This is a genomic window from Rhodococcus sp. NPDC077669 (genome assembly GCF_040686915.1).
Classification (GTDB): domain Bacteria; phylum Actinomycetota; class Actinomycetes; order Mycobacteriales; family Mycobacteriaceae; genus Rhodococcoides; species Rhodococcoides fascians.
Genome location: NZ_JBFBMD010000008.1, coordinates 1 through 55,474 on the forward strand (window position 1 = coordinate 1; position 55,474 = coordinate 55,474).

Sequence of the window (55,474 nt, forward strand, 5' to 3'; positions counted from 1 at the left end):
CCGCTGATCCTCGGTAAGTGAACTTCGTGCACGCATACAAAACTCCCCGGTAGTCGGAACTGAATTACTCAGTCCAACTTCCGGGGAGCTGTGCATTGCAGTCAGACTGACTGAAACCCACATTCATCCCGAACGGGGTTCCAACCGACACTGAATGAATGTGGCTTTGTTGCACTCTGAGTGACTGAAACCCACATTGATCCCAAATGGGGCGCAAATCTGGAGTGAGCGCGCGAGGGTAGCTGGTCAGGCAATTGCGGGCGGTTGATCCGGCGGCGGTGCTGCGGTGCGGCCGCGGAAGAGTTCGGTCGGGAGTGTTTCGGCGGCGACGATGCCCGAGTGCGAGGACGAGAGCACCAGTTTCCCGGCTCGACGGCCTTTTTCCTCGGCGTCCTGCCGCACGGTGGTCAGGTTCTCGCGAATGGCGTCGGATATGCCGTCGAATCCGGTGACCGAGAGTTGGCTCGGCACATCGATTGCGGAGACTCTGGCGAAGTTGAGTGCACCGAGTGCGATGACGTCGGTGGTGCAGAGCAGTGCCGTGGTGTCGCGGTTGGCCTGTAGCGCCTGGGCTGCGGCGGAGTGGCCGGAGCGCACGGTGTGGTCGAATCGTTCGACGACGGTGAGGGTGTCGGGGTCGAGTCCGGCGTCGATCATGGCGGCCTGGACGCCGGCGATGCGTTCACGTTGGACGTGGAAGTGACTGTCGGCCAGCCGTCCCGGGGGTACGACGCCGTCGCGGCGGTCGCGTCCGAGCCGCATGCACAGCACTGCAAGGTGTTCGTGTCCCAGCGAGATCAGATGTGCGGCAAGCATTTTCATGGCGACGCGGTCGTCGATTGCGACGAGGGCGGCCTCGGGGATGTTGCGGGGTTGGTCGCACACGACGATCGGTAGGTGTCGTTCGCGCACTGCGGCCAGGTAGGGGTCGTCGTCGGCGACGGAGTAGACGACGAATCCGTCGACTCCTGCTTGTTGGACCACAGCGGCAGCTTGCACGTCGTCGCGTTCGGCACCGGCGGGAATGAGCAGCAGTCCTTGTCCTGCGGCCTCGCAGGATTCGGCGAGACCGGCGAGGAAGCTCATGGCGGCGGGGTCGCGGAAGGAGTAGCTGAGGGCTTCGGTGAGCAGTAGTCCGATGGCTCCGGCTTTGCGGGTGCGCAGCGATCGCGCGACCGGGTCCGGGCCTGCGTAACCGCGTCGCTTGGCTGCCTGGAGGACGCGTTCGCGCAGTTCGGGCGAGAGTTGATCGGGTCGGTTGTAGGCGTTCGAGACGGTGGTTCGCGATACCTTCAGCTCGGCTGCGATCGACGCCAACGTCGCTTGACGTCGGGGTTCGCTTGACCTGGCCATAACCGGGACGTTAGTCCCACACCACGCTGCAGAGAAAATCGAGGTTGGACTCGTCCGATTCGATACCGAGGCTGCTCGAGAGCTAGAGTACAACGGTAACGGTTTCCATTAGCGTCAAGCCCTGCCTTCAGGAGTACATCGATGTCGTCCTTCCACCGCCCGTCTCGGGTCAAGAGCTCGGCCCTCATCGGCCTGACCTGCGCTGCCGCACTGGCACTGACCGCATGCAGCTCGAACGAGCCGACGAGCACCGAGTCCGCTCCGGCCAACCCCGTCGACGGTCCGATCACGATCGTCGCGTCCACGAACGTGTGGGGCAGCGTGGCCGAGGCCGTTGCGGGCAACCTGGCCACCGTGAAATCGATCATCGCCGACCCCTCGGCAGATCCGCATTCGTACGAGGCGAGCCCCGGTGACGCCGCCGCGGTTGCCGAGGCGTCGCTGGTGGTCTACAACGGCGGCGGCTACGACCAGTTCATCGAGGACATCCTCGGTTCCGAGGGCAAGGACGTGCCGTCCGTCGATGCCTTCACATTGCTCGACGCGGACCACGATCACGACTCCGAGACGACGTCCGAGGCAGCAACAGAGTCCGCAACCGAGCCCGCGGCAGAAGACGGCCACTCGCACGGTGAGGTCAACGAACACGTCTGGTACAACGCCGAGGTCGCAGCGCACACCGCCGAGGAGATCGCCGACAAGCTCGGCCAGCTCGACCCGGACAACGCCGCGCAGTACACCGCCAACGCCGAAACGTTCCATGAGCAGATCCACGCCATCACCGACGTGACGGACCGGATCGCCGCCCAGTTCCCGAACGCACCGGTGGCCCAGACCGAACCGATCGCGCACTACCTCCTCGAGGAGTCCGATCTCGACGACCGCACTCCCGAGGACTTCAAGGACGCCATCGAGGAGGGCAACGACCCGTCGCCCGCATCGATCGCCTCGACACGGGATCTGTTCACGTCCAAGTCCGTCCGCGCGCTGGTCTACAACACTCAGACCGAAGACGCTGTCACACAGGACATTCGCACCACCAGCGAGGCTGCCGGCATCCCCGTCGTCGAGGTCACCGAAACTCTGCCCGCCGGGATGACGTTCATCGAGTGGCAGACCAAGGCCGCGACGGACCTGCAGGCCGCGCTCAGCACCAACCCGTGAGCCGATCCGCCTCCCGAACGGTGGGCAGCTGATGGAAAGCTGTAACGCATGCCTGCTGTAGAACTGCGCGATGCCGGACTGGCCTTCGGCGACCGCACACTCTGGCAGAACCTGGATCTGTCCGTCGCGGCGGGCGAGTTCGTCGCCGTCCTCGGCCCCAACGGGTCGGGTAAGACGTCGTTGCTCAAGGTGCTGCTCGGTCAGAACCACCTCACGTCCGGCACCGCGTCGATCGGCGGCAGTCCCGTTCGCCGCGGCCAGTCGGGCGTGGGGTACGTCCCCCAGCAACGCAACATCGACGACGATCTGCCGCTACGCGGACGCGATCTCGTCGGTCTGGGCTGGGACGGCCACAAATGGGGCATGGGACTGCGCGGCATGCGGCAGCGCAAGGAGACGGTGCAGCGCGCCATCGATCAGGTCGACGCCAATTCCTTCGCCGGCGCACCGGTCGGCTCGATGTCCGGTGGTGAACAGCAGCGACTGCGAATTGCCCAAGCACTTGTCGGCGATCCGTCGGTACTGCTGTGCGACGAGCCCCTGCTCAGCCTCGACCTCGCCAACCAATCGTTGGTCTCGGGCCTCATCGATCGCCGACGGCGGGAGCACGACACAGCCGTGCTGTTCGTGACGCACGAGATCAACCCGATCCTTCCGCTCGTCGACCGCGTCGTCTACATCGTCGACGGCCGGTTCCGGATCGGGACTCCCGAGGACGTCATGACCACCGAGGTGTTGTCCGAGCTGTACGGCACCGAGGTCGAGGTGCTGAAAGTTCGCGGCCGGCTGGTCGTCGTCGGAACCGGCGACTCGATCGATGCGCTCGGCTCGGCCGGTGCCCACCACCCACCCGTACCGCACGACGGAGAAGACAAGGCATGAACGAGAAGGTTCTCGACGCATTCTCGAAGATGCTCGACTTCGACACCACGGCGAATCTGCTGAGCTACGACTTCGTTCAGCAGGCGTTGATCGCCGCTGCCATTCTCGGATTGCTCGCCGGCGCGCTCGGACCGCTCATCGTCAGCAGGCAGTGGGCCTTCGCGGTACACGGATCGAGTGAACTCTCCCTCACCGGTGCATCCGCTGCGCTGCTCGTCGGCATCACCGTCGGGCTCGGTGCCATCGTCGGATCCGTCGTCGCCGCGGTGATGTTCGCCCTGCTCGGCAACAAGGCCCGCGACCGCGACTCGGTCATCGGCGTCATCATGTCGTTCGGCCTCGGCCTGTCGGTGCTGTTCATCTGGCTGTACCCGGGCCGAACCGGAACCAGCTTCTCGTTGCTCATCGGCCAGATCGTCGGCGTCGGACAGAGCGGAATCCAGCTTCTACTGGTGTGCGCCGTTCTGGTGCTGATCGTGCTCACCGTGGTCTACCGTCCACTGCTGTTCGCCAGCACCGACCCCGAGGTGGCACTGGCCCGCGGCGTGCCCGTCCGTGCACTCTCGGTCGTGTTCGCCGTACTCGTCGGTGTTGCCTGTGCGCTGGGCGTGCAGATCGTCGGTGCGCTGCTGGTGCTCTCGCTGCTCATCACCCCGGCCGCGGCGGCTGCGCGAGTGACGGCCAGCCCGCTCAAGGCGACGCTGCTGTCCATCCTGTTCGCCGAGATCGCCGCTGTCGGTGGCATCTTGCTCTCGCTCGCCCCGGGCCTCCCGGTCTCGACCTTCGTCACGACCATCTCGTTCGTCATCTATCTTCTCTGCCGAGCTGTGGGAGCTACTCGCAAGGCCAATTCCGGACGGCTCGTCGCCGCCTAGACTGTCCAGGGTGACGGCCATCGATCTCAACGCCGATCTCGGCGAAAGCTACGGTGCGTGGACTCTGGGCGACGACGACGCCATGCTCGCGGTGGTGTCCAGTGCCAACGTCGCGTGCGGCTTTCACGCCGGTGATCCGACCACGCTGCTGCGCACGTGCCGCTCGGCTGCGAACGCGGGCGTGCGGATCGGGGCTCAGGTCGGCTATCACGACCTCGCCGGATTCGGCCGACGCTTTCTCGACGTCGCCCCCGCAGATCTCACCGCCGACGTCGTCTATCAGATCGGCGCACTCGACGGCCTTGCCCGAGTGGCCGGTTCGGCCGTCGCGTACGTCAAACCACACGGGGCGCTGTACAACGCGATCGTGCATCATCGCGAGCAGGCGAAAGCGGTCGCCGAGGCAGTGGCCGCCTACGACCCGCGTCTGCCGGTTCTCGGGCTCCCCGGTTCGGCATTCCTCGACGAAGCCGAACGCGTCGGGTTACGCACGGTCGCAGAGGCTTTCGCCGATCGCGCCTACACCCCACAGGGAACACTGGTCTCGCGCACGGAACCCGGAGCCGTGCTCGGCGATCCCGAGGTGGTCGCCCAGCGGGTATCGACGATGATCACCGACGGTACGGTCGAAGCGGTGGACGGCACGACGGTCGAAGTCCGCGCCGAATCGATCTGCTTGCACGGCGACTCCCCCGGCGCGGTGGCGATGGCGAATGCCGTGCGGGACCTGTTGCGCGTCAACGATATCGACATCAGTCCCTTCGTCTGATGCGCCTCCTCCCCGCAGGCGAGAACGCGCTGCTGGTCGAGTTCTCCGACCTGCCCGAGACCATGTCGTACCACCGCTCCATGGTCCGCCAACGGCCGGACGCGGTCGTCGATCTGGTTCCTGCCGCCCGCACCGTCCTGGTGATCTTCGACGGGGCACCGGCACCGATACTCGAGTGGGTCGCGGCGCTGACACCCGCTGCCGACGACCCCACTGCCGCATCCGAGGCGGTCACGATTCCCGTCTCCTACGACGGCGCAGACCTCGACGACGTCGCCCGCCTGACGGGCCTGTCCGTCGCCGAAGTGGTTGCAGCGCATACGGAACAGACCTGGACAGTCGCGTTCGGCGGCTTCGCGCCCGGCTTCGGCTACCTCGTCGGCACCGACACCCGACTGCACGTGCCGCGGCGGGATTCACCGCGCACCAGCGTCCCGGCAGGCGCAGTGGGTCTGGCCGGTAAGTTCTCCGGCATCTACCCGCGGTCCTCGCCCGGGGGATGGCAGCTCATCGGGCGCACGGACGCGCAATTGTGGAACCTCGACCGCGATCCACCCGCACTGCTGAGCCCCGGCACCACCGTCCGATTCGAGTCGACATGAAGGCCCTGACCGTCCTGCAGACGGGTCCGCTGTGCACCGTCCAGGATCGTGGACGACGTGGCCACGCGGCGGTGGGCGTCGGACGATCCGGTGCAGCGGACCTTCGTTCACACGATGCGGCAAACCGTCTGGTGGGCAACGACTCCGGTGCCGCCACCCTGGAAGTGACGTTCGGTGGCCTGCAGGTCCGAACCGAGTTCGACGCCGTCATGGCCGTCACCGGAGCGCACGTGATCTGCCGCGTGGACGGCACCGTGCAGGGACTGCATTCGACGCTCGTGGTCCGAGCCGGGCAGGAGTTGACTCTGTCGCCGCCCTCATCGGCTCTGCGCAGCTACCTCGCCGTCCGGGGAGGCATCGACGTCCCGTCGGTTCTCGGCAGCAGATCGACGGACACGATGTCGGGCCTCGGGCCCGCTCGGCTCTCCCCCGGGACGGTGCTCCCGGTCGGCGACGCCACAGACCATTGGCCTGCAACGGATTTCGTAGTACCGACCCCGCTCGAGCAGACACTGCACATCACGTTCGGCCCACGCGAGGACTGGTTCACCGAGCATGCTCGATCCATTCTGCTGGAGCAGCCGTGGACGGTCACGCAGGATTCGGATCGCGTCGGCATCAGGCTCGACGGCGCGGAGCCCTTGACCCGCGCGGTCGACGACGAATTGCCCAGCGAGGGAATGGTTCTCGGGGCGCTACAGGTGCCACCGTCGGGACAGCCGGTGTTGTTTCTCGCCGACCATCCCGTCACGGGCGGTTATCCGGTTATCGCCGTCGTGACTGCGGCCGATGTGTCCGCCGCTGCGCAGCTGACCCCCGGAACGCAGATACGGTTCCGCGCTATCGGTTGATCCCGGCCGCACACGACCTCACACCCGTTTTCTCGACCTCACACACCCATTCGAGCGATAGCAGGGCTGTGCGGTTCAGCCTCGACGCTGACGCGCGATGTCGGCCAGCACGACGCCGGCAGCGACGGAGGCGTTGAGCGATTCCACCGGCCCGGCCATCGGGATCGACAGGATGTGGTCGCAGGTCTCGCTGACCAGACGCGAGAGGCCCTTGCCCTCGGATCCGACGACGATAACGACCGGTCCCTTACCATCGAAGGTGTCGAGGTCGGTGTCGCCGCCTGCGTCGAGGCCGACGACGGTGACGCCCTTGGACTGCCAATCCTTCAGTGTGCGAGTCAGATTGACCGCCCGCGCGATGGGCAGTCGGGCTGCGGCACCGGCGCTGGTGCGCCATGCCACCGCGGACACGCTGGCGCTGCGACGCTGCGGAATCACGACGCCGTGACCACCGAACGCGGCCACCGAACGCACGACGGCACCGAGGTTGCGCGGGTCGGTGATGTTGTCGAGCGCCACGAGCAGTGCGGGTTCCTGGTGCGTGCGCGCGTTCGAGATCAGATCGTCGGGGTGCGCGTAGCGGTACGGCGGCACCTGCAGGGCCAGGCCCTGGTGCAGTCCGTTGGCGCTGAGCTTGTCCAGATCGGAGCGGGGAACTTCGAGGATGGAGATCCGTGCGTCGCCTGCGCGCTGCACGGCTTCCTTGAGTCGATCGTCGCTGTCGGTGCCGACGGCAACCCACAGGGCGGTGGCGGGCACGCCTGCACGCAGGCACTCGACGACCGGGTTGCGCCCGAGTACCACCTCGGGACCGTCTTCGGCCTTGCGTCCGGCCGGACGTCCACCCGCGCGTCCTCCGGTTGTACCGCCGCGGTTCTGCGCGGACTTCTCGGCGAGCTTGGCCCGACGCGCTGCCGGATGCTTGGTGCGCTCGGAGGCGGGGGGCGTTGCGCCGCGGCCCTCGAGGCCCTTACGACGCTTGCCTCCGGATCCGGCGACCTGACCCTTCTTGGTGCCGTCCTTGCGGATTGCGCCGCGCCTACTCGAATTGCCTGCCATCACAAACCTGCTTCGTCGGTCTTGCTCGTACCCAGCGACCATTCGGGCCCGTTGGGTGTATCTGTCACATCGACTCCGGCCTGCGCCAGTCGATCGCGTATCTCGTCGGCGACGGCCCAGTCCTTGGTCGCCTTCGCCGTTGCTCGACGCTCCAGCTCGGCCTCGACGAGAACGCCGAGTGCACCGAGAGCTGCTGCGTCCGAACCACTGTCGCTCGACCAGTGCGGATCGAGGGGGTCGACACCGAGGATGTCGAGCATCGCCCGCACGCTGCCCGCATGCTCCACGGCTGCCGGTAGATCACCGGACTCGAGGGCGGTGTTGCCGAGGGTGACGGTGGCGTGAATCTCGGCCAACGCTTTGGGCACACCGAGATCGTCGTCCAGAGCCGCGGCAAACCCGGCGGTCCACTTGCCCATCGGTACGTCACCGGCACGTTCGACGGCTCGCCGGACGAACCCTTCGATGCCCCGGTACGTCACCGCCGCGGTCTCGAGCGCAGTGTCGGAGTATTCCAGCATCGAGCGATAGTGCGCGCCACCGAGATAGAACCGAAGTTCTTGCGGCCGAACCTTTTTGAGCACGTTGGGCACCGAGAGGACGTTGCCGAGAGACTTGGACATCTTCTCTCCGCCCATCGTCACCCAACCGTTGTGCAGCCAGTAGCGCGAGAAGCCGTCGCCGGCCGCCATCGATTGGGCTCGCTCGTTCTCGTGATGCGGGAACACGAGATCGAGACCACCGCAATGGATGTCGAAGTCCGCGCCGAGGTACGTCTCCGCCATCGCCGAGCACTCGAGATGCCAGCCGGGACGGCCTGGGCCCCACGGCGTCGGCCACGAGGGCTCGCCGGGCTTGGCACCCTTCCACAGTGTGAAGTCGCGAGGATCGCGCTTGCCCTCGGCAACGCTCTCGCCCTGGTGTACGTCGTCGAGCTTGTGACCGGACAACGCGCCGTAACTCGGGAAACTCTGCACGTCGAAGTACACGTCTCCGCACGAATCGGCATACGCGTGCCCACGCTCGATCAGCCGCTCGATCATCTGGACCATCTGAGTGATGTGACCCGTCGCACGCGGTTCGGCGGACGGCGGCAGCACACCGAGTCGGTCGTAGGCCCAGGTGAACGAACGCTCGTACGTTGCCGCCCACTCCCACCACGGACGACCGGCGTCGCGCGCCTTGTTCAGGATCTTGTCGTCGATGTCCGTCACGTTGCGAACGAAAGCGACGTCGTAGTCGTGTGCCAACAGCCAGCGGCGCAGGACGTCGAACGCCACTCCGCTGCGTACGTGGCCGATGTGAGGCTCACCCTGCACCGTTGCCCCACACAGGTACACCGATACATGGCCAGGGACCAAGGGGGTGAATTCCCGCAGGGCCCTCGTCTCGGTGTCGTGTAGGTGAAGGGTCACGACCAGCAATGCTACCGGTGGTTTTACCTCGTCATGACAAGTGCGGTCGCGACGGCCGCGATTCCTTCGCCGCGACCGGTCAGCCCGAGCCCATCGGTGGTGGTCGCGGACACCGACACCGGGGCACCGAGCACACCCGAGAGAACGTCCTGCGCCTCGACGCGACGCGGTCCGATCTTGGGCCTATTACCGATGATCTGCACCGCAGCGTTGCCTATCGCAAACCCGTCGGCGTCGAGCAACCGTCGTACCTCGGTCAGCATCGCGGCTCCACTGACCCCGTCCCACTCCGGACGCCCGGTGCCGAAGACCGACCCCAAATCGCCCAGGCCCGCAGCGGACAGCAGGGCGTCACACAGCGCGTGCGCGGCGACGTCGCCGTCGGAGTGGCCCTCGAGACCGTCCGCGTCCTCGAAGAGCAGTCCGGCCAGCCAGCAGGGTCGGCCGGGCGCGATGGGGTGGACGTCGGTGCCGATGCCGACTCTCATAGGAGCGCCTCTGCCAGTAGTAGGTCGTGCGGAGTGGTGATCTTGAATGCGAGCGCGTCGCCGACGATGGTGTGCACCGTCTCGCCGATGCGCTCGACCAGTCCCGCATCGTCGGTGGAGATGTCGGTAGCGGCGGCATAGGCGCGACGCAGGACGTCGGCGTCGAAGCCCTGCGGAGTCTGGACCGCACGCAGACTCGCGCGATCGGGCGTGCCGACCACAGCGCCCATGAGGTCGACTTCCTTGACGGTGTCGACGACGGGCAGCACCGGGATGACCGCTGGGCGTCCGGCTCGGACCTCGGCGACGACGCGGGCGATCAACGCGGGCGGGGTGAGAGCGCGAGCGGCGTCGTGGACGAGCACGACCGAAGCGTCTCCGACGACGGCGAGACCGGCGCGCACCGAATCGGTGCGTTCGCGGCCGCCTGCCACGACGATGACGTCGTCGCCGACGAGCCCGCGGGCCGCGTCGAGCAAGTCGACGGGCACGATGACGACGATGCGGTCGACGGCACCCGAGGCACGCAGTCCGTCCACGGACCGCGTGAGAAGAGAGTCGGTACCCAGACAGACGAAAGCCTTCGGCTCGTCGTGTCCGAGCCGAAGGCCTTTACCTGCTGCGGGTACCAGGGCGACAACGTCGCCGGCGGTACCGTTCACGCTACGAAGCTGCTCATTCTGCGAAGCTGCACACTCTACGAAGCGGTGGCGAGAACTTCGTCGAGCATGGTGTCGGCCTTGGCCTGGTCGGTTCCCTCGGCCAATGCCAACTCGCCGACGAGGATCTGACGCGCCTTGGCGAGCATCCGCTTCTCGCCTGCCGACAATCCACGATCCTGTTCGCGACGCCAGAGATCACGAACGACCTCTGCCACCTTGTTCACGTCACCGGAAGCCAGCTTCTCCAAGTTGGCCTTGTAGCGACGCGACCAGTTGGTGGGCTCTTCGGTGTGCGGTGCGCGCAGCACCTGAAAGACTTTGTCGAGGCCTTCTTGCCCGACGACATCGCGAACGCCGACGTACTCGGCATTGTCCGCGGGGACTCGAACGGTGAGGTCGCCTTGCGCGACCTTGAGAACCAAGTACTCTCTCGGTTCACCCTTGATGGTGCGTGTCTCTATCGCTTCGATCAGCGCCGCTCCGTGATGGGGGTAAACGACGGTGTCTCCGACCTTGAAAATCATGTGACAAGTGCCCCTTTCGATTTATCCAGAATACCACGCCCAATATCAACGGCGCAGGTCAGGGGCACAGTGCTGCCGAATCAGGGGTTGACACAGACCGTTCGACGTGTATCCGATGCCACATTTCGGCCGCGGTCGTAACACCCCCGTTCCGTGCGGAAGGCTGCCCTACCTGGCGCATCGTGAGCAGTGGCGGACCCCACGAGCGGTCGGTGGACGAGAACTACTACTCTGCCTAGTGGACGAGATGGACCGAGCCGGCCCGGCACCACATGGAGGACGACCGAAGTGACTGCAATCGACGCTGCGACACCGCTTGGCCGCCATCGCAGAACGGCCGCCGCCCTCGCGCTTCTCGCTGGTGGCACCCTCGTACTCACCGCCTGCGGCGCAGGTCAGATCTCGCAGACGGCCACTCAGGTCGCGGCGGTCAACGGCAATTCCGTCGACGTCGGAGACATTCAGCTTCGCAACGTGCACGTCGTGTACCCCTCCTCCGAGGAGTACAGCATCGAGCCCGGCGGCACCGTCGAGCTCGGCTTCACGGCCATCAACGCCAACCCCGCCGTGGCGGACGAGCTGACCGGGATCTCCTCTCCCGAGGCTCAGGTCACCATCGTCGACGAGGCAGAACCGGGCAGCACCGAGATCGCTCCGCTGACCGCGCTCGGTGCCGGATCACCCGCCGACACGCAGCTGGACGATCCTCTGCTTCCGATCCAGCTCATCAAGGTCGAAATGGCCGACATCAGCGAGAACGTGCGCCCGGGCCTGACGCTGCCGGTCACCTTCGAGTTCGCGAATGCGGGCGATGTTGTCGTCAACGTCCCCGTCGACGCCGGTCACGAACTCGAGCGCTCCGAAGAGGCAGTCTCCGAGCACAGCGGCGGGCACTGACCCCTCCGTACGAGGTCACCGGACCTGTCGGTGCCGATCGTTAGGCTTCCGACGTGGTCAAACTGAAGTCGAGCTACCGCTGCTCCGCGTGTCATCATTCGGTCTCCAAGTGGGTCGGTCGGTGTCCCGAATGCGGCGACTGGGGCTCGATGGACGAGGTCCAGGCCACCGCGGCACCACTCACGTCGCGCGCAGGTGCATCGGCGCTCCGCTCGGGCGGCGGCGCCATGATCCCGACGACGCCCGCAGCTGCACTGACGACCATCAGCAGCGCAACCTCGCAGGCGAACACCACCGGCATCGACGAGTTCGATCGTGTCCTCGGCGGCGGTCTGGTCCCCGGTTCGGTCGTTCTGCTGGCCGGCGAGCCGGGCGTCGGCAAGTCGACGCTGCTGCTCGAGGTGGTGCATCGGTGGGCTCGTTCGGCTCCCGATCGCCGCGCGCTCTATGTCACCGGCGAGGAATCCGCAGGGCAGGTTCGGCTGCGAGCCGACCGTACCGGCGCGGTGCACGAGCGCGTCTTTCTCGCCGCCGAGTCCGATCTGGCAACCGTGTTCGGACACGTCGAACAGGTCAAGCCCAGCCTGCTGATCGTCGATTCGGTGCAGACGATGCTCGCCGCCGACGTCGACGGCGTCATCGGCGGTGTCACTCAGGTCCGCGCCATCACCAGTGCGTTGACCACTCTGGCCAAGACCACCGGAGTCGCCGTTCTGCTCGTGGGGCACGTGACGAAGGAAGGCGCGGTGGCAGGCCCACGCTCGCTCGAACACCTCGTCGACGTGGTCCTCAACTTCGAGGGCGACAAGCACTCCACGCTGCGCATGATTCGCGGCGTCAAGAACCGGTTCGGTGCCTCGGACGAGGTGGGCTGCTTCGAGTTGCGGGAGACCGGAATCGTCGGCATCAGTGACCCGTCCGGGCTGTTCCTGCATCACCGCAACGACGCCGTCCCCGGGACCGCCGTCACCGTCACGATGGACGGCAAGCGACCGCTGCTGGCCGAGCTGCAGGCACTGATCGTCGACACCGCCATGCCGTCACCGCGACGTGCGGTCAGCGGACTCGATCACGCCCGTGTCGCGATGATTCTGGCCGTCCTGGAACGCCGGTGCGGGGTGAAGGTGTCCAAGGCCGAGGTCTATGCCGCGACGGTCGGCGGGATGCGCACGAGTGAGCCGTCCGCAGATTTGGCTCTGGCGGCTGCGGTGGCGTCGGCGGTGCGTGATCAACCGTTGCCCGCAGGAATGGTGATTCTGGGGGAAGTAGGGCTCGCCGGCGAGGTACGACGCGTCGCCGGGCTCGGGCGCCGCCTCGCCGAGGCAGCCAGACTGGGGTTCAACTACGCCATCGTCCCCGAGGACGCGGGCCCCATCCCGCCCGGCATCAAGGTCAAAACCGTCACCAACGTCGGCGAGGCCCTGACGTACACGCGTATGCGGCCGGTATGACACCGGGCGGTACCCTTTACGGCGCTGCCCGTGTGCAACGGCGTGGCCCGCATTCGGCGGCGCGTTAGTCTTTGTTGGGCACGAGCTCCAGATCTGCCGCATGCCGTTACGACACGAGGGGGTTGGCCATGGAAGGCGCCGCGCAGTCCCCGGCGTTACGCGAGACCATCGCTCGACTGGCACCGGGCACCGCCCTGCGGGACGGTCTCGAACGAATCCTGCGCGGCCGCACCGGCGGATTGATCGTCCTGGGCTACGACGAAGAGGTCGAGGCCATCTGCGACGGCGGGTTCGAGCTCGATGTCGAGTTCGCGCCGACACGACTGCGCGAGCTGTCGAAAATGGATGGCGCAGTGGTGCTTTCGACCGACGGGCAGCGCATCGTTCGGGCCAATGTTCAGCTCGTCCCCGACCACAAGATTCCTACCGTCGAATCCGGCACCCGACACCGCGCGGCCGAGCGAACAGCGATGCAGACCGGGTATCCCGTTGTCTCCGTGAGCCAGTCGATGAGCATCGTCAGTGTCTACATCAGCGGCATCAGGCACGTCGTCGAGGGCTCAGCCACCATCCTCTCGCGCGCCAATCAGGCCGTCGCCACGCTCGAGCGATACAAGGCCCGGCTCGACGAGAACACGCGTCAGCTCTCGGTCGTGGAGATCGAAGATTTCGTGACCCTGCGCGACGCGTTGACCGTCGCCCAGCGCCTCGAGATGGTGCGACGGGTGTCGGTGGAAATCGAGCAGAACGTCCTCGAACTCGGCACCGACGGCCGTCAGCTCGCTCTCCAGCTCGAAGAGTTGTTGGGCGACAACGACATCGACCGTCAACTGATCGTGCGCGACTATCTCGCCGGCAACGAACCGTCGAGCACCACCGGCGTGGAGAAAGCGCTCGCGGCTCTGGACAAGCTGACCGATGTCGACCTGTTGGACCTGACGACTCTGTCCCGGGCATTCGGTTATCCCGCGACCATCGAAGCGTTGGACACCCCGATGAGTCCGCGCGGTTATCGCGTACTGACGCGAGTGCCGCGGTTGCAGTTCAGCCAGATTCACCGACTCGTGGGCGCATTCGGCACTTTGCAGGGCCTGCTGGCCGCAACCGCAGCCGATCTGCAGTCGGTCGACGGCATCGGCGGCCTGTGGGCCAGGCACATTCGAGAGGGGCTGTCGCGCTTGGCAGAGGCCTCGATCTCCGGGCCCTACGACTAGGAAGCGCTACGACCGAGACCCGGGACCCCTGGGAGAACCGGTAACCCCTACCGCTTCTTGGTCCCCGGGAGGAAACCAGCGTCGATCACGGCTTTCACGTAGGGCCGTGCGCTCGTGATCAGCTGCTCCGCATCCGGAACGGTCTTCCACACTGCCGAAGCCATGGCGTCGGTGCGCTCCTCGATGTGCCGATCGAGAGCGGTGCCGGCCTCGGTCAACGTCTCCCCCTCGGCAGAAGTGGTGAGCAGTCCCCGGACGGCGAGTCGTTCTGCAGCCGAATCCCATTCGGTCTCGGACCACTGTCGCGTCAGCTGTGTGATGCGCTTGCCGAGTGCTCGGCGTCCGGGCTGCGGTGTCGGGCGGACGGCTTCGTGGAACACCGCTGCTTCCGCGGGGTCGAGTTCCGCGTCGATCAACGCGGCGAGGTGGCCGTCGCCCCGCCATTCACGCAGCACGGTGATCGAATGCCACAGGGCGAGATGAGGCACGTCGGGTCGTTCGGTGGAATGCCATGCTGCTGCGAGAGGACGGCCGGCGAAGGACGCCGCGTCGCCGATGCTGCGCAATCGCTCCGCGATGGTCGCGAGATCGGGCTCGGAGGCCAAGGAACCCAATGCTGCGCCGAGGACGGAGTCGAGCAGTGCCCACCGACGATCGGACACTGCATCCAGACCGACGGCCACAGCGGCCGGCCACGCCTGCTCGATCAACACCGGGTTGAAGTTGTAGAACGCAGCCGCGACGACGCTGGGCGCGCACGGACCCATCGGCGCGGCCCGTGCGCCCACGTACCAGGCATGACCGTCGAGTCCGGTGTCCTCGTACGCAGATCCGAGTTCGGGATTGAAGTACGCGGTCACATGGAAGGGTTCGAGCGTCGTGTAGGCCGCTCGGGCAAGCGCTGTCGGGGTGGTCATGAGATTCGACCGTACTCAGCCGGTGATGTTGAACGGTTCCGGCACGCTCTTGAGCTCGCCGAGCTGTGCGATGGCCTGGTATGCACCGACGCCGACCGGGACGCGCTCTTCACCGCAACCGGGAACCGAGTTGGTGCCCGACCACTTCACCGTGAAGCCGGCCTGCTCACCGGGCTTGAAGGTTCGCAGATCCGACGCAGCGTTCGGGAAGCAGTCGATGTTGGACCAGATGCGCTGATTGTCGAGCGTGTAGACGAGTGCCTGCTGCAACCCGGCACCGACGTCGCGCTGGCACTCCGCTGACCCGATGTTGGTGATCACGACGGTGAACACGGGCTCTTCGCCGAGGCGATAGGTGGCCTTCTCGGGCGTCACCTTGATCGCGAGGGACTGATCCGGGCACTGGTTGGCGATCGCCGGAGCGGGCGCACCACTGGTCGTTGCTGCTGTCGTGCCACCGCCGGCCGCGGAGTCGGTACCGCCGCCCGAACCACCGGACCCACCGGAACCGCCCGATCCCTCACCCGAACCACCGGAGCCACCCGAACCACCGGGCGTGGCAGACGAGCTGGGCGACGGCAGGGCGGACGTGGTCGCCGGAGCTGCGACCCCGGCCGGAGCGGCCTCGGGGTCGTCGGAACGACCGCTGAGCGAGGCGATGAACCACACGATCAAGCCGAGGACGACAACGGCCGCACCGATGGCGAGTGCGCGGCGTCGCCAGTAGATTTCGGGAGGCAATGGCCCGGTCGGTTCCAACACGAATCAACCGTATGCGGCCGAAGCCACGCTATCCCTGAGCCCACGCGGCGTGTCGCACCGGCGAACGGGCTTTCGGGCTGTTCGACCGTTCAGGCCGGCTGCTCGCCGATGTCGCCGATGACCTCGCGAAGCTGCGCACGCCCCTTGGACAGCTGGTACGTGAGTCCGACGATCGCCAGCTCGCCGGCTTCGACCTTCTCGGCGACGATGCGCGAACGCTGCATCAGCAGGTTGCCGGTTTCCTGGACGTGGCGCGCCTCGAACTCGTCGACGGCTTCGTGGCCGTCGCGTCGGGCCGAGAGCACCGACGGGGTGACGCGCTCGACGACGTCGCGGATGTAGCCGCCGGGCACGTCACCGCTCTCGAGTGCGTCGACGGTCGCCTGGACGGCACCGCAGTGGTCGTGTCCGAGCACGACGATCAGCGGAGCATTGAGCACCGCGACGCCGTACTCGATGGAGCCCAGCACGGCGGAATCGACGACGTGGCCGGCGGTGCGAACGACGAACATGTCGCCGAGGCCCTGATCGAAGATGATCTCGGCGGCAACGCGTGAGTCGGCGCAGCCGAACAGGATGGCCCCGGGGTGCTGAGCGCTCTCGAGCCGGGCGCGGTCCTCGATCCCCTGCGACGGATGCAGGACCTCTCCGGAGACGAACCGTTGGTTGCCTTCCTTGAGTGACTTCCAGGCAGCGATCGGATTCGAAGCAGGCATAGCTCTCATTGTGCACGCGCAGCGGGTTACCGGCGAGTCGGGTGCACGCGCAGCGGGCTACCGGCGAGTCGGGTTCACTACTGTTGGTACCCGTCACAGACACGAGAAGAGGGGCGCACAGTTGCCGATCGATCCCGAGGCCCTGCTCGGATGGTTCGATACCGACGGACGCGACCTGCCGTGGCGTCGTCCGGGAGTGACCGCATGGCAGATCCTGATGAGCGAGATCATGCTGCAGCAGACGCCCGTCGTGCGGGTGGCTCCCATCTGGGAGCAGTGGGTGCAGCGGTGGCCGGTCCCCTCGGCGATGGCCGCGTCGTCGCAGGCCGAGGTGCTGCGGGCGTGGGGGAAGCTGGGATACCCGCGTCGCGCATTGCGTCTGCACGAGTGTTCTCGGGTGCTCGCCGAGGACTACGGTGACGAGGTTCCGCATGACGTCGACACCCTGCTCGGCCTGCCCGGCATCGGGGCCTACACGGCCAGGGCGGTGGCGACTTTCGCCTACGGTCAGCGAGTTCCGGTGGTGGACACCAATGTTCGACGCGTCGTCGCGCGTGCGTTGCACGGCAACGCCGAGCCTGGAAATCCTTCGACGACAAGGGATTTGGCCGATGTTGAAAAAATGCTTCCAAAGAGCGTGCCCCGCGCAGCCCGATACTCGGCGGCGTTGATGGAGCTCGGTGCGCTCATCTGTACCGCCAAGAATCCGGCATGTCTGCTGTGCCCACTTCCCGAGTGCGCCTGGATCGAGGCCGGGCGGCCTGCGCACACCGGCCCGGCGAAGAAGGTGCAGAAGTTCGCCGGAACCGATCGACAGGTACGCGGCAAACTGATGTCGGTGTTGCGGGAGAGCACCGGCCCGGTGGAGCGGGCTCAGCTCGACATCGTCTGGCCCACCGACCCCACCCAGCGTGACCGCGCGTTGGACTCACTGTTGACCGACGGCTTGATCGAGCAGACCGAATCGGGCTTGTTCGCGCTGGCCGGTGAGGGTTCGGACGGCTAGGACGCCAGAAACTCCACCAGAGCCGCATTGACCGCATCGGGTCGTTCGATGTAGCCGAAGTGGCCCGTATCGGCGATTTCGACGTAGCGCGCGCCCGGTATCGCCGACGCCACTTCACGACACTGCTGAACCGGGATGAGCCGGTCGTCGGCGAATCCGACGACGAGCGACTTGGCCGAAATTCGGCGATACGCTGTCAATCTGTCTGTGCCGGCGCGCATTTCGAGGCCGATCTGCGCCCGCATGCCGGCCGTCTTCTTGCCACCGGAGTATTCGAGCACCGCCAGCCAGTCGCCGATCGCTGCCTCGTCGGCCAAAGTCTTGGGCGAGAAGTTCTGCATCGCAGTCATCGCCGCCCGGTACGAGGCCGGAAGTTCGACTCCGGCGTCGAACAGATCTTTCTCGCCCTTCGTCAACTGCTGACGCATCGTGGTGTTTTTGCCGTAGGTGGCCATCATCACTGCGTGCGACACCAGATCCGGCCGCGCCAACGCCAATTCCTGGGTGACGCGTGCGCCCATCGACGTGCCGACGACGCGCACCTTTCCGCCGCCGAGATGTTCGATCAAGGCGGCGGTGTCTGCGACCAGGTCGTCGAGCGTCATTCCATGCGCACACTCGGACGACGGTGCGATACCGCGATTGTCGAATGTGACCACGCGATATCCGCTCTTCACCAGCGCGGGAACCTGATGGGTTCGCCAGACGCGGCCCGGGCTTCCCGTTCCCATCACCAGAACCACGAGCGGTCCGTCACCGGTGACGTCGTAGTTCAGGTCGATTCCGTTGAGCTGTGCGAGCGGCATTCGGATGATCCTAGTGTGCGCAGGAACCCCTCGACGGCGTCGCGATACCGCTCCGGGGCTTCGTCGTGAACGAGATGCGCCGCACCCTCGACTCGGACGTACACCGATCCGGGCTTGGCCGAGTGCATTCGGCTCATCTGGCCGGCCGGCGTGACGGTGCGCTCACCTTCGATCAACAGAACCGGAGCACGGACGGCATCCCATTCGTTCCAGAATTGCCGCGTTCCCCACTCCTGCGAAATGGCCTCGAACGTATCGACGTCACCGTGCAGTCGCCAGCCGTCGTCGCTGAGCTCGAACGAATCCAAAAAGTACTGTCCGGCAACATCTCCGAAGAAGGCGCGTACCGCGTCGGCGTCCGGGAACGGTTGCGGCCACGCCCGGATCATCGCCGCCCAGCCGTCCGCCGTTCGACCGCGAAAGTCCGGCGCGATGTCTTCGACGACGAGCGCGGTGACCAGATCGGGTCGCCGCGCAGCCGCACACCAGCCGTGCAGCGCTCCCATCGAATGACCGACCAGCACACTGGGACCCACCGTTTCGAGGTGCTCGATCAGGTCGTCCACGAACGCCTCGGTCGTCAGTTCTGGCGGCGGAGGCCGACGGTGGCCCGGGGCGTCGTAGGTGTGCACCCGCCCGAGTTCTCGGAGCCACGGAATCTGGCGTCGCCACGTCGCCGCGCTACCCATCAGCCCGTGCAGCAGCAGTATCGAACGGCCGGATCCACCCTCGTCGTAGAGCATCACCGCCGAGCATATCGGCGGGGTAGTCTCCCGAGAATGGCCATTGTGAAGATCAACGCGATCGACGTACCCGAGGGCGCAGGCCCCGAGCTCGAGAAGCGCTTCGCCGCGCGTGCCGGAACGGTCGACGGTTCGCCCGGTTTCCTCGGGTTCCAATTGCTCCGCCCGGTCAAGGGCGAGACGCGCTATTTCGTCGTCACCCAGTGGGAGGACGAGGAGTCGTTCCAGGCCTGGTCCGGGGGACCGTCACGGCAGGCGCATGCCGGTTCCGGCGAGAGCAAGCCGGTCGCGTCGGGTGCGTCACTGCTGGAGTTCGAGGTCGTGCTGGACGTACCCGCCACCTCGTGACGGCGCAGTTCGCCCGTCAGATGGGCTGACGGGCGAGCTCCCACTCGAGTCTGGTGGGCGTTTCGGAATCGAGTTTGTGCACGGCGTCGAACAACAGCTCGGCAGGCATCGGCCGCCCGAGGTAGAACCCCTGTGCCGCATCGCAACCCAGCCGACGCAGGGCGTCGAGGGTACCCGCATCCTCGACGCCCTCGGCCATGATTCGCACGCCCAGGCTGCGAGCCAGGTCGATGGTCGAGCGAACGATGGACGCGTCGGTGTCGTCGGAGTTCATCTTCGAGACGAACGAACGGTCGATCTTGAGGGTCTGCACCGGCAGGGTCTGCAGGTACGCCAGCGAGCTGTATCCGGTCCCGTAATCGTCGATGGCCAGAGTCACCCCCAGACTGCGCAACGAGGTCAACGCAGCCACCGATCGCACCGGGTCGGTCATGGCTGTGGTTTCGGTGACCTCGAACTCCAGGGCGTGTGCCGGTACCGAGTGTTTCGCCAGTGCCGCGGCGACCTGTTCGGTGAGTGTCTCGTCGAGAAGATTCCGAACCGAAAGGTTCACCGAGACGGACAGAGTGATACCTCGTCGCCTCAGTGCGCTGCACTGCGCGAGTGCCTCGTCGAGCACCAGGGCGGTGATGGCGGGCAACATGCCGGTGCGCTCGGCATCGGGAAGAAACGTCGACGGCCCGATCAATCCCTCGCGTGGGTGCAGCCACCGCAGCAGAGCCTCGACCCGGTCGACACTGCCCGACTCGAGATCGAGGCACGGCTGGAAGAACACGCGGAGCTGATGATCGCGAATAGCCGTGTCGAGCTCGCCCAGCAGTCGCATCTGATCGTGTCGGTTTCGGTCCATGTCGGGCTCGTACAGACCGATGCGAGCATGGCCCGCCTTCGCTGACGTCAAGGCCACATGAGCACGCTGCAACATCGCCTCGCCGTCGACGCCGTTCGTCTCGGACGCCCCCGAACACTCCTCGAACGCCGCTATCCCTACCGCCGCGTCCAGGGCGACGTTGATGTCGTGCACGAACATCGTTCTGCTGACGGCGAATTGGAGCCTATGAGCCATGTCGAAAATGTCGGTTCTACCCGGCAGCCGGCGCATCGCGACGACGAACTGATCGCCTCCCAGCCGCCCCACCAGATCGTCGGACCGCACCGAGGCGACGAGGCGATGGCCGATCTCGCGAAGCACGCTGTCGCCCACGCTGTACCCGAACGTCTCGTTGATCTGAGCGAAACGGTCGATGTCGACCACGAGCGTGAAGACGTCCGATTCGCCGCGCGTGGCAAGCATCGTGTCGAGCCGCTCCCGGAGCAGGCGACGATTGCCGAGTCCGGTGACGGCGTCCGTTCGTGCCACGTTCTCGAGCACCGAAGCCTGGCTGCGCAGCGTTCCGAGGAAGCAGGCCATCCTGCCGCCGACCAAGGAGATGACCAGAGCAGAGGACAGCACGATCACCCAACCCCACTGCGCGACGGGCACTCCGCGAGCCAGTTGCACGGCCATGGCCACCGGGGTGACGGCAACCGCGAGGCCCAGACCGACGAATCGTGCCCGCCCGAATCTGAACGGACTGGGACGCTCGATGCGTGTGACCGGCCGCTCCGGAACGAACAGCGCAACGACGCCGAAGCACACGTAGGCGGCCAGCCACAGCGTGTTCGGAAGCAGCGAGCGATAGGGCTCGACATCGTCGAGCCGAGAGTAGGTGGCGAAGTCGGACACGGCCAGGAGCACTGTGCCGATGGTGGCAGCCACGACCGAGACACCGGTCGATCGCGTCAACAGATAGAGACTGCCGATGAGAGTCAGCAGAAACGCGTCGATGGTCAGGTACACGGTCGCAGGCAAGAGCGAGAGCATCGAGCCCAGCGATCCCGTCCAGTCGCCGGGAACGACGAACATCCACGCGGCCAGACCGACACCCACCGCGACCACCAGACATTCGAGCAGCTCTTCCAGACCGAAGACGAGCCCGTTCTCGTCGGCCGCACGCGCGAATCCGACAGCAATGATCAGGTACCCGGCCAGATACAGCACGTCCGAAGCAGAGAAGGTCGAGACCCGGCCGCCCCCGTATTGCATCAGGGCGACCAGCCCGTCGCCCACACCCCAGCAGGCGACGCCGAGGGCCATGTACTTCCACGTTCGGCGGTCCGGTCCGTTCTCGCGCAGCAACCGATACACGAATGCCGACACTGTGGCCAGGACCACGATTGAGTAGACGATGTCGCGGGGTAATCCAAGCGCGGCTGCAACGTAGGCCGCGATTGCGAGGGCACCCAGGCCTAGGAAGCGCGTCCACAACATGGTGGGCACATCCTTCCTAGGCTGGTCGTTACATTCCCCGAAGGTATGCAACAGCCGATCTAACCCGATGCTTGACCTCGATTCGGCACCGAACCATCCGCGGATGGGTCGATTCACGAACTATTTCAAACCTGACGACTGTTCGCCAGTCTCACATCGGGTGATCCGTTCGATCAGCCTTCGAGCGCGGCGTCCAGCGTGATCTCGACACCGGTGAGAGCCTTGCTGACCGGGCAGGTCTCTTTCGCTGCCTGCGCTGCCTTCGCAAACCCGTCGGCGTCGAGACCGTCCACCTCGCCGCGGACGGTCAATTTGATACCGGTGAGCTTGAAACCGGGCTGATCCGGACCGAGCGAGACATCAGCGGTCACTTCGAGACTCTGCGGAGTACCGCCCGCTTCTGCGATCAGCGCCGACAATTGCATCGCGTAACAGCTCGAATGAGCCGCTGCGATCAGTTCCTCCGGGCTGGTGGTGCCGTCGGCGTTCTCGGCGGCACGCTTGGGAAACGACACGTCGAACGTCGCTGCACCAGAACTGGACAGCTCCACCTGGCCGGAACCTTGTTCGAGAGTTCCATTCCATGCGGTGCGTGAGGTACGTGTTGGCATCGAACCGAGTCCTTTCGTCGTCGACCCTTCATAGGGCCGATACTCAGGCTAACGTCGGCGGGGTGACCGGGCCATCGAGTGCGGAGATCTCGAGATGACGAACGAGCGAGCCACCAGTTGTTTTCGGCGAACAGCGATGATCGTGGCGGCGGCGCTCGTCTGGGGTGTCACCCTGTCGGCACCCGTCGTCGCCGATCCCCTGTCGGACTTCTACGACCTGCCGGTGGAATCGACGGGACATTCGCCGGGCGATGTGGTGCGAGTACGACCGATGAACTCGCCCAAAGGTTTCGGACTCGGCTTCGACATCGAACGAATCCTGTACACCTCCACCGATACGCACGGCGAACCAAAGACCGTCTCCGGGTACACGATGACCCCCACCGCGCCGTGGCCCGGTCCCGGACCGCGACCGGTGATCGCCTACGCGCCCGGCACATCCGGGATGGCCGATCGCTGCGCCGGATCGGCGGTACTCGGTACCGTCGGGTCGTCCCCCGCCATCCTGCCGCTACTGCTGGCCGGCTATCGCGTCGTAGCGACCGACTACCAGGGACTCGGCACTCCGGGCGGGCACACATACCTGAACCGCCTGGCCTCGGCACATGCGTTGCTCGACGTAGCGAGAACCGCCGACGATGACGCGCCGTTGGTTCTGTACGGGTACTCGGAGGGTGGGTTCGCCTCGGCCTCGGCGGCCGAACTCGCCAATGGGTATGCCCCCGAGCTCAACATCGTCGGCGCCTATGTCGGTGCGCCACCGGCAGATCCGACGCTCAACATCGAGCCCCTCGACGGCACCACACTCGGCAGCGCCGTCCTGTTCGCGGTCGACGGCATGATCAATGCCTACCCCGAACGTGCCGACGACATCCGAAGCGTGTTCGACGCCGACGGCACCGCACTGCTGGACGCCGCGCAGAACTGGTGCAGCACCGACCGTGCAGCGAACGACGCTATCGACACAAGAGCTCTGACCCGCGACGGACGCCCACTCACCGCACACCTGAACGACCCCGGAATCTTCGACGTGATCGATGCGAACACCGTCGGCCGAATCGCACCGAGCATGCCGGTCTACCTGTCGCACGGCGTCGCGGACGACGTCGTACCGATCGAGCAGTCCCGGGCTCTGCTCGAACGCTGGCTGGAGCTCGGTGCCGATGTCACCTACCGCGAATACGACTTTCCGGTCGTCCCGATCACGGGCGCGAACCATGCACCCGGAGCCTTGGCCGCATACGCCGACATATTGCCCTGGATCGCCGACCTCGTTCACAGATCCGACGCCTGATCTCAGCACCGAAATCAGGGTCTTCGCCGAGGCTTCTGCGCGGCCCGGGCCTGGATCAATGCGCCTTTGTTGCAGTCTGACCGACTGGAACCCACATTGATCCGGGGGGTGGGTGGCGGGCCGGGCGGGTGGGGGTGCGCGGGCGGGTGGAGGTGACGGGCCGGGCGGGCGGGCGGGTGAGTGGGTTGGCTTGTGGACATACGACAACGGGCGACCCTCCGAAGAGGATCGCCCGTTGTGTTGGAACTGGTGGAACTTACTCGCTGTCGCTGTCTCCGGCGGCCTTGGCCAGATCGACCGGAACCTCGTCGGGGACGATGATGGCTTTCTTCTCACCGCGGAACGTGAACTTCGCGTCCTCGCCTGCGCCTTCGCCGTCCCAGTTCTCGACGTCGACCAGGATGATCTGGCCGGCTTCGATTTCGCCGAAGAGGATCTTCTCCGACAACTGGTCCTCGATCTCGCGCTGGATGGTGCGACGCAGTGGCCGCGCACCCAGGACGGGGTCGAATCCGCGCTTGGCGAGCAGAGACTTCGCCTTCTCGGTGACCTCGATCGCCATGTCCTTGTTCTTGAGCGCACCTTCGACTCGGTTGAGCATGAGATCGACCATCTGGATGATCTCGTCCTTGGTGAGCTGGTGGAACACGACGATGTCGTCGATACGGTTCAGGAACTCGGGGCGGAAGTGCTTCTTCAGCTCGTCGTTGACCTTGAGCTTCATCCGCTCGTAGTTCGATCCGGTGCCTTCACCCGAGGAGAAGCCGAGGCCGACTGCCTTCGAGATGTCCGAGGTACCGAGGTTCGAGGTGAAGATCAGCACGGTGTTCTTGAAGTCGACCGTGCGTCCCTGGCCGTCGGTGAGACGGCCGTCTTCGAGCACCTGCAGGAGGGTGTTGTAGATCTCCTGGTGTGCCTTCTCGATCTCGTCGAACAGCACGACGGAGAACGGCTTGCGGCGGACCTTCTCGGTGAGCTGGCCACCCTCTTCGTAGCCGACGTATCCGGGAGGAGCACCGAACAGACGCGACGCGGTGAAGCGGTCGTGGAACTCGCCCATGTCGATCTGGATGAGCGCATCGTCCTCGCCGAAGAGGAAGTTCGCGAGTGCCTTCGACAGCTCGGTCTTACCGACACCGGACGGGCCGGCGAAGATGAACGAGCCCGACGGGCGCTTCGGGTCCTTCAGACCTGCACGGGTACGACGGATCGCCTTGGAGACGGCCTTGACTGCCTCGACCTGGCCGATGATCCGCTTGTGCAGCTCGTCTTCCATGCGGAGCAGACGGGTGGTCTCCTCCTCGGTGAGCTTGAAGACGGGGATGCCGGTCCAGTTGCCCAGAACCTCGGCGATCTGCTCGTCGTCGACCTCGGCGATGACATCGAGGTCGCCGGAACGCCACTGCTTCTCCCGCTCGGCACGCTGACCGACGAGGGTCTTCTCCTTGTCGCGCAGGTTCGCAGCCTTCTCGAAGTCCTGAGCGTCGATGGCCGATTCCTTCTCCCGGCGCGCGTCGGCGATCTTGTCGTCGAACTCACGCAGGTCTGGCGGCGCGGTCATCCGGCGGATGCGCATCCGCGCGCCCGCCTCGTCGATGAGGTCGATTGCCTTGTCGGGCAAGAACCGATCGTTGATGTACCGGTCGGCCAGAGTGGCGGCAGCGACGAGTGCACCGTCGGTGATCGAGACGCGGTGGTGTGCCTCGTAGCGATCGCGCAGACCCTTGAGGATCTCGATGGTGTGCTCGACGGTCGGCTCGCCGACCTGGACGGGCTGGAAACGACGCTCGAGAGCGGCGTCCTTCTCGATGTACTTGCGGTACTCGTCGAGCGTGGTGGCACCGATGGTCTGCAGTTCGCCACGAGCCAGCTTCGGCTTGAGGATCGATGCTGCGTCGATGGCACCTTCGGCTGCACCTGCGCCGACGAGCGTGTGCAGCTCGTCGATGAACAGGATGATGTCGCCGCGGGTGTTGATCTCCTTGAGCACCTTCTTCAGGCGCTCCTCGAAGTCACCGCGGTAACGGCTGCCGGCCACGAGCGAGCCGAGGTCGAGGGTGTAGAGCTGCTTGTCCTTGAGCGTCTCGGGAACCTCGCCGTTGACGATGGCCTGAGCCAGGCCCTCGACGACTGCGGTCTTACCGACACCGGGCTCGCCGATGAGAACAGGGTTGTTCTTGGTACGACGCGACAGCACCTGCATGACGCGCTCGATTTCCTTCGCGCGACCGATGACCGGGTCGAGCTTGCCTTCGAGCGCGGCCTGGGTGAGGTTGCGTCCGAACTGGTCGAGAACCAGTGACGTCGACGGGGTGCCCGCCTCGCCGCGGCCGCTGCCGCTCTCGGACGGCTCCTTGCCCTGGTAGCCCGACAGCAGCTGGATGACCTGCTGGCGCACGCGGTTGAGGTCGGCTCCGAGCTTGACCAGAACCTGAGCTGCGACGCCTTCGCCTTCGCGGATCAGGCCGAGCAGGATGTGCTCGGTGCCGATGTAGTTGTGGCCGAGCTGCAGTGCTTCACGCAGGCTGAGCTCGAGTACTTTCTTGGCGCGCGGAGTGAACGGAATGTGACCGGACGGAGCCTGCTGGCCCTGGCCGATGATTTCCTCTACCTGGCTGCGGACTCCTTCGAGGGAGATGCCCAGCGACTCGAGAGACTTTGCTGCAACACCTTCACCCTCGTGGATGAGGCCCAGCAGAATGTGCTCCGTGCCGATGTAGTTGTGGTTGAGCATCCGGGCTTCTTCTTGAGCCAGGACGACAACACGCCGCGCGCGATCGGTGAACCTCTCGAACATCGCTCTCCCTCACTTCTCGGTGGGTGGTAGCTCGCCCACCAGTTCTTCCAGCGCCGCAGTGTCCTGAACACTCGGTCGCTTGTGCATTCGAAGGTAAGACTGTGTCTCACTGTAGTTGGCCGACGCGACGAACGCCGACCCTCCACCCCTGAAATACTGCGTCTCCGGCAACGAGACGGACCGCCTCGTGTGCTTACTGTTCATAACGCAGGCACTTTGCAAAACGTTTCCCGATCGCTGTCCGCTGCTGGCGAACAGCTTTCTGGCCTCCGATCAGGCCTGCGACGGCTTGACGATCGGAAACAGGATCGTTTCGCGGATGCCGAGGCCGGTCAGTGCCATCAGCAGACGGTCGATTCCCATACCGGTTCCGGTGGTCGGCGGCATTCCCTGTTCCATGGCCGCGAGGAAGTCCTCGTCGAGCACCATCGCCTCGTCGTCGCCTGCGGCAGCCTGACGCGCCTGGTCCTCGAAGCGCTCGCGCTGGATGATCGGGTCGATCAGCTCCGAGTAGCCGGTCGCCAGCTCGAATCCACGAACGTAGAGATCCCACTTCTCGGTGACGCCCGGCTTGCTGCGGTGCTGACGCGTCAACGGCGACGTCTCGACGGGGAAATCACGGACGAACGTCGGTTCGGTCAACGCGTCGCCCACCTGGTGTTCCCAGAGTTCCTCGACGAGCTTGCCGTGGCCGTAGATCGGGACGCCGTCCTTGCGGGGGACTTCCAGCCCGACCTTGTCGGCGATCGCGAGCAGTTCGTCGACGGTGGTGTCGGGGGTGACGTCGAATCCGAGCGACTCCGACAACGACGGGTACATCTCGAGCGTCGTCCATTCGCCGCCGAGATCGTAGGAGGTGCCGTCGGGCAGGGTGACCACGGTGGATCCGAGTGCGGCCACCGCCACTTCCTGGACGAGTTCCCGCGTCATCTTCGCCGAATCGTCGTACGTGCCGTAGGCCTCGTAGGTCTCGAGCATCGCGAACTCCGGCGAGTGGGAGGAGTCGGCACCTTCGTTGCGGAAGTTGCGGTTGATCTCGAAGACCTTCTCGATGCCGCCGACGACGCAGCGCTTGAGGAACAGCTCCGGCGCGATGCGCAGGTACAGATCCGTGTCCATCGCATTGGAATGGGTGACGAACGGCCGGGCCGCGGCACCGCCGTGCAGCGTCTGCAGCATCGGGGTCTCGACCTCGAGGAAGCCGCGACGCTCGAGTGCGTTACGCAGTTCACGAACGACGGCGATGCGCTTGCGAGCGGTCTCTCGGGCCTCCGGACGCGTGATCAGATCCAGGTAACGCTGCCGGATCCGCGTCTCTTCGCTGAGTTCCTTGTGCGCGACGGGCAAGGGCCGCAACGACTTCGACGCGATCTGCCACGCGTCGGCCATAACGCTGAGCTCACCGCGACGGGAGCTGATGACCTCGCCGTGGACGAACACGAAGTCGCCCAGGTCGACGTCGGCCTTCCACGCTGCGAGGGCGTCCTCGCCGACACCTGCCAGGCTGATCATGGCTTGGAGCTGGGTGCCGTCGCCCTCCTGCAGGGTGGCGAAGCACAGCTTGCCGGTGTTACGGACGAAGATCACGCGGCCGACGACGCCGACGATCAGGCCGGTCGTCGTGTCGGCGTCGAGCTCGGGAAACTGGGTGCGGATCTCGAGCAGCGAATGGGTCCGCGGAACCGACACCGGATACGCCTCGACCCCGCGCTCGAGCAACGCAGCGCGCTTGGCGCGACGAATCCGTAGCTGCTCCGGGGTGTCGTCGGCCGGCTGGGTAGAAGCTGTATCACTCACGCGCACACACTTTACAGTCCGAGACTGTCGGGACGATCAGTGCGCTGCGACGGCCTCAGCCTCGCGAACGCAGTGCTTGGCCTGCGTCAACACCCCGAGCAGCCCTGCCGACTTCAGCGCCTGATAGCCGCCGACCAGATCGGTGGCCTTGTGCAGACCCAGCAGCTTGAGCGACGCGGCCGCGAGCGAGGACGTGTAGCCCTCGGAGCAGATGACGATCCACTCGACGTCGTGGTCGGTGGCGATCGCCAGCCGCGCGTCACTGGTGGGATCGAGACGCCATTCGAGGACGTTGCGTTCGATGGCCAACGCACCGGGCAGGGTGCCCTCGACAGCGCGCTGCGCCTGCGGGCGAATGTCGACGACGACCGCGCCGCGGTCGACAGCATCACGGAGCTCGAAGACGGTCATGCGATCGATGGTCTCGCGAGCGGATTCGAGCATTTCGACGATGGTCATCTCGTGGCCTTCTCGGGTTCGGCGGTGAGCTCACTGCGGGTCCGGCGCAGCGTGGCGCGCTCGGTCACTTCGTAGTACGACATCGCCGTCAGCGGCGGTGAGTAGGCGTGCACGCTGAGGGTGGGCCCGGTCGTGTTCGACGCCGGATCGTGCATCACGTCGTGCACCCATCCCAGCGGAAAGGCTGCCTGATCTCCCGCGTCGAGATGACGTTCCTTCAGTTCGGTTCCCGCCCAACGGTATTCGAGCAAAGAACCACTCAGGACGGTCAATGCACCGAGCGATCCGGCGTGATCGTGCAGTTCGGTGGATCGCTCGGGAACCCAGCTGATCAACCAGACGTCGAGATCGTCGTCGGAGTGCAGGCGAGTGGCCCAACGCTCGTCGGTAGGCCACTGTCCACCGCCGGGAAGCAGGTGGTCGAAGCGACCCTCGAGGACGTCCGATGCGCCCTGATCGGTGATCCGAAGCAGGTCGGGAGGACGCAGCCGAGTCGGCGATGTCGAGACCGACCGCGAGGTCGATCGGGGACGGGAGGGTGCAGAAAATACAGGTGTGGAAAGCATGAAGCTCTACTCCAAGGGTGTGTAACGAACGAGGCAGCGGTCAGCCTCGACAACACTCCTGGGTGGCCATGCACGTCATCACGCCGACGATTCTGACACACGAACGCCCGACGCGCTACCCCGCTTCACCGAAACATTCAGCGTGGCCGTCGCTTTGCCATGTTTCGTTCGTAGACCAGTCGCAGACCCTCCAGCGTCAGGTCGGGTTCGTGATGCTCGATGGTCGTCGACTCGGGCAGGATCAGCGCAGCGATGTCTCCGGTACCGATGACCGCGACGTCGGTGCCTTTGACCTCCGGCACCTCACGTCTGATGCGTCCGACGAGCCCGTCCACCAGGCCGGCGAAACCGAAGATGGTGCCCGCCTGGATGCACTCGACGGTGTTCTTTCCCAGCACCGATCGCGGCCGCACCATCTCGACCTCACGCAGCGTCGCGGTGCGAGTCGACATGGCCGAGGCCGAAATTTCGAGACCGGGCGCGATCGCTCCGCCGAGGAACTCGCCCTTGGCCGAGACGACGTCGACACACGTGGTGGTGCCGAAATCCACCACGATGCACGCCGAGTCGTACAGATCATGTGCGGCAAGGGTATTGACGATGCGATCGGCCCCGACCTCTTTGGGATTGTCGACCAGCAGCGGAACCCCGGTCCGCACACCGGGTTCGACCACCACGTGCACCACGTGATCCCAGTAGCGCACGAGCATCGTCCGCATCTCGCGCAGCACGGACGGCACCGTGGACAGAGCCGTCACCCCGGTGATCTGCTCGGCCTGTTCGCCCAACAACCCCCGCAACATGAACGCCAGCTCGTCGGCCGTCACATGGGGATCGGTGCGAATACGCCAATCGCGCAGCAGTTTCGAGTGATCCCCGGTGCCGGTGAAGAGCCCGACCACCGTGCTGGTGTTGCGTACATCGATTGCGAGAAGCATCGAGTCAGACCAGCACGGAGTCGGCCCGCAGATCGCGCGGCGTGATCAGACCCGAACCGGCGGGCGCATGAGCCGGGTCGCTGCCGAGCTCGACCGGCCGGTTCTTGTCGTCGACGAACACCACCCGGGGTGCGTAGTCGGCAACCTCCTGCTCGTTCATGACCCCGTAGGCGATCAGGATGACCAGGTCACCCGGGTTCACCAGATGCGCTGCGGCCCCATTGATTCCGATCACACCACTGCCCCGCTCACCGGTGATCACGTAGGTCTCCAGCCGCGCACCGTTGTCGATGTCGACGATGGTGACCTGCTCGCCTTCGAGCAGATCGGCTGCTTCCATCAGTTCCTGATCGACGGTCACCGAGCCCACGTAGTGCAGGTCCGCGTGCGTGACGGTGGCGCGATGGATCTTGGACTTCATCATGGTACGAAACATCGTGTCACTCTCCACTTTTCGGATCGTCCGGGTACTCCAAGAAACCGGTGCCGACGGCGACACCGACGTTGTCGATCAATCTCGTGGTACCCACCTTGGCCGCCACGAGCAGTCTGCCGTCCCCACGTTCGGGAGCCGGGCCGAGATGCGGGTCGCGCACTTCGAGGTAGTCGACCTGGACCAACGGCACCTGGTCGAGTACGGCACGCGCGGTGGCGATGATCGCCTCCGGACCACCGGCAGCGGCGTGCGCCCCGGCCACGAGTGCAGCGGACAACGCCATTGCAGCGTCACGCTGTTCTGCATCGAGATACCTGTTGCGCGAGGACAGCGCCAGACCGTCCTGCTCGCGAACCGTCGGGACTCCGATGACCGCGACGTCGAAGTTCAGGTCTCGCACCATCTGCCGGATCAACGTCAGCTGCTGGTAGTCCTTCTCCCCGAAGTACGCCCGATGCGGAGCGGCTATCTGCAGCAGCTTCGCCACGACGGTGAGCATTCCCGCGAAATGCGTTGGTCTGCTGACACCGTCGAGTTCACTACCGAGCGGACCGGGATGGACCGTGGTGCGCGGCCCGGACGGGTACATGTCGGACGCGGACGGCGCGAATACCAATTCCACGCCCTCGCCGCGGAGCAGTTCGACATCGGCGTCGAGGGTCCGCGGATAGGCGTCGAGGTCCTCCCCCACGCCGAACTGCAGTGGATTGACGAAAATCGACGCGATCACGACCGCGCCGGTGAGCTTCGCCTGGCGCACCAACTGCAGGTGGCCGGCATGCAATGCGCCCATGGTCGGCACCAGAGCGACCTGCTTGCCGACGCCACGTAGGGCCTTGGACACCGACGTGATCACCGCGGGATCGTGGTGAACCGTCAACTGTCCCTTCGTGTAGCTGCCCGCGAGGGTCATCGCTTCCCTTCCAGAATCTCGATCAGATCGGCTGCGGCACCGATACGTTGGGCGGACCGCAGCGACAGCGCACGGTAACCGGCGGCGATCCGTGGATCGACGGCCTCGAGCACTTCGAGGTGTTTGCCCACAGCCGCGGTATCGCCTCGGGCCACCGGGCCGGTCAGTGCGGATTGTCCGTTGCGCAACGCATTGTCCAGTGCAGTTTCGAGCAGCGGAGCCAGAACGCGCTCGGGCACACCACGTTCGGCATCGGATCCAGGAAAACCCGGACCGGCCAACGCAACTCGCAGTGCCTCGACCGCGTCGACGACCAACGTCACGAGGTGATTGCTGCCGTGAGCCAACGCCGCGTGGTAGAGCGCCCGGTTGCTCTCGGGCACGTGCACCGGCTCGCCACCGATCTCGAGGACGAGGGCTTGGGCTACCGCATAACCGATCTCGTCGCCCGCGGTGATGCCGAAGCACGCGGCCGTCATCCGGTCGGTGTCCTCGGGTCCGCCGCTGAATGTCATGGCCGGATGTATTGCCAACGGAACCGCGCCAAGGGCAGCCAGCGGCTCCAGTACCGCGACGCCGTTCGCGCCGGAGGTGTGCGCCACCAACTTGCCCGGCGCGACCGCCCCGGTCGCGGCGAGACCGGCGACGATCGAGGCCAGTTCGTAATCCGGTACCGCCAGAATCAGCAGTTCGGCGCGACGGGCAACCTCGTCGACAGGCAGAATCTGCGACTCGGGCAATCGATCACGTACTCGCGCGATGGATGCGTCCGATACCGCGGCGGCACCGACGACAACGTGTCCGACGCGTTCGAGCGCCTCACCGAATGCCGTACCGACCCGACCGGCGGAGACGACACCCACGGTCAAGCGAGCCGGAGACAGACCACCAGTGAACCCTGATGAGGTCACCGAAATTTTCCTCTCGTTCGTTCCAGTCCCGCTCGGCGGGTACCAGACGTCCTGCAGGGAACAATAGCGACAGCGGCACCGAACGTGCCATGGGAAACCGGTGTGATCTGGTTCTCAGTCTGCGCGACGGCGACGGCGACGCGTGCCGGCGTCGGTGGTCGTCGTGTCGGCCGAATCGCCGCCTGCCAGCCCGGCCATGATCTCGGCGACGGAACGGCCGTTGGAGTGCGCGCCGGACGCCTCCTCGGTGGATTCGGCGCGCCTGCGTCCGCGTCGCGGTGCATCCGCCGTCTCCTCGGCAGGCGTGTCGTCGACGCGGTCGGCTGCGAAGAACGCATCGGCCGAATCGCGCAGCGATCGGCGAGACTCCGGGTACGTGGCCTCTTCTTCGGCCGATTCGGACTCGGTGGCCTGCTGGGGCTGGGCCTCCTCGACAGGTTCGGCGTCCTCGACAGGTTCTGATTCGGCCGCGGGTCGACGCGTCTGCTCAAAGTTGTATGCGGTGAACGGCGAGGTGGGCGGGCTCACCCGACCGGCCGGCCTCGGTGCCCCGTAGGGGCGGGACTGCGCGGCCGGCGGCTCGGTGCGGTCGTTCTGCCCGGCGTCGGTGACGTCGTCGGAACCCTCCGGTGCAGAACCCTGCTCGGCAGACGCGTCCTGTGCGTACCGGGAATCGGTGTCCGGTGCCGCGGTCGCGCGGGGCATTTCGTCCGGATCCTCGGGGTAGACCACCGACGTCTCGGCGGTGACCGGCTCGTCGTAGGGCGTACCTACGCCGTTGAAGCCGGGGCCTGCAGGTCCGTTGCCGTTGCCGCCACCCCGTACGTACAACCCGGACGGGGCGGGCTGATAGCTGTCGTAGCCACGGCCACCGAGTTCCTGCATCCGCATCGCCTCGGCGCGCAGTGCGACCCGTTCGGTCGGTAGATTGCCCTCGAAGAGCACCTGCAGGTTCTGGCGCAGCGCGGCCAGTTCGTTACGCAGCGCAGCGACCTCGTCCGATTCCAACCGCGTCTCGTTGCGCACCCGGGCTTCGACGCTCATCTCGTACTCGCGTCGGGCCGAGATCTCGCGGGCGAGCTGCAGTTCGTAGACGGTCTGTAAGTCCTTGGCCTTGGTCTGATCCGCGGCCGCTTCCCTGCGGTACTTCGTCATCGCGAACGCACCGATCACCGCGGCCCACAGCGCCGAGAGCACCCCGACGCGCATCCACTGAACGCTTTCGCTGAACAACAACAGCACACTGGCGACGATGCCGAACACGACGAGCGCCGCGAGGAACAGCTGGCTCGCACTACGCCGCTTTCGGCGTCCCTTCTTGGCGCGAGTCTGATCTGTCATGTTCTCAAGGGTAACCGGCCTGTCGGTCGCATCTGGTCATCCCCGACCGATCACGTACACAACGAAGGTAACGATCGAGGGACGGATACGTTATCGGGAGCGCTCGTCGTCCCGATCTTCCGGGGTGCGGCAGCACTGCTCCAGCCACACCGCGGCGGCGACGACAGCAAGGCCCGCGACGAGGGCCACGATCGCTCCGGCTCGGTCAGCGGACGCCGCTCGCACCGTTGCCGCACGTGGCAATACGTACACCAGGAAGCCGACGCACACCCCCACCAGAGCGGTTCCCACCAGCAGCGACGCCTTCGCCAACACCAGCGCCCGGAAGACCGTCAACGGATGCAGGTCGTGCAGACCGGTACCCACTCGATGCTCGGCGATGCGATTGCGGACGATCACCGCGGTCACCACTTCCACCACCGCGACCAGATACAGCGACGCTCCGGCGTACACCGGGATCGGCGGAAACGAACCGTAGAAAACCCGCACCAGCAGCCACGTGCCCACTGCGGCGATCAGAAACAAACCCAAGACATCCCAGATCTTGGTGGGATTGGTCACCACAGTCGATCACCGTCGCCGTCGAGACGGACGACTCCCGCTCGCTCGTCCGTACTCAGACGCTCGAGCAGCTCGGATATCGGCACGTCCGCCCCGTCGACCCGAAGCGTGGCGTCGGGCTCGACGTCCAGCCACGGCATCAGCACGAACGCGCGCTCGTGTGCACGGGGATGGGGAAGAATCAGGCGCGGGTCGTCACTGATGACGTCGTCGCACACGATCACGTCGACGTCGAGGCTGCGGGGTCCCCAACGCTGCACTCGAACGCGGTCCGCTGCCTCCTCGAGTTGCTGCCCCAGACGCAACCAGTCCCACGGGCCGTAGGCATCGTCCTCGGCCACCACGATCGCGTTGAGGAAGTCCTGTTGCTCGACGCCACCCCACGGAGCAGATCGATGCACGGCCGAGCACGCCACCACGCGCGAACCCAATTCCGTTGTGACAGAACGCAAGTGGCTCATCGAGTCGCCGATGTTGCTGCCGATCGACAGCACTGCACGGCTCACTTTCGCTCCCGATAGGCCACCACGGCAACGTCGCCGAACGTCAGGGGAATGGGAGCCGACGGCTTGTGCAGCACCACCTCCACCGCGTCGACTCGGGAGTCGTAACCGAGCACCACCTCGGCGATCTCGGCGGAGACCGTCTCGATCAGATCCCGGGACGGGCCCGCTACGACCGCCGCGGCATGTTCGGCCAGCTCGCCGTAGTGCAACGTCCGAGTCAGATCGTCTGTCTCGGCCGCGGGCGAGAGATCCATCCAGACGGTGATGTCGACGACGAAGTCCTGGCCGTCTCGCTTCTCGAAGTCGAAGACACCGTGATTGCCGCGGACGGTCAGCCCGCGCAATTCGATGCGGTCGCCGCGACGAGTCCCTGCAGCGGCACTGTTGATCTCGCTCATGCGCGACCACCCTGCCATGCCCGCACGACGGCCACCGCGTCGAGTGACGACCGGACGTCGTGCACCCGCACTCCCCACGCGCCGCCGGCGACGGCGAGGGCCGAGACGACGGCCGTCGCGATCTCCCGGCCGTCCGGTGGACGCGGTGAACCGTCGGGTTCGGCGAGAAGCGAGCCCAGAAAACGTTTGCGGGACGCACCCACCAGAACCGGGAAACCGGATTCCACCAGGATGGGCAGTCCGCGCAGCAGCTGCCAGTTGTGCTCCGCGTTCTTGGCGAATCCGAGGCCCGGGTCCAGCACGATCCGCGACGCGTCGACCCCGGCGCTCACTGCGTGGTCGACCTGCTCGAGCAGTTCGCGGCGGACGTCGGCGACCACGTCGTCGTAGTGATCGGCCGGACCGGTGTGCCGGAACGTCGAGTCGGCGGCCCGCCAGTGCATCAGGATCCACGGCAGTCCGCCTCGCGCGACCACGCCGGCCATTGCGGGGTCGGCTCGACCGCCCGAGACGTCGTTGACGATCGACACCCCGGCCTCGATCGCCGCAGCGGCGACGTGTGCGCGCATCGTGTCGACGCTGGTGCTCACGCCTTCGGCGGCCAACGCCGAGATGACCGGTACGACGCGCTGCGCCTCGACCGACGGGTCGACGCGGTCCGCCCCGGGGCGCGTGGACTCCCCGCCGACGTCGACGATGTCGACTCCCAGCCGATGCATTGCCAGACCGTGTTCGACGGCCGCGTCGACGTCGAGGTAGCGACCGCCGTCGGAGAACGAATCGGCCGTCACGTTGAGAACGCCCATGACGATGGGCGCAGCGGGAACGGAGCGCGCGAGAATCATCGTGATCGGACCGGAACCGTCATTTCCGGAGGATCAGGTCCAAGGCTTCCGAACGCGATGCCGCGCTGGACTGCAGCAGACCCCGGACCGCAGAGGTGGTGGTGCTGGCACCGGGCTTGCGGATACCGCGCATCGCCATGCACAAGTGCTCGGCCTCGATCACGACGATTGCGCCGCGTGGGTCGAGCTTGCGCATCAACGCGTCGGCGATTTGGCTGGTCAACCGCTCCTGCACCTGGGGACGCTTGGCGTACATGTCCACCACGCGAGCCAGCTTCGACAGACCGGTCACCTTGCCGCTCTTGCCGGGGATGTATCCCACGTGGGCGACGCCGTGGAACGAGACCAGGTGGTGCTCGCACGTGGAGTACATGGGGATGTCTCGAACCAGAACCAGTTCTTGATGGCCTTCGTCGAAGGTCGTGTTCAGCGCGGTGTCCGGATCGGTGTAGAGGCCGGCGAAGATCTCTCGGTAGGACCGGGCGACACGAGCCGGGGTATCGAGCAGGCCCTGGCGGTCGGGATCCTCACCGACGGCAATGAGCAACTCGCGTACCGCGGCCTCCGCGCGGGGCTGGTCGAACACCGCGCCCGTGGCAAAGGCCACCGTCTCCACGATTCCCTGCTGCGGGGCGGCGGATTGCACGGCTGCTGGGACTTCTGCCGAGTCGCCTGTCGACTCGTCGGTCCTGTTGACTGACACGAGAACGTACCTCCGGTTGGGCTCCGCGAATGTGGCAGCTGGGCGGGCGTGCTGCTCGGTGTGAACGGCTCGCCGACGAACAACAGCACGGGTTCGAAACGACGCACTGGGTCGACCGTCACGGTCGACCCAGTCAGCCTAATGATCGGACTAGCGGTGTGAGCCGCCCGGTCCTTCCCACCGTTGGGTGCGTGGGCCGGCGTCGCCGTCGTCGTTTCCGTGACCGTCGCCGTGCTCACCCTGTTGCGACTCCTCCGACGAACCATGAGCGGGTCGATCGTCTCCGGGCAGCGGGTAGTTGTGCGAGCTTTCCGGAACCTCCCACGTGGGAGTCGACTCCGGCGCGCCCTCGGAATTCTCGCCGTAGGGAGGCTCGTGCCGGGACGTGCGACCGTGCTCCCCGGCGTCCGGCCGGAACGGATCCGGCTGGTACTGCGGCGGCTGATACGACTGCTGCGGCTGCTGCGGGTCGTACGACTGCTGCGGCTGGGGCGGCTGGTAGGACTGCGGCTGCTGATACGTCGGATGCTGACGGTAGCCCTGATCCGAGTCCTGCTCACGCGGAGGCTGGTACTGAGCCGGCGGCGTGGACGGGCCTTGGTAGCGCGGCACCTGTGGCTGATCGCGCGGCGGCCAGCCGGGTGCCGACCAGCCGGCGGGAGCGCCGTAATCGGGGCCCGAACCATTGGGACCCGATCGGGGCTCGGGCCGGCGATAGCCCTCGGAGTATCCGCTGCCCGTGGCCGGCCCGCCGTAGCTTCCGTTGGCAGGACCGCCGTTGGTAGCGCCGTTGTAGCCGCCACCGTTGGTAGCCCCGTTGTAGCCGCCACCGTTGTTGCTACCGCCGTTGTAGTCGCCGGGGGCTGGCGCGCTACGTCGACCGGAACCCGTGTTCGGTCCGAGCTCGCCGGTGCCCGGTGCGCCGTTGCTGGGGGCGCCGTTGGTGGGTGCGCCGTTGTAACCGTTGCTGCCGTTCTGCTGTCCGCCCTTGGTCAGCTGCGGCGACCCGGCGTAACTCGGCTGCGGAAATTGTTGCGGCGGAAGCTGTTTCGGGGCCGGCGGCACCGGAGGCCATGGCTCGCCGCGCTCGGCGGCAAGCTCCCGCGGCGTCTTGACCGGAGGCTTGTCCGAGGGCTTGCGATCACCGAAGTCGTTGAACAGGGTGATTCGCGGACGCTTGGTGACGCTGTGGAAGATTTTCTCGAGGTCTTTCCGGGTCAGCGTCTCGCGCTCGAGCAGCTCCGAGGCGAGGGTGTCCAGCAGGTCTCGGTACTCGTTGAGGATGGCCCATGCCTCGGTGTGCGCGGCTTCGATGAGCTTGCGCACCTCCTCGTCGATTTCGCGAGCGACCTCGTGCGAGAAGTCGGACTGCTGTCCCATCGAACGACCGAGGAACGGGTCGCCCTGTTCCTGTCCGTACCGAACGGCTCCGAGCTTGCTGCTCATGCCGTATTCGGTGACCATCGCGCGGGCGATCTTGGTGGCCTGGTCGATGTCCGAGGATGCCCCGGTGGTCGGCTCGTGGAACACCAGCTCTTCCGCGGCACGGCCACCCATGGCCATCACCAGACGAGCGATCATCTCCGACCGCGTCATCAGGCCCTTGTCGTCCTCGGGCACGGTCATCGCGTGACCACCGGTACGGCCGCGCGCAAGGATGGTCACCTTGTAGACGGGCTCGATGTCCGGCATCGCCCACGCGGCGAGCGTGTGCCCGCCCTCGTGGTACGCGGTGATCTTGCGTTCGTGCTCGCTGATGATGCGGCTCTTGCGACGGGGCCCACCGACGACACGGTCGACGGATTCTTCGAGCGACGCCTCGGTGATGACGGAGCCGTTCTCGCGAGCAGTGAGCAGTGCCGCCTCGTTGATGACGTTGGCCAGGTCTGCACCCGACATTCCGACCGTGCGCTTGGCGAGGCCTTCGAGGTCTGCGTCCTGCGCGACGGGCTTGCCGGCCGAGTGCACCTTGAGGATCGCTCGACGTCCGGCCAGGTCGGGAGCACCGACCGGGATCTGACGATCGAAGCGGCCCGGACGCAGCAGTGCTGGGTCGAGGATGTCGGGACGGTTGGTCGCGGCGATGAGGATGACGCCGGTGCGCTCACCGAAGCCGTCCATCTCGACGAGCAACTGGTTGAGCGTCTGCTCGCGCTCGTCGTGCCCGCCGCCCATGCCTGCGCCGCGCTGGCGGCCGACGGCGTCGATCTCGTCGACGAAGATGATGCACGGGCTGTTCTGCTTGGCCTGCTCGAACAGGTCGCGTACACGGGATGCACCGACACCGACGAACATCTCGACGAAGTCCGAGCCCGAGATGGTGAAGAACGGGACACCCGCCTCGCCTGCGACGGCGCGGGCGAGCAGGGTCTTGCCGGTTCCGGGAGGTCCGTACAGCAGCACACCGCGCGGAATTTTGGCACCGAGAGCCTGGTAGCGCGCCGGGTTCTGCAGGAAGTCCTTGATTTCGTAGAGCTCTTCGACGGCCTCGTCGGCACCTGCCACGTCGGCGAATGTTGTCTTCGGCATGTCTTTCGTCAGCTGCTTGGCCTTGGATTTACCGAAGCCCATGACACCGCCGCGACCGCCACCCTGCATACGGCTCATCACGAAGATGATCACGCCGAGGATCAGCACCATCGGCAGGATGAGGAGCAGGAACGAGCTGAACCAGCTCTCCTGGGTGACGGTGGTGTTGTAGCTGCTCAAGCCCTGCGAGTCGACCTTGTCGAAGATCTGCTCGGACGCCGAGTCCGGGTACTTCGCGATGATCTGCTTCTCGTTGTCCGTGGCGTCCGAGGCCTCTTTGAGGGTCAGCCGGATCTGCTGCTCACGGTCGTCGATCTGCGCGGACTCGACATTGCGGTCGTCGAGTTGGGCGATCGCCACCGAGGTGTCGACCGACTTCCAGTTCCGCGTGTCGTTACCGAAGTAGCTGAAGGCATAGATCACCAACAGAATGCCGAAAACGATGGCGAGATTTCGTATTACTGTCTTCCGATTCATACAGCTTCAGCCGACTCGGCCGTGTCCTTTCAGTCCGCTCCCGCGCGCTGGCTGCTCCCTGCCCGCCGGATGCTCCAGGCTACCGCGAGACTCGGACATCGGACTCGCTCTTACCTGGCGCTCTGCGTCCACGCGCCTGTCGGCGTCGACGCTTCTTCCCCTCCAACGACTGCGCTCCCCCGGCAGTTCCCCGTATCTAGCCGCACACTATCGGCATCGATGGACCATTGCATACGTCTCGGCGCGGCAATGGTCCATTCACGGCCGGCCCGACGACGCAGGAGGAGCCGAACGACTCGGATCAGCTGTAGACCTTCGGGTCCAGCAGCCCGATGTAGGGCAGATCGCGGTATCGCTCGTTGTAATCGAGGCCGTAGCCGACGACGAATTCGTTGGGGATGTCGAAGCCTACGTTGGCGACCTCCACGTCGACCTTGATCGCGTCGGGCTTGCGCAGCAACGTCACCACGGACAGCGACGCAGGAGACCTGGTCGCCAGGTTGCGCTTGAGCCAGCTCAGCGTCAGACCGGAGTCGATGATGTCTTCGACGATCAGCACGTGGCGTCCGGTGATGTCGCGGTCGAGGTCCTTGAGAATCCGGACGACGCCGGAGGACGACGTCGACGAGCCGTAGGAGCTCACCGCCATGAACTCGAGCTGCGCCGGGATGGGCAGGGCCCGCGCGAAGTCGGTCATGAACATGATCGCGCCCTTGAGAACGCCGACCAGCAGCAAGTCGCCTTCGGGAGCACCCTCGGGATACCGCTTGGCAATTTCCTCTGCGAGTTCCGCGGTCCGTGTTTTGATCTGTTCCTCGGAAATGAGAACCGATTCGATGTCGCCCTCGTACACGGGGTTTCCCTTCATTCGTTCTCCAGGCCGACGCTCAGCCTGCCATGCCGACGCGAGCACACCAACCTCGCCTCCGGCGTTCCCCCAGGCAGCGCAACTCCGCCCTGCCCGGTCCAGCGCACGACGAGCGCATCGACAGCGCGGATCTGACGGTCCGACAACGACGTCACACCCCGGCCGAGGAGCCAGCGCCGCACCACTCGGCGGCGGATCGCAGGATCGGACGACTCGATCGCCGAGACGTCCAACTCGCGGGTGTTCGTATCGACGACGGACGCGGCGATGGCGTCGAGCGCCCGGCCGTCGTCCTGCAGCTGCTCGGCCGTGCGGGCCAGAGCCGGAGCGACGCCCCCACCCAGCACGTCCTCGAGCAACGGCAACACCTCGTGGCGTAGTCGCACCCGAGTGAAGTCCGGATCGGAATTGTGCGGATCCTCGAACGGTTCGAGTCCCAGCTCTGCGCACGCGGCCCGCGTCACGGCGCGGCGGACCCCGAGGAGCGGCCGACCCCACGGGTCGTCGAACGCTGCCATTCCGGCGATAGACCGAGGCCCCGAGCCCCGACCGAGGCCTAACAGCACCGTCTCGGCCTGATCGTCGAGAGTGTGCGCCACCAGCACCGAGGCATCACCGCGCGCGGCGTCCAATGCGTCGTATCGGGCTCGGCGAGCGGCGGCTTCCACCCCACCCGTACCCGCCACGGTCACCGTCAGCACCCGCGCATCGGCGACGCCCAGCAACCGGGCACGCTCGGCGGCGACGGCAGCCACCTCGGCCGATCCCGCCTGAAGTCCATGATCGACGATCAGCGCCGCCACGTTCGAAGCCTCGGCTGCCGTCGCCGCAGTGAGCGCCAGTGAATCCGCACCACCGGACAACGCCACCGCTACCGGGCCGGGATGCGCCGCCAACCAACCCCGCACCGCACGCCGAACTTCCAGCAACGCCGGAGACTCGGGCAGCTTGGGTCGTTCCGCAGGCTCAGCCAAGGACTCGCGCGACCCACGCATCCGGGTCCTCGATCTCAGACAGCAACGGCAGGGTGTCCGGTCCGGTCCACACCGTGTTGAAGCGTTCCATTCCCACCGAGCCGACGACGTGATCGACGAATGCCTTGCCGCGTACGTATTGCGCCATCTTTGCGTCCATCCCGAGCAGTGTGCGGACGACGCGTTGCACGGGGTTGACCTTGCGTTGGCGTCGCCGATCGAATGCGCGGCGGATCTGCACCACCGACGGCACGACGGCCGGTCCGACGGCGTCCATGACGTGGTCGGCGTGACCTTCGAGCAGTGTTCCGAGAACGAGAAGCCGGTCGATCGCCTGCCGCTGCGGCTCGGGCTGGGTCGCGCGGAGCAGACCGATGATGCCGGCGTCCTCGGCGGATCCGCCGGGATTCTTCCTGGCCTTCAGAGCGCCGCTCAGCCGAGTGAGGACATCGGACATCGGCTCGTCGGTGCCGTCGGAGAGCAATCCGACGTTGTCCCGCATGTACTGCCCGAGCCACGGCGCGGAGGAGAACTGCACTCGGTGGGTCACCTCGTGCAGGCATACCCAGAGTCGAAAATCACTGGGCGAGACGCGAAGTGCACGTTCAACGGCGATCACGTTGGGTGCGACCAGCAGCAGGGTGCCGCTCTCACCGGTGAACGGATCGTACTGTCCCAGAATGGCACTGGACAGGAACGCGAGCATGGCACCGGCCTGCAACCCGGCGGGCTTGCCACCGAGCAGACCGGTCGGGGGTGCCTCGTTCTCGTCCCCGGTGAGGTGCTTCATCGACGCAGCCGCTGCAGCGATCCATCCTGCTCGATCGACCACCTGGGCGTCGGGCACCGGCAGACCGTCGGCCAGACCGGTCGTCTCCCGCACCGGCCCCTCGGCCCGAATCGATGCTGCGGCAAGCTCTTCCACGGCTGCGGCGGCGGTGTATCGCGAGGTGGCCGGTCCCGGGCGGGCCAATCTCGCTCCGGCCTTCGCGGCCACCGCCCAGTCGACTGCGCCGGCGAACCCGGACGTGGCGCCGTTGTCGTCGGCGGTTGCTGTTTCGGTGCTCATCGGCAACCACACATTCTCAGGGTCGATGCGACGGCATCGAGGGCGGGTCGACTGACATCGGGTGGCCGGTCGTTGGACATCAGGGCGAACGTCAGGATCCGACCGTCGACGTCGACGACGTATCCCGCCAGAGCGCTTGCAGCGGAGAGGGTTCCGGTCTTCGCGCGAACCCAGCCGGCACCGGTACGATCACCCGAGGCGTACCGATCGGACAGCGTTCCGGTGGCACCGGCGACCGGTAGGTAGTCGAGCATGGGCCGCAGTGCCGGTTGGCCGCTCCCGGCTGCCGACGTCAGCACCTGATCGAGCAGGCGCGCGGGAATCCTGCCGTCGACCGACAGTCCGCTCGCGTCCTGCAACGCCAGACCCGCCATGTCGAAGCCGGCCGAGAACAGGGTCTGGCCGATGGACGCCACCGCCCCGGAAAAGCTTGCCGCCGTATTCATCTCGAGCGAGAGTTCTCGGCCCACCGCTTCGGCCAGCACGTTGTCGGACCGATAGATCATCTGCTGCAGCCGATCCCGCAACGGGGCCGACTGCACCGATGCGATCTGATCGGCACCCTCCGCCGCCTTGCCCGTCGTCACCGCAGCGGGGTCGACGCCGAGTCCCGCGGCGAGGGCGCGGCCGGCATCGAGGGCAGGCGTGGTGCTGCGCGGCGATTCGTCGACGAGGGGGTTCGAGCGGCCGCCGTCGAGCATGATCGGTTCGATCGGGGTGATCGATCCGGCGGCGATGTCGGCCGGGAACCAGCCCTGGGCCATCGTGTCGCCGGAGTAGATGGACGTGTCGACGCTGATGCTGCGCACTGCGGTTCCGCTGCGGCGGATCTGCTCCACCAGGTCGTCGATACGCGCCGCTCCCGGATAGAACCCGGTCGTACCCACCGGCAGGGCGGTGAGCGTGGGGTCGCCGCCGGCGATCAGCACGATGTTGCCCTCACCGCTGCCCTGGACCACCCGGGTCGCGACGCGGTGGTCGGACGGAAGCGCGAGCATCGCGGCCGCTGCCGTGAGCACCTTGGTCGTCGATGCGGGAGTCATGGGCGTGTCGGGATTCTGCGACCACAGGATCTGGCCGGTCTGCGCGTCGGCCACGGTGCCGGTGAAGGTGCCGAGCGCGGCGTCGTCCACGACGGGTGCGAGCGCGCCTGCGAGACCGGCTGCGCTCGGCACCGGGGCGGAGTCGGGGAACGCGGTGATCGACGGGTTCGGCAGCACAGTCTCGGGCGGGGGTGCGATCGCGGCGTCGACACTTTCGGAGACCCTGGGCAGCACCAGAGCGGCGGTCGTGACGGCAAGGACCACGACGAACACCGCGCACAGCGTGAGGATCAACCGCTTCTTCCTGCGTCTGCGCCCCGCCATGGGACCGAGGAATCGCCGTGTCAGCCCCGCCACCGTTCCTCCGTCATTGCCGTGGTCGTACCCATGATCGTCGAGTCAACAGTATCCTCGGGTCCGGTAGCCTTGCGCCGCCACCATAGAGACATTCGCAAACCACTCGAGCCCGCTCGGGCTCGAACCAAGACAGTGAGGACTGCACGTGTCGTTCGACGTCACCATCGAGATCCCCAAGGGGCAGCGCAACAAGTACGAGGTCGACCACGTCACCGGACGTGTTCGTCTCGACCGCTACCTCTACACCGCGATGGCGTATCCGGCCGACTACGGCTTCATCGAGAACACCCTGGGCGAGGACGGCGATCCGCTCGACGCGCTGGTGCTGCTGCCCGAGTCGGTGTACCCCGGTGTCATCGTCGAGGCCCGCCCGGTGGCCATGTTCAAGATGGTCGACGAAGCAGGCGGCGACGACAAGGTGCTGTGTGTGCCGGCCGGCGACACCCGCTGGGATCACATCCAGGATCTGAGCGACGTCTCGACCTTCGAGCTCGACGCGATCAAGCATTTCTTCGTCCATTACAAGGATCTCGAACCCAACAAGCACGTCACCGGTGCAGACTGGGTGGGTCGCGCAGAAGCCGAGGCCGAAATCGCTGCGTCCTTCAAGCGTTTGACGGACAATCCGGGTCACTGATCCTTTCGGCATCACAACACCTCGTTTCGGCCGTGTGCCGACGAACCACAGTTTGGGGAGACGTATGACCGACAGCACTTCCAACGGCACCGCCGGTGATCGGCGCAATCTGGAGTCGCGGCCGATATCGGACCCGACCCAGTTCCCCGATCTGCCGGTGACCGTCGTTCTCGACCGGATCCCGGTACCGATTCTGGCTGTCGATCCCACCGGTGCCATCGTGTTCGCGAACGAGGCCTTCGACGATCTGTTCGGACTCGACCGGACAGAACGAGAGGACTTCCACCTGCACGACATCTTCCCGGATCGAGCTCCGGAGGGCGTGAACGTCGCGGAGATGTTCCTGACCACCGTCGCCACCCGTGCGGACTCCCTGTGGCGGATGACCGACAAGACCGGCGACATCTTTCAGGTGCGGGCCAGCAAGTCGATTCTCAGGCGCACCGAGGACACTATCGTGCTCGTCGCGTTGGAGGATTTCACCGACCAGCTGTGGAACGACCCGAAGAGCGCTCTGCGCTGACGGTTCGAATCGTTCTCCCCAGAACGTTTCCCGGGAACGACCAACGGTGTACATCGGCATGTCAGGTGCCGGTGTACACCGTTGCTTTGTTTCCACCCGCGTGTTTCGACTCGTACATCGCTGCGTCGGCGTCGAGCAGTCCGTTGTGCATCAACTCGGCCGACTCGTAGGACGAATCGGCCGACCGCCACTGGCCGGCATCGAGTATCGCGACCCCGATGCTGACCGTCACCGGCACGTCGTCGCCTGGATCGTGCACCGCCTCGCGAATGTCGTCGGCCAGGTGTTTGGCGGAGTCGGCGTCGACCGGAACGGCAATCGTGAACTCTTCACCTCCGGTCCGCGCCACGCACGGATGTCTACCGGTGACAGCGCTCAGCCGTCGCGCTGTCCGGCGAAGAACCCGGTCACCCATCGCATGGCCGAAGGTGTCGTTGACCCGCTTGAACTGGTCCAGATCGACCACCATCAACGCCACGGATTCAGTGTCGGCCAATCTGCCCAGCATCCGCTCGAGCCGCAGTTCCAGACCGCGCCGATTGAGCAGGCCCGTCAGAGAGTCGGTGTTGGCGAGGTCGAGCTGGCGTTGGATGACGGCGCGAAAGGCGAGCACCGAGTTGACCACGAGCACCGTGACGAGAGCGCGCGCGATGATCGAGGCCGGGTCGTCCGGGCGTTCGAGGACGGCCAGAACCGCGAGCAGCAGAATGACTGCGTTGACGAACGCCGTGTGAAATTTCAGTACGTTGCGGCGGGAGAAGTACGCGATGTAGGTGCCGATCACCGAGAACAGGGCAGCCCCGTACAGAGCCAGGTCCCGGTCCGCAAAGGTCAGCAGTAGCCCCGACACCCCCACGTCCGCATAGATCACGAACCATCCGGGCATGTGCGAGGCGTCCACCGACCGTAACCACCACCACGCTCCCACCGGCAGGGTGGAGAGCAGCACGATCGTGCAGATCAGCACGGCCGTCGTGCCCACCGGACCGTCGTCCGACAGCATGATGATCGCGCCGATCACTCCGAACGACGGGACGAGCACTGCGATACCCCTGGCCACGCGACGCTCGAGCCGGATCGAGCCCGATCGGGGTCCGATCTCGGACGACGGGGAGGGTAGGTCGTGATCGGTTGGCATCGCGTCCCCTCCGTCCGTTTCGAGCAGTCCGAGCATCCGGGTACGACGGCGTCGCGCCCCGGCCGTCGAGGCAGGGCTCGAGCGTACGAAACGACTCGACCGTCGTCACCGAGTTCTCGGAGTCCGAGGCTCAGACGTTACCCGGGCGTTGAGTGGGCAGGTCCGGTCTGATGGTCTCGTAATCGGTCAAGAATCGATCCAGCAGTCCGACCAGCGTCGCCCGATCCTCCTCGGCCCATCCTTCGATGACTCGTCCGAGGTTCTCGGTGCGGCGTTGCTGGATGGCGGCTGCAGCTTCCTCACCGGACGGGGTGACGGCCAGAACGAATGCCCGCCCGTCACGTTCGTCGGGTACCCGAGCGACGTGTCCTCGCTCGACCAGCTGGCCTACCTGCCTGCTGACCGTGGACGGGTCCGAGTTGACCATCGCGGCGAGCTCGCTGGACCGCATCGGTCCGTCGCGCAGCAGGCGGAACAGGCATACGTAGGCGGCACCGTCGACGCCGCCCGAGGACGAGATCTGCGCGATGTTGCGCTCCCGAATCCGCTGCAGCCGAACCAGCTGTGTACCCAGCTCTTCGGCGTATTCGACCACGTCAGCTACCGGTGAATTGGGCCGGACGCTTCTCGAACACCGAGGTGATGGCCTCGGTGAGATCGTGCGAGGCGAGGAAAGCCGCGTTCCAGGCCGCGACGAATCTCAGCGAGTCGTCGACGCTCGCCGACCGGGAATGGTCGAGGACGGTCTTGATGCCCTGCACCACCAGGGGCGGGTTCGCAGCAATGGCCGCGGCGCACTCGCGGGCGGCCGCGAGGACGGCATCGTGGTCCTCGAACACGTCGTTGACCAGGCCGATCTTCTCGGCGCGCGCCGCGTCGATGTCCTTGCCGGTCAACGCGAGCTCACGCATGTGGCCGTCGCCGATGATCGCGGGGAGTCGAGCGAGAGATCCCATGTCGGCGACGATCGCGACACGCACCTCGCGGACGCTGAACTTCGCGTCGGCGCTGGCATATCGCACGTCGGCGGCGGTGATGAGGTCGACGCCGCCACCGATGCACCAGCCCTGCACTGCGGCGACGACGGGCTTGCGGCAGTCCGCCACGGCGTTGACGGCCTTCTGCATCGTCTTGATGGTGTCGTGGAACGTGGTCCTGGGTCCGGCGAGTGCTTGGTCGGCCATCAGCGGTCCGAACGTTCCGGCCATGGCCGGCAGGTCGAGACCGTAGGTGAAGTTCCTTCCGGAGCCCGCGAGAACCACGGCCCGTACCTCTGGATCGGCATCGAGTCGGTCGAACAGTTCTGGGCATTCGCTCCAGAAATCAGGGCCCATGGCGTTGCCCTTGTTCGGCCCGAGAAGTGTCACGTGCGCGATGTGGTCTGCGATCTCCACAGAGAATGCGGTCCAGTTCCGTTCGGTCATGCTGCAAGCCTAGCGGCAGATGCAGCAGTACCTACAGGGCGTGTTACGCCGAGTAACGTCTGCGCTAAGAGCCTGCTCAGCTATGGCAATGACCGACTCCGGTCTTCCATCATTCATGCATGTTGATGCATCAGGGGTTGGGTCTCGAGACATTCAACGATCTGCCGCGTCGCAAGGCGGTCCACGCGCTCTACGAGTGCTGTTGCTCGGTTGCCTGGGCCTCACGTCTCGCCGACGGCCGCCCGTACCGGTCGCGGGACGAGTTGTTCACCGCGGCGGCCGCCGAGCTGAACGAGTTGTCCGACAACGTCATCGACGCCTTGGCCGCGACGCTGCCCGAGCCGAACAAGATGTGCACGACCATGGACGCAGAATCACGTAGCGCCCTGGGCACCGCAGCGCGCGCGTACGAATCGAAATTCGGCTGGCGGTACGTCTCGAACCTGATGATGGCTCCCGACGGTTTCGAACCCAGGGACGTGCTGATGGAGCTCGGCCATCGACTCGACAACGACGAACCGACCGAACGGCTGGTCATGCGCAGGGAGTTGGTCGAGATCGATCACCGTCGCCTCGGCCGACTGTTGGGTCCCGAAGGCGGCTGGCCGCCGTACTGACACCGCGAAATCAGCCGAACAGGCCGACAACTCGACCGATCAGGCCACCGGCGATCACGATCGCCAACAATGCCACCAGAACGATGACGACGATCGGCATCACGCGACTGCGCTGCGGCGGTTCGTGGTTGGGCCCACCGACTGCTGTCTCGGCTGGAGGAGTATCGCCCGGCGTCACGCTACCGCCCGCTTCGAGGCCGGCAGTCTCATCGGGTTCTGGATTCTGAGCAGTCATGAACCCGGAGTACCCGGTAGCGCAGCCCTCAATCGAGCTGTGCTCTGGCTATCGCTCCGGCGAACAGTTCCGACACGGCATCGGCGATGACGGACCGGTCGATCTCCTCCGGATCCACCGAATGTTCCACGGCCAATCCGGAGATCAACGCAGCCAAGGACATCGCGAGGCGTCGAGCATCGAACGCCTCCCCCACACCCCACTGCACCGCTCGATCGGCGATGAGTCGTTCGAGCTCGGAGCGGAGGGCACGACGGTCGGTGCGGTAGCGCTCGGCAATCACCGGGTCACGGCCCGCGAGAATCCCGAATTCGACGGTCAGTAGTGGCCACCGCGGCTCGGCGACCACCCAGGACGCGATTTCGCCGCCGCCGGCTCCCGCAGCCGCCTGCGGGTCCAGGTCGGACACGTGAGCGAGTACTCGGGCGGCGAGGTCGAGTGATCGCTGTGCCAGCAGTTCGGCGAACAGCCCTTGCTTGGAATCGAAGTTGGAATACACGGCCCCCTTCGTGAACCCGGCCCGATCGGCAATGTCGGTGAGCTTGGCCGCCGCGTATCCGCGCTCGGTGAACTCGTCGGCCGCTGCGGCGAGCAGTCGTTCTCGCACATCGGTGCGCTGCGGCCTGCGCTGTGGCTGTGTCGATCGCCACTCTTCTTGCTGCTCGGCATTCACGATACCTAGAGTATTGAATACCTCGGGTATCGACAAGGTCTTCGAGTCTCGACATGTTCAGGAGCACTTTTCATGCGCAAGATGTCACTACTCGCCGCCGCAGTGCTGGTGCTGCAACTCGGCTTCATCCTCAGCTACGTGTCGGCGTTCCATCAGCCGACTCCCCACGCGATTCCGATCGCCGTGGTGACCGAGGCCGGGCTTCCCGCCGGCCTGGACCAGCAGACCGCCGACCGCCTCGACGCCATCGACGGTGCGCCGCTCGACGCGCGTACGGCAGTGGACACCGCCGAGGTTCGCACTCTGCTCCGCGATCGGGACATCCTCGGTGCCTACGTCGTCGGCTCGAGCGGCACCGACACACTGATCACCGCGAGCGCTGCCGGCAGCTCGGTGGCGACCGCCCTCGAATCGATCTTCACCGAGGTCGATGCCGCTCAGGGACGCCAATTCGTGGTGCGTGACGAGATCCCGGTCGGCGTGCATGACAACCGTGGATTGTCCGGCTTCTACCTGTCGGTGGGCTGGGTCGTCGGCGGCTACCTCCTCGCGGCCGCCTTCGGTCTGCTCATCGGGGCACCGACGACCCGACGCGAAACCTGTGTCCACGTCGGCATTCTCGCCGCGTACTCGATTGCCTCGGGCGCACTGGGAGCACTGCTGACCACCCACGTACTCGGAACCTTTGCCGGACACTGGTTTCCGCTCACCGTGCTGGGCACCGGGGTCGTCTTCGCCACCGGACTGTTCACGATGGGCCTGCGAGCCCTGATCGGAGTGGCTGCGGTACCGGCGGCGATCGTGCTGTTCGTCATCCTCGGAAATCCCAGCGCTGGAGGCGCTTTCGGGGCCAACGTACTGCCGCATGTGTACGCGTCGATCGGCCGGTGGATCACCCCGGGCATCGGCACCGAAGGAGTGCGCAGCATCGTGTACTTCTCGGGTGCGGGGGTCGGGCAGCCGGCACTCGGACTGGGTCTCTACATCCTGATCGGCGTGCTGCTGATGGCTGCGGCAGCGGTTCTGCGCCGTCGTCGCAGCGCCGGTGAATCGATGCCGAGCCAGTAAAGTGGCATCCCATGACTGCCACATTCCCTCTGCCGATGCCCGATCTCGCTGTCCGCACACTCGGTGGCGCAGTGGTGTGGGCGAACGACGAGACGTTCGCCGAGAAGGAAAATCTGATCACACCGGGCAAAGCCGACTACTCGACCGCGACGTTCGGGCACAAGGGGCAGATCTACGACGGGTGGGAGACGCGGCGCCGACGCGAGGCCGGCTACGACGAGGCGATCGTGCGACTCGGAGCTGCCGGCATCGTGTCGGCCGTCATCGTCGATACGTCCTGGTTCACCGGCAACTATCCGCCGGAAGTTTCGATCGAGGCCGCCGAGGTGACCGGATTCCCGTCACCGACCGAGCTGTACGAGACGGAATGGACGACCATCGTCGCCCGTAGTGCCGTCGATGGCGACAGCGAGAACCGATTCGAAGTCGCGTCCGACGCCCGGTGGACGCACGTCAAGCTGTCCATCTACCCGGACGGCGGCGTCGCTCGGCTGCGAGTACTGGGCCGCGGCGTCCCGGACCCGAAGTTCCTCGCCGTCGGGCCCGTCGACCTGGCCGCGCTCGAGAACGGCGCATACGTGTCGGCCTGCTCCAACATGTTCTACAGCTCCCCCAACAATCTGCTGTTCCCCGGCCCGCCGCGCTCGATGGGCGAAGGCTGGGAGACCTCGCGTCGACGCAACGACGCCAACGACTGGGTGCAGGTGCAGCTCGGCGGCACGGGCCGAATCCGGCTGGCCGAGCTGGACACCAGTTGCTTCCTGGGCAACGCCCCCGGCGCGGCATCCCTGCAAGGGCGACTGGGCGACGGCGACTGGATCGAACTCTTGCCGCGAACGACACTGCAGCCCGACACTCGGCATCGCTTCGTTCTCGACCACGACACTCCGGTGTCGGAGGTGCGAATGGACATCTTCCCCGACGGGGGAATGGCGCGATTGAGACTGTTCGGTGATCTCGACCTGTCTGCGTAAACGGTCGTGTGGCAATAGGGTTGGGGCATGTCCCGGCTACTTCATCCGAATGCAGCCCACGTTGCCGACACCCTGATTTCTCGTGGTCATCACGGGGTGGTGGTGAACAGTCCCGAGGGCACCCACACCGCCGCCGACGCCGCAGCTGCGTTGGGCGTCGAGGTGGGTGCGATCGTGAAGTCGATGGTGTTTCTGCTCGACGACGAGCCGGTGTTGCTCCTGGTGTCCGGGGCTCACAATGTTCATCTCGAGCACACCGGTGAGCGTCTCGGCGGCACGCTCGCCCGGGCCGATCTGCGTACCGCCAAGCACGCCACCGGCCAGCCGATCGGGGGAATCGCTCCGGTGGGCCATCCGACGAATTTGGATACGTTCGTCGATCAGGACCTTGCGGCCCACCCCGAACTGTGGGCCGCGGCCGGGCACATCGACACGATCTTCCGCTCGTCGTACTCCGAGTTGCTGCGCATCACCGCAGGTCTGGCGATCGACGTCACCTGAGCTCGAACGACCTAGGACGCGAGGGTCGGGGCAATTCGGGGTGCGCTGAGGATCGCGTCGACGACGTCGGTGTCGAGGCGGGTGCCGCGCGATTCGAGGAGCGGCAACACTCCCGCGGCCAGGAACGTCGACTGCCGCTCGATCTCGCCGTGCACCTGCAGCGTCACGCCGTCGGCGACGTCGGCCGCGGTCACGTCGGAGATCAAACTTGCCAGTCCCGACGGGGTACCGACGTAGCGGATGGACGACGGGCTTGCCGGCGCGTCGAGTGCGGCGAATTCCCGACGGGCCGTCCTGGCGTCGGCAGCGATGTAGATCTCGAGATCGAGGAAGACCGCGAGATTGTCGGCCGATTCACCGCGGTCGACGGCTTCCGCGTGCAACCGGGCGCGTTGCTGCTGAGCTTCCCGCAGGTCCGAGGCAACGATTCTGACGGTGTTCACCTCGGGCCCGACGGTCAGCTCGGTCCAGACGTCAGCGGATTCGATGGCTATGCGGGTGTGATTGTGCGACATGAGTGGTGGTCCTGATTCGTCGGTCGGGATGCGCATGCGGACGGAGCGGAGCCGAACTCGAACACGACCCGGACGCAGTGCGGCACAGATCGACATACCTGTTGCACCAGTGGCGATTGCCACGCGACACGACACTCACGGTCATGACGCCATGCTAACTGCCTGTGGGGCTGCACGGGGATCCAACCCCGGCGGCCCCGTCGGCCAGGGCGGGGAACGGCCGAGGGTCCGGTACGGGGTTCCACCACCCGGCTTCTTCGGCGTAATCCCACGTCGGCCCGGACTCGACGAACGCTGCCAACGCGTCGACGAGTCGGTCCACGTCGGCCGAGGAACTGCCGAGACCGATACTGGCCCGCACGGCACCGTCGGCATGACCGAGCCGGCGCAGCAGCGGGTGGGCGCAGAACTTTCCGTCGCGCACTCCGATGCCGTGTTCGGCCGACAGGTACGCCGCCACTTCACCGGGGTCGTGGCCGGCGACAGTGAACGTGACGATGCCGACGACGTCGGGCGCGTCGGCCCACACCTGCAGCAGTTCGACACCCTTCAGTGCGGCCAACCCGTCCCGCAATCGGGTGGACAATTCCCGCTCGTGCGTCGTCGCGGCATCCTCGTCGAACGACGCGATGGCCTCGCACGCCGCCGCCAGCGCGACGACACCGAGCACGTTGGGCGTTCCCGCCTCGTGACGCTGCGGTGCGGGAGCCCAGTCGGTGTGCTCGATCGTCACACTGCGCACGGCACCGCCGCCGGCCAGGTGGGGCTCGCCCGCGTCGAGCCAATCACGGCTTCCCACAAGCACACCCGCGCCGAACGGGGCGTAGAGCTTGTGACCGGAGAACGCCAGATAGTCCACACCGAGTGCGGCGATGTCCACTCGACGGTGCGGAACGAGCTGTGCGCCGTCGACGACGATCCGGGCACCGTGGCGATGCGCGAGATCGGCCAGTTGCTCGATGGGGAGCACTTCGCCGGTGACGTTCGATGCACCCGTGATGGCCAGTAGCGCAGCAGGTTTCGCAGCCAGTTCGGCGTCGAGCCGGGCGAGCGTCTCGGCCAACGTCGATGCTGCGACCACCACTCGGCGATTACGCCACGGCAGGAGGTTGGCGTGGTGTTCGATATCGAGCACCACGGTATCTCCTGGCACGCACGCGGCCAACAGATTGAGCGAATCGGTGGTGTTGCGTGTGAACACGACCACTGAATTCGTCTGTGCACCAACGAATCCAGCCACGGTCTCACGCGCCTTCTCGTACGCCGCGGTGCACACCCGGGACGCGTAGCCGGCCCCGCGGTGCACGCTCGAATAGAACGGCAGCAACTCCGCGATCCGATCGGTCACTGCGGACAGCGCAGGCGCGCTGGCCGCGTAATCGAAATTGGCGTAGGTGCACGTGCCGCCGTGAACCAACGGAACCTGCAACTCCGTGCCGGAAACAGGGGCAAAAGGAGTGCAGGGACGGGAAAGTACAGACGTCATGACAGATCAAGCCCTCACGTTCGAGGGACCCGCAACGGAAGATATTCGTGAACGAGTCCGCGCTTGCCGCACCGATTGTTCGGTGTCAGCCTGGTCGTCACCCGGAGCACCCCACCGCGAAGGAGGGTTGCCGACCAGCAAGCCGGGGCTCGATGCTGGTACTCGTGACCGTGGTCAAGACACTGGCAAACCCGCCACGGTTTTGTCAAGCCGGGGATCGCTCCGACACAGCAGTAGGATTTCCGCGGTGGGAAGGCGCGCTCGTTCACCTGCTGGCAAACAGAACGTGAGATAACCAACGGCGCTGCTTTCCTCAGCACCACAAGAGTCATCTGCCAACGAACGAGAAGGACACCCGGTTGCCTGTGCACCAAGAGAACGATCTGCCGGGTTCGAGCACGGATATCGCACCTGCTCCGGCCGCGTTTCTCCGCTCGCCCCTTGCCCCGCCGGCCCGCACACTGATCGACGTACTACAAGAGACCGCCGATCGCTTCCCGGATGCACCCGCGATCGACGACGGGACGGTGTCGGTCAGCTACGCCGAACTGCTGGACGACATCGCCGAGGGTGCCCAGTGGCTCGCCGACGCCGGTGTCCGGCGCGGTGACCGCGTCGGCATCAGGATGCCGTCGGGGTCCTTCTCGCTCTATGTCGCGATTCTGTCGATCCTCGACGTCGGGGCTGCGTACGTACCCGTCGATGCCGACGATCCGGAAGAGCGCGCCGAACTGGTCTTCGGTGAGGCGCAGGTGACGGCCATCGTCACTGCGGGCGGAATCGCTGCCGGCACCGCGCCGAAACAGAATGCGCCCGAACTGGGTGCCGGTACTCCGGTGCCCGAGCTGCCCACACCCGAGGACGACGCGTGGGTGATCTTCACCTCGGGTTCGACCGGAACCCCCAAAGGTGTTGCAGTCAGCCACCGTAACGCCGCGGCATTCGTCGACGCCGAGGCCCGGATGTTCCTGCAGAAGGATCCGCTGGGACCAGGCGACCGAGTGCTCGCCGGCCTGTCGGTCGCGTTCGACGCCTCCTGCGAGGAGATGTGGCTGGCGTGGCGGCACGGCGCCTGCCTGGTGCCCGCCCCGCGCTCCCTGGTGCGATCCGGCTTCGACCTCGGTCCGTGGCTCGTCTCCCGAGACATCAGCGTCGTCTCGACGGTGCCTACTCTGGCGTCACTGTGGCCCGCCGTGGCACTGGAAGCGGTGCGGCTGTTGATCTTCGGCGGCGAAGCATGCCCACCCGAGCTGGCCGAGCGGCTGGCCGTCGAAGGCCGGGAAGTCTGGAACACCTACGGCCCCACCGAGGCGACGGTTGTCGCGTGCGCGTCCATCATGGACGGTAAAGGTCCGGTCCGCATCGGATTACCGCTGGACGGTTGGGATCTGGCGGTCGTCGACGCCTCGGGCACTCCGGTGGCGGTCGGCGAAGTGGGCGAGCTCGTCATCGGCGGCGTCGGCCTCGCCCGGTAT

Annotated in this window: 58 protein-coding genes and 1 riboswitch (1 of these 59 cut by a window edge); of the genes, 19 read left to right on the top strand and 39 right to left on the bottom strand. The window is 66.0% G+C overall.

Annotation, left to right across the window (positions count from 1 at the left end; translation table 11 throughout):
* Window positions 1–246 precede the first annotated feature (246 nt).
* Window positions 247–1,353 carry a LacI family DNA-binding transcriptional regulator gene (locus AB0P23_RS11805; protein ID WP_363797686.1) on the bottom strand — a complete coding sequence of 369 codons (1,107 nt, stop codon included), beginning with the start codon at window positions 1,351–1,353 and terminating at the stop codon, window positions 247–249.
* 141 nt (window positions 1,354–1,494) lie between these two features.
* On the opposite strand from AB0P23_RS11805, the gene AB0P23_RS11810 reads away from it, so the two are divergent.
* The 6 genes from AB0P23_RS11810 to AB0P23_RS11835 are packed head-to-tail and all read left to right on the top strand — an operon-like array spanning window position 1,495 to window position 6,496.
* Window positions 1,495–2,517, top strand: a complete 1,023-nt coding sequence (locus AB0P23_RS11810) for a zinc ABC transporter substrate-binding protein (protein WP_032373662.1) — start codon at window positions 1,495–1,497, stop codon at window positions 2,515–2,517.
* Window positions 2,518–2,565: 48 nt separating this feature from the next.
* On the top strand, window positions 2,566–3,399 hold the full coding sequence (locus AB0P23_RS11815; RefSeq protein ID WP_027494335.1) for a metal ABC transporter ATP-binding protein: 834 nt from the start codon (window positions 2,566–2,568) through the stop codon (window positions 3,397–3,399).
* Complete coding sequence (locus AB0P23_RS11820; RefSeq protein ID WP_032373661.1) at window positions 3,396–4,274, top strand: metal ABC transporter permease; 879 nt, start codon at window positions 3,396–3,398, stop codon at window positions 4,272–4,274. Before AB0P23_RS11815 ends, AB0P23_RS11820 begins: the two co-directional genes overlap by 4 nt.
* Window positions 4,275–4,284: 10 nt before the next feature.
* The gene (locus AB0P23_RS11825; protein WP_363797689.1) at window positions 4,285–5,043 is read left to right on the top strand and encodes a 5-oxoprolinase subunit PxpA; all 759 of its coding nucleotides are present in this window, start codon (window positions 4,285–4,287) and stop codon (window positions 5,041–5,043) included.
* A complete protein-coding gene (locus AB0P23_RS11830) occupies window positions 5,043–5,645 on the top strand; it encodes an allophanate hydrolase subunit 1 (RefSeq protein ID WP_032373659.1) in 603 nt (200 codons plus the stop codon). The genes AB0P23_RS11825 and AB0P23_RS11830 overlap by 1 nt, the downstream gene beginning before the upstream one ends.
* Window positions 5,642–6,496: a biotin-dependent carboxyltransferase family protein gene (locus AB0P23_RS11835; RefSeq protein WP_032373658.1), complete on the top strand. Its 855-nt coding sequence runs from the start codon at window positions 5,642–5,644 to the stop codon at window positions 6,494–6,496. Before AB0P23_RS11830 ends, AB0P23_RS11835 begins: the two co-directional genes overlap by 4 nt.
* A 75-nt stretch (window positions 6,497–6,571) precedes the next feature.
* Here the strand turns inward: AB0P23_RS11835 and rlmB are convergent, their stop codons facing one another.
* Genes rlmB through AB0P23_RS11860 form a run of 5 tightly spaced genes read right to left on the bottom strand, consistent with a single transcriptional unit; the run spans window position 6,572 to window position 10,644 of the window.
* On the bottom strand, window positions 6,572–7,555 hold the full coding sequence (gene rlmB / locus AB0P23_RS11840) for a 23S rRNA (guanosine(2251)-2'-O)-methyltransferase RlmB (RefSeq protein WP_032373657.1): 984 nt from the start codon (window positions 7,553–7,555) through the stop codon (window positions 6,572–6,574).
* Window positions 7,555–8,970: a cysteine--tRNA ligase gene (gene cysS / locus AB0P23_RS11845; protein ID WP_027494341.1), complete on the bottom strand. Its 1,416-nt coding sequence runs from the start codon at window positions 8,968–8,970 to the stop codon at window positions 7,555–7,557. Before cysS ends, rlmB begins: the two co-directional genes overlap by 1 nt.
* Before the next feature lie 23 nt (window positions 8,971–8,993).
* A complete protein-coding gene (gene ispF / locus AB0P23_RS11850; protein ID WP_032400278.1) occupies window positions 8,994–9,458 on the bottom strand; it encodes a 2-C-methyl-D-erythritol 2,4-cyclodiphosphate synthase in 465 nt (154 codons plus the stop codon).
* Window positions 9,455–10,120 carry a 2-C-methyl-D-erythritol 4-phosphate cytidylyltransferase gene (gene ispD, locus AB0P23_RS11855; RefSeq protein WP_032388290.1) on the bottom strand — a complete coding sequence of 222 codons (666 nt, stop codon included), beginning with the start codon at window positions 10,118–10,120 and terminating at the stop codon, window positions 9,455–9,457. Before ispD ends, ispF begins: the two co-directional genes overlap by 4 nt.
* A gap of 35 nt (window positions 10,121–10,155) precedes the next feature.
* The gene (locus AB0P23_RS11860; RefSeq protein ID WP_027494344.1) at window positions 10,156–10,644 is read right to left on the bottom strand and encodes a CarD family transcriptional regulator; all 489 of its coding nucleotides are present in this window, start codon (window positions 10,642–10,644) and stop codon (window positions 10,156–10,158) included.
* Window positions 10,645–10,932: 288 nt separating this feature from the next.
* Here AB0P23_RS11860 and AB0P23_RS11865 point away from each other — a divergent pair, with 288 nt between their 5' ends.
* From AB0P23_RS11865 to disA, 3 genes are all read left to right on the top strand, one after another.
* The gene (locus AB0P23_RS11865; RefSeq protein WP_027494345.1) at window positions 10,933–11,541 is read left to right on the top strand and encodes a hypothetical protein; all 609 of its coding nucleotides are present in this window, start codon (window positions 10,933–10,935) and stop codon (window positions 11,539–11,541) included.
* Window positions 11,542–11,594: 53 nt separating this feature from the next.
* Window positions 11,595–12,992 carry a DNA repair protein RadA gene (gene radA / locus AB0P23_RS11870; RefSeq protein WP_027494346.1) on the top strand — a complete coding sequence of 466 codons (1,398 nt, stop codon included), beginning with the start codon at window positions 11,595–11,597 and terminating at the stop codon, window positions 12,990–12,992.
* A 128-nt stretch (window positions 12,993–13,120) separates the two neighbouring features.
* Window positions 13,121–14,206, top strand: a complete 1,086-nt coding sequence (gene disA, locus AB0P23_RS11875) for a DNA integrity scanning diadenylate cyclase DisA (RefSeq protein WP_027494347.1) — start codon at window positions 13,121–13,123, stop codon at window positions 14,204–14,206.
* Between the two features lie 47 nt (window positions 14,207–14,253).
* Here the strand turns inward: disA and AB0P23_RS11880 are convergent, their stop codons facing one another.
* From AB0P23_RS11880 to AB0P23_RS11890, 3 genes are all read right to left on the bottom strand, one after another.
* A complete protein-coding gene (locus AB0P23_RS11880; RefSeq protein ID WP_027494348.1) occupies window positions 14,254–15,123 on the bottom strand; it encodes a hypothetical protein in 870 nt (289 codons plus the stop codon).
* 15 nt (window positions 15,124–15,138) lie between these two features.
* Complete coding sequence (locus tag AB0P23_RS11885; RefSeq protein WP_027494349.1) at window positions 15,139–15,885, bottom strand: hypothetical protein; 747 nt, start codon at window positions 15,883–15,885, stop codon at window positions 15,139–15,141.
* Between the two features lie 89 nt (window positions 15,886–15,974).
* Window positions 15,975–16,601, bottom strand: a complete 627-nt coding sequence (locus tag AB0P23_RS11890) for a carbonic anhydrase (protein WP_027494350.1) — start codon at window positions 16,599–16,601, stop codon at window positions 15,975–15,977.
* A 121-nt stretch (window positions 16,602–16,722) separates the two neighbouring features.
* On the opposite strand from AB0P23_RS11890, the gene AB0P23_RS11895 reads away from it, so the two are divergent.
* Window positions 16,723–17,607, top strand: coding sequence for an A/G-specific adenine glycosylase (locus tag AB0P23_RS11895; protein ID WP_032400297.1), 885 nt, complete (start codon window positions 16,723–16,725; stop codon window positions 17,605–17,607).
* Here AB0P23_RS11895 and AB0P23_RS11900 read toward each other — a convergent pair.
* Window positions 17,604–18,413 (bottom strand): alpha/beta hydrolase, encoded by an 810-nt coding sequence (locus AB0P23_RS11900; protein WP_032400277.1) that lies wholly within the window; start codon window positions 18,411–18,413, stop codon window positions 17,604–17,606. The two genes, AB0P23_RS11895 and AB0P23_RS11900, sit on opposite strands and share 4 nt — an antisense overlap.
* Window positions 18,380–19,156, bottom strand: a complete 777-nt coding sequence (locus AB0P23_RS11905; RefSeq protein WP_052061476.1) for an alpha/beta hydrolase — start codon at window positions 19,154–19,156, stop codon at window positions 18,380–18,382. Before AB0P23_RS11905 ends, AB0P23_RS11900 begins: the two co-directional genes overlap by 34 nt.
* Window positions 19,157–19,192: 36 nt before the next feature.
* Here AB0P23_RS11905 and AB0P23_RS11910 point away from each other — a divergent pair, with 36 nt between their 5' ends.
* Window positions 19,193–19,504, top strand: coding sequence for an antibiotic biosynthesis monooxygenase (locus tag AB0P23_RS11910; RefSeq protein WP_027494354.1), 312 nt, complete (start codon window positions 19,193–19,195; stop codon window positions 19,502–19,504).
* 16 nt (window positions 19,505–19,520) lie between these two features.
* On the opposite strand, the gene AB0P23_RS11915 is transcribed toward AB0P23_RS11910, so the two are convergent.
* Both AB0P23_RS11915 and AB0P23_RS11920 read right to left on the bottom strand, forming a co-directional pair.
* Window positions 19,521–21,815: a bifunctional diguanylate cyclase/phosphodiesterase gene (locus tag AB0P23_RS11915; RefSeq protein WP_363797695.1), complete on the bottom strand. Its 2,295-nt coding sequence runs from the start codon at window positions 21,813–21,815 to the stop codon at window positions 19,521–19,523.
* Between the two features lie 173 nt (window positions 21,816–21,988).
* A complete protein-coding gene (locus AB0P23_RS11920) occupies window positions 21,989–22,426 on the bottom strand; it encodes an OsmC family protein (RefSeq protein WP_027494355.1) in 438 nt (145 codons plus the stop codon).
* 94 nt (window positions 22,427–22,520) lie between these two features.
* On the opposite strand from AB0P23_RS11920, the gene AB0P23_RS11925 reads away from it, so the two are divergent.
* Window positions 22,521–23,720, top strand: coding sequence for a lipase family protein (locus tag AB0P23_RS11925; protein ID WP_196251005.1), 1,200 nt, complete (start codon window positions 22,521–22,523; stop codon window positions 23,718–23,720).
* Window positions 23,721–23,976: 256 nt separating this feature from the next.
* Here AB0P23_RS11925 and AB0P23_RS11930 read toward each other — a convergent pair whose 3' ends face one another.
* The 19 genes from AB0P23_RS11930 to dacB all read right to left on the bottom strand — a co-directional run bounded on the left by AB0P23_RS11930 (window position 23,977) and on the right by dacB (window position 44,175).
* Complete coding sequence (locus tag AB0P23_RS11930; RefSeq protein WP_027494358.1) at window positions 23,977–26,517, bottom strand: ATP-dependent Clp protease ATP-binding subunit; 2,541 nt, start codon at window positions 26,515–26,517, stop codon at window positions 23,977–23,979.
* A 273-nt stretch (window positions 26,518–26,790) separates the two neighbouring features.
* A complete protein-coding gene (lysS, locus tag AB0P23_RS11935; RefSeq protein ID WP_032373866.1) occupies window positions 26,791–28,314 on the bottom strand; it encodes a lysine--tRNA ligase in 1,524 nt (507 codons plus the stop codon).
* 36 nt (window positions 28,315–28,350) lie between these two features.
* Entirely contained in the window at window positions 28,351–28,773 is a 423-nt protein-coding gene (locus tag AB0P23_RS11940; RefSeq protein WP_032364474.1) for a rhodanese-like domain-containing protein, read from the bottom strand.
* Window positions 28,770–29,339 (bottom strand): cysteine dioxygenase family protein, encoded by a 570-nt coding sequence (locus tag AB0P23_RS11945; RefSeq protein ID WP_080733275.1) that lies wholly within the window; start codon window positions 29,337–29,339, stop codon window positions 28,770–28,772. Before AB0P23_RS11945 ends, AB0P23_RS11940 begins: the two co-directional genes overlap by 4 nt.
* Window positions 29,340–29,476: 137 nt before the next feature.
* Window positions 29,477–30,277 carry a type III pantothenate kinase gene (locus AB0P23_RS11950; RefSeq protein ID WP_032373865.1) on the bottom strand — a complete coding sequence of 267 codons (801 nt, stop codon included), beginning with the start codon at window positions 30,275–30,277 and terminating at the stop codon, window positions 29,477–29,479.
* A 4-nt stretch (window positions 30,278–30,281) separates the two neighbouring features.
* Window positions 30,282–30,713, bottom strand: coding sequence for an aspartate 1-decarboxylase (gene panD / locus AB0P23_RS11955; protein WP_027494364.1), 432 nt, complete (start codon window positions 30,711–30,713; stop codon window positions 30,282–30,284).
* A 4-nt stretch (window positions 30,714–30,717) separates the two neighbouring features.
* Entirely contained in the window at window positions 30,718–31,626 is a 909-nt protein-coding gene (gene panC / locus AB0P23_RS11960; protein ID WP_032373864.1) for a pantoate--beta-alanine ligase, read from the bottom strand.
* Window positions 31,623–32,537 carry a DUF2520 domain-containing protein gene (locus tag AB0P23_RS11965; RefSeq protein WP_032373863.1) on the bottom strand — a complete coding sequence of 305 codons (915 nt, stop codon included), beginning with the start codon at window positions 32,535–32,537 and terminating at the stop codon, window positions 31,623–31,625. Before AB0P23_RS11965 ends, panC begins: the two co-directional genes overlap by 4 nt.
* 114 nt (window positions 32,538–32,651) lie before the next feature.
* The gene (locus tag AB0P23_RS11970) at window positions 32,652–33,878 is read right to left on the bottom strand and encodes a DUF6779 domain-containing protein (protein WP_045841407.1); all 1,227 of its coding nucleotides are present in this window, start codon (window positions 33,876–33,878) and stop codon (window positions 32,652–32,654) included.
* A 90-nt stretch (window positions 33,879–33,968) separates the two neighbouring features.
* Entirely contained in the window at window positions 33,969–34,439 is a 471-nt protein-coding gene (locus AB0P23_RS11975; RefSeq protein WP_032369421.1) for a DUF3180 domain-containing protein, read from the bottom strand.
* Window positions 34,436–34,945 (bottom strand): 2-amino-4-hydroxy-6-hydroxymethyldihydropteridine diphosphokinase, encoded by a 510-nt coding sequence (gene folK, locus AB0P23_RS11980; RefSeq protein ID WP_032373862.1) that lies wholly within the window; start codon window positions 34,943–34,945, stop codon window positions 34,436–34,438. Before folK ends, AB0P23_RS11975 begins: the two co-directional genes overlap by 4 nt.
* On the bottom strand, window positions 34,942–35,343 hold the full coding sequence (gene folB, locus AB0P23_RS11985) for a dihydroneopterin aldolase (protein WP_045841635.1): 402 nt from the start codon (window positions 35,341–35,343) through the stop codon (window positions 34,942–34,944). The genes folK and folB overlap by 4 nt, the downstream gene beginning before the upstream one ends.
* Window positions 35,340–36,188 (bottom strand): dihydropteroate synthase, encoded by an 849-nt coding sequence (folP, locus tag AB0P23_RS11990; protein ID WP_230593387.1) that lies wholly within the window; start codon window positions 36,186–36,188, stop codon window positions 35,340–35,342. Before folP ends, folB begins: the two co-directional genes overlap by 4 nt.
* A gap of 19 nt (window positions 36,189–36,207) precedes the next feature.
* Complete coding sequence (gene folE, locus AB0P23_RS11995) at window positions 36,208–36,774, bottom strand: GTP cyclohydrolase I FolE (RefSeq protein WP_048317281.1); 567 nt, start codon at window positions 36,772–36,774, stop codon at window positions 36,208–36,210.
* Window positions 36,775–37,041: 267 nt separating this feature from the next.
* Window positions 37,042–39,897, bottom strand: a complete 2,856-nt coding sequence (ftsH, locus tag AB0P23_RS12000) for an ATP-dependent zinc metalloprotease FtsH (RefSeq protein WP_363797699.1) — start codon at window positions 39,895–39,897, stop codon at window positions 37,042–37,044.
* 301 nt (window positions 39,898–40,198) lie between these two features.
* Window positions 40,199–40,750 (bottom strand): hypoxanthine phosphoribosyltransferase, encoded by a 552-nt coding sequence (gene hpt / locus AB0P23_RS12005; RefSeq protein ID WP_027494374.1) that lies wholly within the window; start codon window positions 40,748–40,750, stop codon window positions 40,199–40,201.
* Between the two features lie 11 nt (window positions 40,751–40,761).
* On the bottom strand, window positions 40,762–41,760 hold the full coding sequence (gene tilS / locus AB0P23_RS12010; protein WP_283550557.1) for a tRNA lysidine(34) synthetase TilS: 999 nt from the start codon (window positions 41,758–41,760) through the stop codon (window positions 40,762–40,764).
* Window positions 41,732–42,808 (bottom strand): zinc-dependent metalloprotease, encoded by a 1,077-nt coding sequence (locus tag AB0P23_RS12015; RefSeq protein WP_052061339.1) that lies wholly within the window; start codon window positions 42,806–42,808, stop codon window positions 41,732–41,734. Before AB0P23_RS12015 ends, tilS begins: the two co-directional genes overlap by 29 nt.
* A complete protein-coding gene (gene dacB, locus AB0P23_RS12020; protein WP_045841637.1) occupies window positions 42,805–44,175 on the bottom strand; it encodes a D-alanyl-D-alanine carboxypeptidase/D-alanyl-D-alanine-endopeptidase in 1,371 nt (456 codons plus the stop codon). The genes AB0P23_RS12015 and dacB overlap by 4 nt, the downstream gene beginning before the upstream one ends.
* A gap of 178 nt (window positions 44,176–44,353) precedes the next feature.
* Between dacB and AB0P23_RS12025 the strand changes: the two genes are divergently transcribed.
* A complete protein-coding gene (locus tag AB0P23_RS12025) occupies window positions 44,354–44,845 on the top strand; it encodes an inorganic diphosphatase (protein WP_027494378.1) in 492 nt (163 codons plus the stop codon).
* Between the two features lie 64 nt (window positions 44,846–44,909).
* Window positions 44,910–45,368 (top strand): PAS domain-containing protein, encoded by a 459-nt coding sequence (locus AB0P23_RS12030; RefSeq protein WP_032399603.1) that lies wholly within the window; start codon window positions 44,910–44,912, stop codon window positions 45,366–45,368.
* Window positions 45,369–45,429: 61 nt separating this feature from the next.
* Here the strand turns inward: AB0P23_RS12030 and AB0P23_RS12035 are convergent, their stop codons facing one another.
* The 3 genes from AB0P23_RS12035 to AB0P23_RS12045 all read right to left on the bottom strand — a co-directional run bounded on the left by AB0P23_RS12035 (window position 45,430) and on the right by AB0P23_RS12045 (window position 47,930).
* Window positions 45,430–46,506 (bottom strand): GGDEF domain-containing protein, encoded by a 1,077-nt coding sequence (locus tag AB0P23_RS12035; protein WP_363797702.1) that lies wholly within the window; start codon window positions 46,504–46,506, stop codon window positions 45,430–45,432.
* A 130-nt stretch (window positions 46,507–46,636) separates the two neighbouring features.
* The gene (locus AB0P23_RS12040) at window positions 46,637–47,101 is read right to left on the bottom strand and encodes a MarR family transcriptional regulator (protein ID WP_032369382.1); all 465 of its coding nucleotides are present in this window, start codon (window positions 47,099–47,101) and stop codon (window positions 46,637–46,639) included.
* A 1-nt stretch (window position 47,102) separates the two neighbouring features.
* Window positions 47,103–47,930, bottom strand: a complete 828-nt coding sequence (locus AB0P23_RS12045) for a crotonase/enoyl-CoA hydratase family protein (RefSeq protein WP_032373857.1) — start codon at window positions 47,928–47,930, stop codon at window positions 47,103–47,105.
* A 119-nt stretch (window positions 47,931–48,049) separates the two neighbouring features.
* Between AB0P23_RS12045 and AB0P23_RS12050 the strand changes: the two genes are divergently transcribed.
* A complete protein-coding gene (locus AB0P23_RS12050) occupies window positions 48,050–48,547 on the top strand; it encodes a 2-oxo-4-hydroxy-4-carboxy-5-ureidoimidazoline decarboxylase (RefSeq protein ID WP_032369380.1) in 498 nt (165 codons plus the stop codon).
* Window positions 48,548–48,557: 10 nt separating this feature from the next.
* Here the strand turns inward: AB0P23_RS12050 and AB0P23_RS12055 are convergent, their stop codons facing one another.
* Both AB0P23_RS12055 and AB0P23_RS12060 read right to left on the bottom strand, forming a co-directional pair.
* Window positions 48,558–48,782 carry a DUF6480 family protein gene (locus tag AB0P23_RS12055; protein WP_027494384.1) on the bottom strand — a complete coding sequence of 75 codons (225 nt, stop codon included), beginning with the start codon at window positions 48,780–48,782 and terminating at the stop codon, window positions 48,558–48,560.
* A 28-nt stretch (window positions 48,783–48,810) separates the two neighbouring features.
* Window positions 48,811–49,389, bottom strand: a complete 579-nt coding sequence (locus tag AB0P23_RS12060; protein ID WP_032373887.1) for a TetR/AcrR family transcriptional regulator — start codon at window positions 49,387–49,389, stop codon at window positions 48,811–48,813.
* A gap of 138 nt (window positions 49,390–49,527) precedes the next feature.
* On the opposite strand from AB0P23_RS12060, the gene AB0P23_RS12065 reads away from it, so the two are divergent.
* From AB0P23_RS12065 to AB0P23_RS12075, 3 genes are read left to right on the top strand one after another with little or no spacing between them, the layout of a single operon-like run.
* Window positions 49,528–50,523 (top strand): hypothetical protein, encoded by a 996-nt coding sequence (locus AB0P23_RS12065; RefSeq protein ID WP_032373856.1) that lies wholly within the window; start codon window positions 49,528–49,530, stop codon window positions 50,521–50,523.
* Window positions 50,524–50,534: 11 nt separating this feature from the next.
* The gene (gene alc / locus AB0P23_RS12070) at window positions 50,535–51,497 is read left to right on the top strand and encodes an allantoicase (RefSeq protein ID WP_032373855.1); all 963 of its coding nucleotides are present in this window, start codon (window positions 50,535–50,537) and stop codon (window positions 51,495–51,497) included.
* 27 nt (window positions 51,498–51,524) lie between these two features.
* Complete coding sequence (locus tag AB0P23_RS12075) at window positions 51,525–51,998, top strand: YbaK/EbsC family protein (RefSeq protein WP_027494387.1); 474 nt, start codon at window positions 51,525–51,527, stop codon at window positions 51,996–51,998.
* Window positions 51,999–52,009: 11 nt separating this feature from the next.
* On the opposite strand, the gene AB0P23_RS12080 is transcribed toward AB0P23_RS12075, so the two are convergent.
* Both AB0P23_RS12080 and AB0P23_RS12085 read right to left on the bottom strand, forming a co-directional pair.
* Complete coding sequence (locus AB0P23_RS12080; RefSeq protein ID WP_032373886.1) at window positions 52,010–52,513, bottom strand: hypothetical protein; 504 nt, start codon at window positions 52,511–52,513, stop codon at window positions 52,010–52,012.
* 154 nt (window positions 52,514–52,667) lie between these two features.
* Window positions 52,668–53,999, bottom strand: coding sequence for an aminotransferase class V-fold PLP-dependent enzyme (locus AB0P23_RS12085; RefSeq protein WP_032373853.1), 1,332 nt, complete (start codon window positions 53,997–53,999; stop codon window positions 52,668–52,670).
* 54 nt (window positions 54,000–54,053) lie between these two features.
* Window positions 54,054–54,169: riboswitch (SAM riboswitch) on the bottom strand.
* Between the two features lie 195 nt (window positions 54,170–54,364).
* Between AB0P23_RS12085 and AB0P23_RS12090 the strand changes: the two genes are divergently transcribed.
* A protein-coding gene (locus AB0P23_RS12090; RefSeq protein WP_363797784.1) for a Pls/PosA family non-ribosomal peptide synthetase crosses the window boundary here: on the top strand, window positions 54,365–55,474 show its 5' portion. Its footprint extends 2,835 nt past the window's final position; the window shows 1,110 of its 3,945 coding nt (coding positions 1–1,110); the start codon lies at window positions 54,365–54,367; its stop codon lies off the right edge, out of view.

What these genes read in the sequence shown, in the direction of transcription:
- AB0P23_RS11910 (WP_027494354.1), top strand. Translation starts at nt 19,193, where the DNA reads ATGGCCATTGTGAAGATCAACGCGATCGACGTACCCGAGGGCGCAGGC.
- disA (WP_027494347.1), top strand. Translation starts at nt 13,121, where the DNA reads ATGGAAGGCGCCGCGCAGTCCCCGGCGTTACGCGAGACCATCGCTCGA.
- AB0P23_RS11920 (WP_027494355.1), bottom strand. Translation starts at nt 22,426, where the DNA reads ATGCCAACACGTACCTCACGCACCGCATGGAATGGAACTCTCGAACAA.
- AB0P23_RS12080 (WP_032373886.1), bottom strand. Translation starts at nt 52,513, where the DNA reads ATGTCGCACAATCACACCCGCATAGCCATCGAATCCGCTGACGTCTGG.
- panD (WP_027494364.1), bottom strand. Translation starts at nt 30,713, where the DNA reads ATGTTTCGTACCATGATGAAGTCCAAGATCCATCGCGCCACCGTCACG.
- folB (WP_045841635.1), bottom strand. Translation starts at nt 35,343, where the DNA reads ATGAGCGAGATCAACAGTGCCGCTGCAGGGACTCGTCGCGGCGACCGC.
- panC (WP_032373864.1), bottom strand. Translation starts at nt 31,626, where the DNA reads ATGACCCTCGCGGGCAGCTACACGAAGGGACAGTTGACGGTTCACCAC.
- AB0P23_RS11810 (WP_032373662.1), top strand. Translation starts at nt 1,495, where the DNA reads ATGTCGTCCTTCCACCGCCCGTCTCGGGTCAAGAGCTCGGCCCTCATC.
- AB0P23_RS11880 (WP_027494348.1), bottom strand. Translation starts at nt 15,123, where the DNA reads ATGACCACCCCGACAGCGCTTGCCCGAGCGGCCTACACGACGCTCGAA.
- AB0P23_RS12050 (WP_032369380.1), top strand. Translation starts at nt 48,050, where the DNA reads ATGTTGATGCATCAGGGGTTGGGTCTCGAGACATTCAACGATCTGCCG.
- AB0P23_RS12055 (WP_027494384.1), bottom strand. Translation starts at nt 48,782, where the DNA reads ATGACTGCTCAGAATCCAGAACCCGATGAGACTGCCGGCCTCGAAGCG.
- rlmB (WP_032373657.1), bottom strand. Translation starts at nt 7,555, where the DNA reads ATGGCAGGCAATTCGAGTAGGCGCGGCGCAATCCGCAAGGACGGCACC.
- AB0P23_RS11915 (WP_363797695.1), bottom strand. Translation starts at nt 21,815, where the DNA reads ATGTTGTGGACGCGCTTCCTAGGCCTGGGTGCCCTCGCAATCGCGGCC.
- AB0P23_RS11860 (WP_027494344.1), bottom strand. Translation starts at nt 10,644, where the DNA reads ATGATTTTCAAGGTCGGAGACACCGTCGTTTACCCCCATCACGGAGCG.
- ispF (WP_032400278.1), bottom strand. Translation starts at nt 9,458, where the DNA reads ATGAGAGTCGGCATCGGCACCGACGTCCACCCCATCGCGCCCGGCCGA.
- AB0P23_RS11830 (WP_032373659.1), top strand. Translation starts at nt 5,043, where the DNA reads ATGCGCCTCCTCCCCGCAGGCGAGAACGCGCTGCTGGTCGAGTTCTCC.
- AB0P23_RS11930 (WP_027494358.1), bottom strand. Translation starts at nt 26,517, where the DNA reads ATGTTCGAGAGGTTCACCGATCGCGCGCGGCGTGTTGTCGTCCTGGCT.
- AB0P23_RS12030 (WP_032399603.1), top strand. Translation starts at nt 44,910, where the DNA reads ATGACCGACAGCACTTCCAACGGCACCGCCGGTGATCGGCGCAATCTG.
- AB0P23_RS11945 (WP_080733275.1), bottom strand. Translation starts at nt 29,339, where the DNA reads ATGCTTTCCACACCTGTATTTTCTGCACCCTCCCGTCCCCGATCGACC.
- AB0P23_RS12045 (WP_032373857.1), bottom strand. Translation starts at nt 47,930, where the DNA reads ATGACCGAACGGAACTGGACCGCATTCTCTGTGGAGATCGCAGACCAC.
- AB0P23_RS11900 (WP_032400277.1), bottom strand. Translation starts at nt 18,413, where the DNA reads ATGCCGCTCGCACAGCTCAACGGAATCGACCTGAACTACGACGTCACC.
- AB0P23_RS11970 (WP_045841407.1), bottom strand. Translation starts at nt 33,878, where the DNA reads ATGACAGATCAGACTCGCGCCAAGAAGGGACGCCGAAAGCGGCGTAGT.
- AB0P23_RS11905 (WP_052061476.1), bottom strand. Translation starts at nt 19,156, where the DNA reads ATGCTCTACGACGAGGGTGGATCCGGCCGTTCGATACTGCTGCTGCAC.
- AB0P23_RS11835 (WP_032373658.1), top strand. Translation starts at nt 5,642, where the DNA reads ATGAAGGCCCTGACCGTCCTGCAGACGGGTCCGCTGTGCACCGTCCAG.
- AB0P23_RS11890 (WP_027494350.1), bottom strand. Translation starts at nt 16,601, where the DNA reads ATGCCTGCTTCGAATCCGATCGCTGCCTGGAAGTCACTCAAGGAAGGC.
- AB0P23_RS12035 (WP_363797702.1), bottom strand. Translation starts at nt 46,506, where the DNA reads ATGCCAACCGATCACGACCTACCCTCCCCGTCGTCCGAGATCGGACCC.
- AB0P23_RS12065 (WP_032373856.1), top strand. Translation starts at nt 49,528, where the DNA reads ATGCGCAAGATGTCACTACTCGCCGCCGCAGTGCTGGTGCTGCAACTC.
- alc (WP_032373855.1), top strand. Translation starts at nt 50,535, where the DNA reads ATGACTGCCACATTCCCTCTGCCGATGCCCGATCTCGCTGTCCGCACA.
- tilS (WP_283550557.1), bottom strand. Translation starts at nt 41,760, where the DNA reads ATGCGTGGGTCGCGCGAGTCCTTGGCTGAGCCTGCGGAACGACCCAAG.
- AB0P23_RS11820 (WP_032373661.1), top strand. Translation starts at nt 3,396, where the DNA reads ATGAACGAGAAGGTTCTCGACGCATTCTCGAAGATGCTCGACTTCGAC.
- AB0P23_RS12075 (WP_027494387.1), top strand. Translation starts at nt 51,525, where the DNA reads ATGTCCCGGCTACTTCATCCGAATGCAGCCCACGTTGCCGACACCCTG.
- AB0P23_RS11815 (WP_027494335.1), top strand. Translation starts at nt 2,566, where the DNA reads ATGCCTGCTGTAGAACTGCGCGATGCCGGACTGGCCTTCGGCGACCGC.
- folP (WP_230593387.1), bottom strand. Translation starts at nt 36,188, where the DNA reads ATGATTCTCGCGCGCTCCGTTCCCGCTGCGCCCATCGTCATGGGCGTT.
- AB0P23_RS11805 (WP_363797686.1), bottom strand. Translation starts at nt 1,353, where the DNA reads ATGGCCAGGTCAAGCGAACCCCGACGTCAAGCGACGTTGGCGTCGATC.
- AB0P23_RS12085 (WP_032373853.1), bottom strand. Translation starts at nt 53,999, where the DNA reads ATGACGTCTGTACTTTCCCGTCCCTGCACTCCTTTTGCCCCTGTTTCC.
- dacB (WP_045841637.1), bottom strand. Translation starts at nt 44,175, where the DNA reads ATGGCGGGGCGCAGACGCAGGAAGAAGCGGTTGATCCTCACGCTGTGC.
- AB0P23_RS12015 (WP_052061339.1), bottom strand. Translation starts at nt 42,808, where the DNA reads ATGAGCACCGAAACAGCAACCGCCGACGACAACGGCGCCACGTCCGGG.
- AB0P23_RS11950 (WP_032373865.1), bottom strand. Translation starts at nt 30,277, where the DNA reads ATGCTTCTCGCAATCGATGTACGCAACACCAGCACGGTGGTCGGGCTC.
- AB0P23_RS11925 (WP_196251005.1), top strand. Translation starts at nt 22,521, where the DNA reads ATGACGAACGAGCGAGCCACCAGTTGTTTTCGGCGAACAGCGATGATC.
- ftsH (WP_363797699.1), bottom strand. Translation starts at nt 39,897, where the DNA reads ATGAATCGGAAGACAGTAATACGAAATCTCGCCATCGTTTTCGGCATT.
- AB0P23_RS11940 (WP_032364474.1), bottom strand. Translation starts at nt 28,773, where the DNA reads ATGACCATCGTCGAAATGCTCGAATCCGCTCGCGAGACCATCGATCGC.